The 56250-nt window shown below is 72.3% G+C and carries 51 protein-coding genes and 5 pseudogenes (2 of these 56 cut by a window edge); 25 read left to right on the top strand and 31 right to left on the bottom strand.

The window, feature by feature from the left end; translation table 11 throughout:
• The 3 genes in view from RF644_RS09140 to RF644_RS09130 are tightly spaced (at most 52 nt apart) and all read left to right on the top strand, a layout consistent with a single transcriptional unit that may run on beyond the window.
• Window positions 1–380: the final stretch of a glycosyltransferase family 2 protein gene (locus RF644_RS09140; RefSeq protein ID WP_368796290.1), read on the top strand. It extends 733 nt beyond the left edge of the window; the window shows 380 of its 1113 coding nt (coding positions 734–1113); its start codon lies off the left edge, out of view; it ends in the stop codon at window positions 378–380.
• Window positions 377–1291: an FRG domain-containing protein gene (locus RF644_RS09135; protein WP_368796289.1), complete on the top strand. Its 915-nt coding sequence runs from the start codon at window positions 377–379 to the stop codon at window positions 1289–1291. Before RF644_RS09140 ends, RF644_RS09135 begins: the two co-directional genes overlap by 4 nt.
• Window positions 1292–1343: 52 nt before the next feature.
• Window positions 1344–1742 (top strand): cupin domain-containing protein, encoded by a 399-nt coding sequence (locus RF644_RS09130; RefSeq protein ID WP_368796288.1) that lies wholly within the window; start codon window positions 1344–1346, stop codon window positions 1740–1742.
• A 125-nt stretch (window positions 1743–1867) separates the two neighbouring features.
• Here RF644_RS09130 and RF644_RS09125 read toward each other — a convergent pair whose 3' ends face one another.
• From RF644_RS09125 to RF644_RS09115, 3 genes are read right to left on the bottom strand one after another with little or no spacing between them, the layout of a single operon-like run.
• Entirely contained in the window at window positions 1868–2761 is an 894-nt protein-coding gene (locus tag RF644_RS09125; RefSeq protein WP_368796287.1) for a DUF4383 domain-containing protein, read from the bottom strand.
• Window positions 2762–2817: 56 nt separating this feature from the next.
• Window positions 2818–3171 carry a hypothetical protein gene (locus RF644_RS09120; RefSeq protein ID WP_368796286.1) on the bottom strand — a complete coding sequence of 118 codons (354 nt, stop codon included), beginning with the start codon at window positions 3169–3171 and terminating at the stop codon, window positions 2818–2820.
• The gene (locus RF644_RS09115) at window positions 3168–3497 is read right to left on the bottom strand and encodes a DUF2254 family protein (RefSeq protein WP_368796285.1); all 330 of its coding nucleotides are present in this window, start codon (window positions 3495–3497) and stop codon (window positions 3168–3170) included. Before RF644_RS09115 ends, RF644_RS09120 begins: the two co-directional genes overlap by 4 nt.
• Before the next feature lie 216 nt (window positions 3498–3713).
• Here RF644_RS09115 and RF644_RS09110 point away from each other — a divergent pair, with 216 nt between their 5' ends.
• Window positions 3714–4430 (top strand): hemerythrin domain-containing protein, encoded by a 717-nt coding sequence (locus RF644_RS09110; protein ID WP_368796284.1) that lies wholly within the window; start codon window positions 3714–3716, stop codon window positions 4428–4430.
• Window positions 4431–4624: 194 nt separating this feature from the next.
• On the opposite strand, the pseudogene RF644_RS09105 reads toward RF644_RS09110, so the two are convergent.
• From RF644_RS09105 to RF644_RS09055, 11 genes and pseudogenes are all read right to left on the bottom strand, one after another.
• Window positions 4625–5074 (bottom strand): annotated as a pseudogene (locus RF644_RS09105) (acetamidase/formamidase family protein); the annotation flags it as partial.
• A 175-nt stretch (window positions 5075–5249) separates the two neighbouring features.
• On the bottom strand, window positions 5250–6218 hold the full coding sequence (locus RF644_RS09100; RefSeq protein WP_368796283.1) for an NAD(P)/FAD-dependent oxidoreductase: 969 nt from the start codon (window positions 6216–6218) through the stop codon (window positions 5250–5252).
• Window positions 6219–6476: 258 nt separating this feature from the next.
• Window positions 6477–7256, bottom strand: coding sequence for an ANTAR domain-containing protein (locus tag RF644_RS09095; protein WP_368796282.1), 780 nt, complete (start codon window positions 7254–7256; stop codon window positions 6477–6479).
• Complete coding sequence (locus RF644_RS09090) at window positions 7243–7794, bottom strand: hypothetical protein (protein WP_368796281.1); 552 nt, start codon at window positions 7792–7794, stop codon at window positions 7243–7245. The genes RF644_RS09095 and RF644_RS09090 overlap by 14 nt, the downstream gene beginning before the upstream one ends.
• Window positions 7795–7974: 180 nt before the next feature.
• Window positions 7975–8709 carry an ANTAR domain-containing protein gene (locus RF644_RS09085; protein ID WP_368796280.1) on the bottom strand — a complete coding sequence of 245 codons (735 nt, stop codon included), beginning with the start codon at window positions 8707–8709 and terminating at the stop codon, window positions 7975–7977.
• A 59-nt stretch (window positions 8710–8768) separates the two neighbouring features.
• Window positions 8769–9158 (bottom strand): hypothetical protein, encoded by a 390-nt coding sequence (locus RF644_RS09080; protein WP_368796279.1) that lies wholly within the window; start codon window positions 9156–9158, stop codon window positions 8769–8771.
• On the bottom strand, window positions 9155–9895 hold the full coding sequence (locus RF644_RS09075; RefSeq protein ID WP_368796278.1) for a GAF and ANTAR domain-containing protein: 741 nt from the start codon (window positions 9893–9895) through the stop codon (window positions 9155–9157). The genes RF644_RS09080 and RF644_RS09075 overlap by 4 nt, the downstream gene beginning before the upstream one ends.
• A 363-nt stretch (window positions 9896–10258) precedes the next feature.
• Entirely contained in the window at window positions 10259–10543 is a 285-nt protein-coding gene (locus RF644_RS09070) for a hypothetical protein (protein WP_368796277.1), read from the bottom strand.
• A gap of 42 nt (window positions 10544–10585) precedes the next feature.
• The gene (locus tag RF644_RS09065; protein WP_368796276.1) at window positions 10586–11284 is read right to left on the bottom strand and encodes a M20/M25/M40 family metallo-hydrolase; all 699 of its coding nucleotides are present in this window, start codon (window positions 11282–11284) and stop codon (window positions 10586–10588) included.
• Window positions 11285–11463: 179 nt separating this feature from the next.
• Window positions 11464–11991, bottom strand: a pseudogene (locus RF644_RS09060) (M20/M25/M40 family metallo-hydrolase); the annotation flags it as partial.
• Entirely contained in the window at window positions 11981–12169 is a 189-nt protein-coding gene (locus RF644_RS09055; RefSeq protein ID WP_368796275.1) for a hypothetical protein, read from the bottom strand. The pseudogene RF644_RS09060 and the gene RF644_RS09055, both read right to left, overlap by 11 nt.
• Before the next feature lie 622 nt (window positions 12170–12791).
• Between RF644_RS09055 and RF644_RS09050 the strand changes: the two genes are divergently transcribed.
• Window positions 12792–13940: a zinc-dependent alcohol dehydrogenase gene (locus RF644_RS09050; RefSeq protein ID WP_368796274.1), complete on the top strand. Its 1149-nt coding sequence runs from the start codon at window positions 12792–12794 to the stop codon at window positions 13938–13940.
• A gap of 26 nt (window positions 13941–13966) precedes the next feature.
• On the top strand, window positions 13967–14566 hold the full coding sequence (locus RF644_RS09045; RefSeq protein WP_368796273.1) for a hypothetical protein: 600 nt from the start codon (window positions 13967–13969) through the stop codon (window positions 14564–14566).
• 44 nt (window positions 14567–14610) lie between these two features.
• Here the strand turns inward: RF644_RS09045 and RF644_RS09040 are convergent.
• The 4 genes and pseudogenes from RF644_RS09040 to RF644_RS09025 all read right to left on the bottom strand — a co-directional run.
• A pseudogene (locus RF644_RS09040) lies at window positions 14611–14763 on the bottom strand (CBS domain-containing protein); the annotation flags it as partial.
• A 139-nt stretch (window positions 14764–14902) separates the two neighbouring features.
• A complete protein-coding gene (locus RF644_RS09035; protein ID WP_368796272.1) occupies window positions 14903–15376 on the bottom strand; it encodes a DUF4383 domain-containing protein in 474 nt (157 codons plus the stop codon).
• Between the two features lie 49 nt (window positions 15377–15425).
• The gene (locus RF644_RS09030; RefSeq protein WP_368796271.1) at window positions 15426–16307 is read right to left on the bottom strand and encodes a manganese catalase family protein; all 882 of its coding nucleotides are present in this window, start codon (window positions 16305–16307) and stop codon (window positions 15426–15428) included.
• Window positions 16308–16437: 130 nt separating this feature from the next.
• Entirely contained in the window at window positions 16438–16803 is a 366-nt protein-coding gene (locus RF644_RS09025) for a hypothetical protein (protein WP_272026886.1), read from the bottom strand.
• A gap of 276 nt (window positions 16804–17079) precedes the next feature.
• On the opposite strand from RF644_RS09025, the gene RF644_RS09020 reads away from it, so the two are divergent.
• Window positions 17080–17919 (top strand): SDR family oxidoreductase, encoded by an 840-nt coding sequence (locus RF644_RS09020; RefSeq protein ID WP_368796270.1) that lies wholly within the window; start codon window positions 17080–17082, stop codon window positions 17917–17919.
• A gap of 86 nt (window positions 17920–18005) precedes the next feature.
• Here the strand turns inward: RF644_RS09020 and RF644_RS09015 are convergent, their stop codons facing one another.
• The 4 genes from RF644_RS09015 to RF644_RS09000 form a co-directional block, all read right to left on the bottom strand.
• Complete coding sequence (locus RF644_RS09015) at window positions 18006–18194, bottom strand: CsbD family protein (protein ID WP_368796269.1); 189 nt, start codon at window positions 18192–18194, stop codon at window positions 18006–18008.
• A 122-nt stretch (window positions 18195–18316) separates the two neighbouring features.
• Window positions 18317–18739 (bottom strand): CBS domain-containing protein, encoded by a 423-nt coding sequence (locus RF644_RS09010; protein WP_368796268.1) that lies wholly within the window; start codon window positions 18737–18739, stop codon window positions 18317–18319.
• A gap of 135 nt (window positions 18740–18874) precedes the next feature.
• A complete protein-coding gene (locus tag RF644_RS09005; RefSeq protein ID WP_035923991.1) occupies window positions 18875–19081 on the bottom strand; it encodes a hypothetical protein in 207 nt (68 codons plus the stop codon).
• Between the two features lie 49 nt (window positions 19082–19130).
• Complete coding sequence (locus tag RF644_RS09000; protein WP_368796267.1) at window positions 19131–19412, bottom strand: hypothetical protein; 282 nt, start codon at window positions 19410–19412, stop codon at window positions 19131–19133.
• A 212-nt stretch (window positions 19413–19624) separates the two neighbouring features.
• Here RF644_RS09000 and RF644_RS08995 point away from each other — a divergent pair, with 212 nt between their 5' ends.
• Both RF644_RS08995 and RF644_RS08990 read left to right on the top strand, forming a co-directional pair.
• A complete protein-coding gene (locus RF644_RS08995) occupies window positions 19625–20119 on the top strand; it encodes a hypothetical protein (RefSeq protein ID WP_368796266.1) in 495 nt (164 codons plus the stop codon).
• Window positions 20120–20122: 3 nt separating this feature from the next.
• Window positions 20123–20386: pseudogene (locus tag RF644_RS08990) on the top strand (YciI family protein); the annotation flags it as partial.
• Between the two features lie 144 nt (window positions 20387–20530).
• Here the strand turns inward: RF644_RS08990 and RF644_RS08985 are convergent.
• Window positions 20531–21247, bottom strand: a complete 717-nt coding sequence (locus tag RF644_RS08985; protein ID WP_368796265.1) for a GAF and ANTAR domain-containing protein — start codon at window positions 21245–21247, stop codon at window positions 20531–20533.
• A gap of 229 nt (window positions 21248–21476) precedes the next feature.
• Window positions 21477–22697: an ROK family protein gene (locus RF644_RS08980; RefSeq protein ID WP_368796264.1), complete on the bottom strand. Its 1221-nt coding sequence runs from the start codon at window positions 22695–22697 to the stop codon at window positions 21477–21479.
• A gap of 115 nt (window positions 22698–22812) precedes the next feature.
• Here RF644_RS08980 and RF644_RS08975 point away from each other — a divergent pair, with 115 nt between their 5' ends.
• From RF644_RS08975 to RF644_RS08935, 9 genes are all read left to right on the top strand, one after another.
• Complete coding sequence (locus tag RF644_RS08975) at window positions 22813–24321, top strand: sugar ABC transporter ATP-binding protein (protein WP_109268919.1); 1509 nt, start codon at window positions 22813–22815, stop codon at window positions 24319–24321.
• Window positions 24318–25325 carry an ABC transporter permease gene (locus RF644_RS08970; protein WP_368796263.1) on the top strand — a complete coding sequence of 336 codons (1008 nt, stop codon included), beginning with the start codon at window positions 24318–24320 and terminating at the stop codon, window positions 25323–25325. Before RF644_RS08975 ends, RF644_RS08970 begins: the two co-directional genes overlap by 4 nt.
• Entirely contained in the window at window positions 25322–26419 is a 1098-nt protein-coding gene (locus RF644_RS08965) for an ABC transporter permease (protein WP_368796262.1), read from the top strand. Before RF644_RS08970 ends, RF644_RS08965 begins: the two co-directional genes overlap by 4 nt.
• Window positions 26419–27651 (top strand): substrate-binding domain-containing protein, encoded by a 1233-nt coding sequence (locus RF644_RS08960; protein WP_095651023.1) that lies wholly within the window; start codon window positions 26419–26421, stop codon window positions 27649–27651. The genes RF644_RS08965 and RF644_RS08960 overlap by 1 nt, the downstream gene beginning before the upstream one ends.
• A 100-nt stretch (window positions 27652–27751) precedes the next feature.
• Entirely contained in the window at window positions 27752–28621 is an 870-nt protein-coding gene (locus RF644_RS08955; protein WP_368796261.1) for a sugar phosphate isomerase/epimerase family protein, read from the top strand.
• Window positions 28618–29787, top strand: coding sequence for a Gfo/Idh/MocA family protein (locus RF644_RS08950; RefSeq protein WP_368796260.1), 1170 nt, complete (start codon window positions 28618–28620; stop codon window positions 29785–29787). Before RF644_RS08955 ends, RF644_RS08950 begins: the two co-directional genes overlap by 4 nt.
• 46 nt (window positions 29788–29833) lie before the next feature.
• Window positions 29834–30835 (top strand): sugar phosphate isomerase/epimerase, encoded by a 1002-nt coding sequence (locus RF644_RS08945; protein ID WP_017832829.1) that lies wholly within the window; start codon window positions 29834–29836, stop codon window positions 30833–30835.
• Window positions 30836–30930: 95 nt separating this feature from the next.
• Window positions 30931–31785 carry a DUF1206 domain-containing protein gene (locus RF644_RS08940; protein ID WP_368796259.1) on the top strand — a complete coding sequence of 285 codons (855 nt, stop codon included), beginning with the start codon at window positions 30931–30933 and terminating at the stop codon, window positions 31783–31785.
• A 130-nt stretch (window positions 31786–31915) separates the two neighbouring features.
• Window positions 31916–32188 carry a hypothetical protein gene (locus RF644_RS08935; RefSeq protein ID WP_017832827.1) on the top strand — a complete coding sequence of 91 codons (273 nt, stop codon included), beginning with the start codon at window positions 31916–31918 and terminating at the stop codon, window positions 32186–32188.
• A gap of 12 nt (window positions 32189–32200) precedes the next feature.
• Here RF644_RS08935 and RF644_RS08930 read toward each other — a convergent pair whose 3' ends face one another.
• Window positions 32201–33055 (bottom strand): SDR family oxidoreductase, encoded by an 855-nt coding sequence (locus tag RF644_RS08930; RefSeq protein ID WP_031282667.1) that lies wholly within the window; start codon window positions 33053–33055, stop codon window positions 32201–32203.
• A 200-nt stretch (window positions 33056–33255) separates the two neighbouring features.
• Between RF644_RS08930 and uvrB the strand changes: the two genes are divergently transcribed.
• From uvrB to RF644_RS08915, 3 genes and pseudogenes are all read left to right on the top strand, one after another.
• The gene (uvrB, locus tag RF644_RS08925) at window positions 33256–35376 is read left to right on the top strand and encodes an excinuclease ABC subunit UvrB (RefSeq protein ID WP_035923984.1); all 2121 of its coding nucleotides are present in this window, start codon (window positions 33256–33258) and stop codon (window positions 35374–35376) included.
• Window positions 35377–35661: 285 nt separating this feature from the next.
• Window positions 35662–36621: pseudogene (locus tag RF644_RS08920) on the top strand (TerC family protein); the annotation flags it as partial.
• A 540-nt stretch (window positions 36622–37161) separates the two neighbouring features.
• Complete coding sequence (locus RF644_RS08915; RefSeq protein WP_368796258.1) at window positions 37162–38490, top strand: TerC family protein; 1329 nt, start codon at window positions 37162–37164, stop codon at window positions 38488–38490.
• Between the two features lie 111 nt (window positions 38491–38601).
• Here RF644_RS08915 and RF644_RS08910 read toward each other — a convergent pair whose 3' ends face one another.
• Entirely contained in the window at window positions 38602–41214 is a 2613-nt protein-coding gene (locus RF644_RS08910) for a DEAD/DEAH box helicase (protein ID WP_368796257.1), read from the bottom strand.
• Window positions 41215–41331: 117 nt separating this feature from the next.
• Here RF644_RS08910 and RF644_RS08905 point away from each other — a divergent pair, with 117 nt between their 5' ends.
• The gene (locus RF644_RS08905) at window positions 41332–43068 is read left to right on the top strand and encodes a formate--tetrahydrofolate ligase (protein ID WP_017832821.1); all 1737 of its coding nucleotides are present in this window, start codon (window positions 41332–41334) and stop codon (window positions 43066–43068) included.
• A gap of 96 nt (window positions 43069–43164) precedes the next feature.
• Here the strand turns inward: RF644_RS08905 and RF644_RS08900 are convergent, their stop codons facing one another.
• From RF644_RS08900 to RF644_RS08880, 5 genes are read right to left on the bottom strand one after another with little or no spacing between them, the layout of a single operon-like run.
• Window positions 43165–46695: a DUF3376 domain-containing protein gene (locus RF644_RS08900; protein WP_368796256.1), complete on the bottom strand. Its 3531-nt coding sequence runs from the start codon at window positions 46693–46695 to the stop codon at window positions 43165–43167.
• Window positions 46685–47983 (bottom strand): glycosyltransferase, encoded by a 1299-nt coding sequence (locus tag RF644_RS08895; RefSeq protein WP_368796255.1) that lies wholly within the window; start codon window positions 47981–47983, stop codon window positions 46685–46687. The genes RF644_RS08900 and RF644_RS08895 overlap by 11 nt, the downstream gene beginning before the upstream one ends.
• Window positions 47980–50172 (bottom strand): glycosyltransferase, encoded by a 2193-nt coding sequence (locus RF644_RS08890; protein ID WP_368796254.1) that lies wholly within the window; start codon window positions 50170–50172, stop codon window positions 47980–47982. The genes RF644_RS08895 and RF644_RS08890 overlap by 4 nt, the downstream gene beginning before the upstream one ends.
• A 53-nt stretch (window positions 50173–50225) precedes the next feature.
• Window positions 50226–51209 (bottom strand): bile acid:sodium symporter family protein, encoded by a 984-nt coding sequence (locus tag RF644_RS08885; RefSeq protein ID WP_368796253.1) that lies wholly within the window; start codon window positions 51207–51209, stop codon window positions 50226–50228.
• A complete protein-coding gene (locus tag RF644_RS08880) occupies window positions 51203–51862 on the bottom strand; it encodes an MBL fold metallo-hydrolase (RefSeq protein WP_368796252.1) in 660 nt (219 codons plus the stop codon). Before RF644_RS08880 ends, RF644_RS08885 begins: the two co-directional genes overlap by 7 nt.
• A gap of 269 nt (window positions 51863–52131) precedes the next feature.
• On the opposite strand from RF644_RS08880, the gene RF644_RS08875 reads away from it, so the two are divergent.
• The 3 genes in view from RF644_RS08875 to uvrA are tightly spaced (at most 44 nt apart) and all read left to right on the top strand, a layout consistent with a single transcriptional unit that may run on beyond the window.
• Entirely contained in the window at window positions 52132–52668 is a 537-nt protein-coding gene (locus tag RF644_RS08875; RefSeq protein ID WP_017832814.1) for a MarR family winged helix-turn-helix transcriptional regulator, read from the top strand.
• Window positions 52665–54401 carry an MDR family MFS transporter gene (locus tag RF644_RS08870; RefSeq protein ID WP_368796251.1) on the top strand — a complete coding sequence of 579 codons (1737 nt, stop codon included), beginning with the start codon at window positions 52665–52667 and terminating at the stop codon, window positions 54399–54401. The genes RF644_RS08875 and RF644_RS08870 overlap by 4 nt, the downstream gene beginning before the upstream one ends.
• Before the next feature lie 44 nt (window positions 54402–54445).
• Window positions 54446–56250 carry the 5' portion of an excinuclease ABC subunit UvrA gene (uvrA, locus tag RF644_RS08865; protein ID WP_368796401.1) on the top strand. Its footprint extends 1201 nt past the window's final position, so 1805 of the gene's 3006 nt are visible here — the first part of the coding sequence; the start codon lies at window positions 54446–54448; its stop codon lies off the right edge, out of view.

Here is a 56250-nt window from a genome sequence, read left to right as displayed (position 1 = left end):
ACGACTTCGCCCAGCCCGCCCGTCTGCTGGTCGAGCTGTCGCTGCTGCCCCTGCTGAGCTGGGCGGTGCGGCGACCGGGGCGGTGGGCGGGCGGAGCCCTGGCCGTGTGTGCGGTGGCCGAGTTCGGCCGGCGCCGGGGCGGGGGTGCTGCGGTCTACCCGCGGAGCACGGTGCTGTGGGTTCCGCTGTGGGTGCTGGAGCGGTCGGTGTGCGTGTGGGCGGCCGTGGTCGTCCGGGCGCGCGGCGGGGTGTCCTACGCGGGCTCCCGGCTGCGCACCGCCGGGCACTCCCGGGCCGCCCTGCACCGGCGCCTGAGCCGCCCGGGCGAGGACTCGCTGCGGGTCGACGCCGGCACCGGACGGATGAGGGGGCGGCGGTGAGCGTGGGGACGGGGGCAGCGGGTGCGGGTCCGGTCATCGAGATCGCCGAGGACGACCTGTACGGGCTGATCGCGACCCTCACCCACAACGACTGGCAGCCCTCGGGCGGGAGCCTGCGGATCAACGTGGTCTACCGCGGCCACGCGGTGTCCGACCGGGACCTGGACACCAGTCTCTTCCGGCTCCGGGGCGCCTCGAGTGGGCAGATCGAGCCCCACATCCTGCGGAACTTCCGCAAGTACGCCGCCCGGGACACCTCCCCGGGGGACTCGGACTGGAACTGGCTGTCCGTCGCCCAGCACCACGGGCTGCCCACAAGACTGCTGGACTGGTCGAACTCCCCCTATGTGGCGCTGCACTTCGCCACCGCGGACCCGCGCTGCTACGAGGCGCCCGGAGCGGTGTGGTGCGTGGACTACGCGGCAGTCCACGAACTCCTCCCCGACGAGTTGGGCCGCGAGATCACCGCCCACGCCGCGGGTCTGTTCACCACCGGCATGCTGGAGCGGGTCGCGTACGCCATGGCCGACTTCGACCGGTTCCGGGACGCCCACGGGCGGGCGGTGCCGCTGTTCTTCGAGCCTCCGTCGCTGGACGAGCGGATCGTGAACCAGGCCGCGGTGTTCTCCGCCATGTCCGCGGCCACGGGCTCCCTGCACGACTGGCTGGGCGAGCACCCCGAGCTCTACCGGAAGGTCATCATCCCGGCGAGTCTCAAGTGGCGGATCCGCGACCACCTCGACCAGGCGAACATGACCGAGCGCGTCCTCTTCCCCGGCCTCGACGGACTGTCCCGCTGGCTGACCCGCTACTACGGGCCGCGCCCGGAACAGGGCCGTTGGGCGGATCCGACATCACCGGCGATGGGCGAAGACCCGGGTTCTCTCCCGGGCTCTGCCCCGGCCGGCTGAGGACGGACCTCTCGAGTGGTGGTGAGGGCGGGCCAGGGTGTGTACTGGCTCCATGGCTATCGACCCCACCACCGCGAACCACCCGCTGGTGCTCCAGGACGACGAGCGCCCGGTCGACGGCTGGCACGACGAGCGGGGGCACCTCACGTGGCGCACCCTGTTCTCCGCCGGCACGACGCCCACCGACACCCTGGTGACCGGGGTGGCCGAGCTTCCCGAGGGCGGGTTCCTCGCCCTGCACCGTCACGACCAGGCCGAGACCTACTACGTGCTCTCCGGGGAGGGCGTGGTCACCCTCGACGGCGTCGAGCACCCGATCCGTCCCGGGTCCAACGTCTTCATCCCGGGCGGCCGCGAGCACGGCGCCAGGAACACCGGTCCCGGGGTGCTGCGCGTGTTCTACGTCCTAGCCGCCGACGACTTCACCGAGGTCGAGTACGTCTTCTCCTGACCACACCCCTGTGACGCCGGGGGACTGAGCCCGGCCACCGGACCTTGTGGGGGAGCGGCTCCCCGCCGTCGGCGGAGGGCCGCTCCCCACGGAACGCGGACACGTCCGCTGCTCAGCGGCTGACCTCAGGTGCGGGTCCTGCGGTCCAGGAAGGACAGTCCGACCATGGTCAGGCCCAGGAGCAGGTGCAGCCAGTCGTCGGCGGTGTTCAGCGGCACGAAGTTGGCCCCTGAGTCCTTGTCGATGAGCAGGCCGTAGAGCCACAGCAGCAGGTACACGGCACCGCCCCAGCGCAGGTAGTTCCGCGCCCCCGTCACGGTCCGGGCCAGGGCGATGCCGGCGATGCCGTAGAGCAGGTGGACGAGGTTGTGCAGGATGGAGACCTGGAAGACGCCCATGAGCATGGCCTCGGACTGGTGGCCGGCGACCATGAGCTGGTCGTAGTTCGTGGTGAGGCCGGGGATGAATCCGGCTGCGCCCACGAGCAGGAAGACGGTCCCGTAGAGCAGGGCCGCCGTGCGGACGGGTGAGCGGCGGGTCGTGCGGTCGCCGGGTCGGGCGGCGGGGGTGGTCATGGTCTTGCCTCTCGCCAGCTTGGAGCGGGCAACGAGCGGGAGTCGCCCGGGTCCGTTATGGCGGTGGATCATGGTGGCGGGAGTCGTTGCGACGGCCGGTCGTGTCCAGGCGGTGGATCCGGTGCGGTGCACCCGGCAGGCCGGGGACAGGAAGGGCCTGTCGGGCGGTGGCGGTTCGGCCAGGGCGAAACGTACCGGGTGCGGGGAGCAGGTCGTGTCCTCGTGCTCGACCTCCCAGCACAGCAGGTCCAGGGCAGCGTCCTCGAGGTGGTCGACCGTGGTGAGATCGACGAGGACCTCGGTGTCCGGGGTGAGAGCCCGCAGGCGGTGGATCAACGGGTACAGGACCTGTTGATTCGTTTCCGTCAGCCACCCGGCGGTGATCAGGTGCACGCGTCGTCGGTCCGGGTCGACCCGGACGAGAACGGACAGTTGGCGATCCACGGCAGGACTCCCGGGCTACGAGAGGGGAGGCGCGGCCGGCTGCTGGACCCGTGCTCTCAGGCTAGGCGCGCTTCCTCGGGCGCACCAGAGTTTTCTTGGCCTGATTCCTCTTGATTCCTCGACGCGCAGCGGGACAACTGGTGTCGGTGACTGCGCCGCCGTGCGGCGGCGTGCGGCGGCGACCGGCGCACAGGGCAGGCTGAGGACGGGCTGCTGGGTGAGGCCGGTCTGGAGACAGCGGGCCCGCCGGAGTCGGTGCTGTTCTCCCCGGGCCGGTCGCGGAAAGCGTCGTCGAGGTGCTGGCGGGGACCGAGGTTGCGGTGCGGCAGCCGGGCGACGAGGCCGGTGCAGCAACCGATCGCGTGCGCGGCGGTGATCGAATCGTTGATCTCCGGGGAGATCGCTCTCACCGCGATGTCGGTGAGCCGGCGCAGCCCCAGAGCCGCACTCCACGCAACCCGGTCAACGAGATCACGAAGGTGGAGATCAGCGTGGCCGGCACTACCTGGGTCTTGGTGTCCCGGGCGAACTCCCTCAGCAGCCTCGGGGGGAACTGCTGGGAAGCCGTCTGAAGGGCCACCACGGTCAGGGAGAAGGTCAAGGTCGTGGCAGTCATGATCGAGGTCGCCACCACCTGCAGCATCGTGACCACCAGCGACGCAGCCGCGGCCACGGCCGGCCAGAACCACAAGCTCGCTCTCAGCGCCTCACCCCTGCCACCTCTGCTGGCGCTCATTGCACGCTTCTCCACTCACTCGTTGCACGCTTCTCCACTCACTCGTTGCACGGACAGCCGCCGGCGACCCGGCGGTGATTTCTGACTCAGCAGGCTTACTATGGCACGGAAGAAACTGGCAGGGGAGGGCGTGCTGCCCCGGCGTCGTCCGCCGGGCGCCCGCACCGCACTGTGCGTTCACCGGACTCCGGGCCGGTGGGTTTTCGAGAGGACATCATGATGCGATCCATTGCCGAACAGAAGGTCGACGAGCTCGGCGGGCGGTTGAGCGTACTGACCCGGCAGAGACGGGACCACGTGAAGCTGGAGAACCTGCTGGAGGACCTCGAGGGCACCACCGGTGCGGCCCAAGGGCAGGTGCTGCTGCGGATCTACCGGCTGGTCTTCCCGCACGCCTTCGCCGAAGAGGCCGTGCTGTGGCCGGTGATGCGCCGGGTCCTGCCGGACGGGCACGAACTGACCCTGGAGGTGGAGCGCGAGCACCAGGAGGTCAACGAGCTCGTCACCGCCCTGGAGACCTTGGAGGAGGCCGATCCGGCGCGGAAGCCGGTGCTGGCCCGGTTGATCGACGTGCTGCGGGAAGACGTGCGCGACGAGGAAGACGTGCTGCTCCCGCGGCTGCAGGAGAAGCTGGGCCGGACCCGGCTGCGCGGACTGGGCCTGGCGTGGGAGGTGGTCCGGCGCACCGCGCCCACCAGGGCGCATCCGGTGGTGGCGCGCAGGCCACCGGGCAACGCCGTGGCGGCCGTGCCGCTGTCGGTGCTCGACCGGGTCCGGGACCTGGTGGACGCCGCGGTCCTGCGCGGCCCCGGGCGCGGGGCGCCGGTCTTGCGCTCGGTCAGCACCCACCTCGGTGGCCTCGCCCACCGGATCGAGCACCTGCCGGTGATGCGCCGGGGAGAGGACCCCTCCACGAAGTCCCCCAGCGACTGATTTCCCGTCGACCCGCGGACGAGGAACGAGGCCACCGAACCGACGTGGAGGAGGAGATCCGAGTTCCCTTCGGTGCGCCTGGTCGTTTCTCCGCGGGGACGGTTGTGGCTCTCGTGCGGCTCGTGGCGGGGATCCTTGCCGGGCGGCAGAGCTTCGGTTTCGTCGACTCCGGCGGGTGGTCCGGCGCGGCAGCTTATGGTCGCGCTCGCGGTGGGGATGGCGACGACGCTGGAGAGATGTCCCTCGAGGGGTGCGGCCCTCAGCCGCAGGTAGGCCTGTTCGGGGGAGTGGCCGAAGGCGCTGAGGCAGTCGATGGCGTGCAGGCACACCCGCTGGTAGGCCTGGTAGGGGTCCAGGTGTGTCTGGTGATCGTCGACGGTGACCGAGATGCCGGAGAAGGAGGTCCGTCCCTCGGAACGGGGGATGCGGTCGAGGGGCTGCTCCAGGCAACCGCCCATCTCGACCGCTCCGCAGAAGGTGATGGCCCCGTCGCCCTGACAGAAGTGCAGGTCCCCGACCGAGAGGTTCGCTCCGTCGACGAACACCGGGCAGAACACCCGGCTGCCCCGGGCGAGGTCCTTGATGTCCTGGTTGCCGCCGTTCTCCCGCGGTGGGGCGGTCTGGGCGGCCTCCAGCGCCACGCGGGGGGAGGTCCGCCTGAGGGACGCTTCCCAGGATGGGGGACTCATGCAGCCACCCGGACACGACAAGTCGGAACCGAGGCGGTGAAGTGACCCCCATCGTCCCGGACTCCTTGCCTCGGGACTGACTGCGGCCGGCCTCAGCGCTGTGGGTCGCTCCACTGGTGACTGCCGGTGATCATCCTGTGGTGAACCGGTGGGTGGGTGGGGCCGGATCGGGCGCCCGGTCGGTGGTGCCGTGACCACGCAGGGAGGTGGCGCAGGCGACTCCGGCGGCTACGCCCTGGGCCATGGCAATGGGCACGAGCTGCAGGCCCGGGGTGATGTCCCCGGCCGCATAGACCCCTTCGACACTGCTGTGCTGGCACACGTTGACGACGACGTGGCCCTCGTCGTCGAGTTCGCACCCCAGGCGGGCGGCGAGGCTGTTGGTGGGGTGGTGGGCGTAGGAGAAGAACACCGTGGTGCCCTCCACCAGGCTCCCGTCGGCCAGCCGGAGGCCCTCCAACGCCCCCGGCGCCCCGAGCAGGGCCTCGGCCACGCCGTCCACGACCTCGATCCCGTGCTCGTACAGAGACGCGCGCTGGTCCTCGGCGAAGGCCCGGTCGGTGGTGTCGGTGACGACCCGCACGGTGTCGGTCCAATCCAACATCTCCGAGGCATAGGCGGGCATGTGGCTACCCGTGCCCAGCGCGATCACCGCCTCGCCCCGGACGTCGAATCCGTCGCAGGCCGGGCAGTGGTAGACATCCGTGCCGTAGTGGTCCTCGAAGCCGGCAATGCGCGGGAACTGGTCCCGCACCCCGGTGGCCAGTACGACCCGCTGGGCAGTGATCTCCTTGCTGTCGACGGTGGCCAGGAACTGGCCGTCCTCGGTGCGCTCCAGGGCGACCACCGTTCCGTCGTGGAGGATCACGTGGGGGTACTGGTCGAGTCCGGCGTGGGCCTCGGCCAGCAGCGTGTGCGGGCTGATAGGGTCCCGGCCCAGCAGGCCGTGGGTGTGGTCGGTGAAGCGGCTGCGGTGCTGCCCGGCATCGATCACCAGGGTGGAGCGCTGGTACCGGCCCAGCCAGGTAGCCGCAGACAGGCCCGCGACACCACCACCCACGACCAGGGCATCCACAGCGGACGGCAGATCATGGCTCATCGCTTCTCCTCAGTACGCAGCCGGGCGCCGGTCGGGCGCTGGTCTTCTTCTGGCCGGTTGCCGCCGTGCCGCGCGGCCAGGAAGTCCTGACGCTGCTGGACCTCGCCCTCAGGCTGGAGAGGCAGAACCGCCTCTGACCAGGGCTCTGCACGGTTTGCACCCGCTGGGGCCGGGAGCGGGACGGCAACCTTGCCCCTGGGGGGCTGTCGGCGTCTCGACAGGCACCTATCTCACCGACGCCGCTTGCCCTACTGGGGGTCATGGGGTCGCCCCCGTGACCGCCCGGGGACGGCCCGGGGTGGCGGTGGGCATGGGTGGGAGTCGATGGATCTCGGTGTCGGCGACCTCGGCGGCGATCTCGGCCACGGGCCGGTGGGAGTCCTGTGCGGCGGCGCGCAACATCTCCAGGGCCTCCGGGCGGGGGATCCCGTAGCGGGCCATCAGCACGCCCACCGCGGTGCCGATCTCTCGGGCGGGGGCGAGGGCGCGATCCAGGTGCTTGGCTCGCTGGCGGTGCAGCTGGGCCGACACGGCCAAGGCCCCGTGGGCGGCCAGCAGGCCCCCGGTGGTCAGGGCGTCGTCGCCGAAGGCCTTCGGGGCGTCGGAGTAGAGGTGCAGGGCCGCGACCGTCTCCGGCTCCCCGACCAGGTGCAGCCGGAAGCTCATCAGGCTCGCCAGTCCCAGCCGCTGGTGCAACCGGGCGCCCAGCACGGGCCAGCGGCACCGCTCCGCCAGGTCCCCGCAGCGGTAGACGTCCTCCCCGGGCGCGGGGTCCACCCCCGGTCCTGCACCGAGTTCGTGCTGGAGAGCGTCGGCGTGCTGGGCTACCGGGGCGGTGGCGGCCAGGGTGCGGAAGTGCCCGTGGTGGGTCACGGTCACGCTGGCCCACCGGGCGCCGCGGACGTGGTGGGCGCCGGCCCGGGCCACCGCCACCAGCACCGACCCGTCGGTGCCGGTGCGCATCCCCCGGCCCAGTCCGATCAGCACCTCGGCGATCTCGGCCAGCCCTGCAGAGCTGGTGACCTCAGGATGCGGCATGAGCGGACACCACCTGGTGGTACCTCGGCGACCTCAGGTCACCGAAGGAATCCGGCAGAGGATCCGGGAACAGGAACTCGACCGGGCGCAGCATCTCCGCGGCCTCGTCGTGGTCGGTGGCCGCGCGCAACAGCTCCACCCCGGCGGGCTCGACGTGATGGGCCCCGGTGCAGTCCACGGTGACGTGGATGCCGGGAGTCAGCGTCCGGGCCCGGCGGATCAGCGGGTGCAGGGCCCGCTGGCTGGCTGCCGTCAGGCACCCGGCGGCGAGAACCCGGAGGGATTGACCGTCCAGATCGATCTGGACGGTCACGGAGAGCTTGTGGGTCACAACAGCAGCTTTCGGCGCGAAGGGGGTCGCGGCCTGTTGCTGGACCGGAGCTCCAGAATAGTCGATCCGCGCACAGGTGACCAGCAGGCTTACTATGCGACGAGTCGTCCTTCCGCTGCTCCACCGAGGCGCAAGCCGTGACGGCCCGTGACGACCCCGCTGGCCGGCTTTCGCCCCGGCCGCGGCCGAGGCAAAGGCGATGTCCATGCTCTGCTCCCAGCTGCGGATCGGGGCCGACAACCTCGGGGCGCTGAACCTCTACGGATCCCGGGCCCATGCTTTCGACGCTCAATCGGAGGAGATCGGGCTGCTGGTGGCCGCGCGGACCTGTCCTTGCCGGGCGGAGCAACGGGAACACTGGGCCCCTGGGATGCTCCGCCGTTCTCCTCAGGCGTCGAAGTGGGTGCTGGCCGGGCCTTTGCCCACGGTGGCGACCAGATCGGCGGCCACATCCCGCAGTTTGATGTTGCGGTGGCTGGAGGCGGCCCGCAGGATCTCGAAGGCCTTCTCCTGGGTGCATCGGTTCTGGCCCATGACGATGCCCACGGCCAGATCGATGGTGGTCCGCGAGGCCATCGCCGCCTGCAGATCCGCCTCGGTGTCGCGGTGGCGGGCCAGGCGCACCGCCAGCCGCAGGATGGTGGAGACCTCGACCACCTGACGCCGGATGACCTCGAGGATCGCCTGGTCGTAAGCGTTGGGGGTGTCGGCGTAGACGTCCAGACCCGCAGCAGCCTCTCCGCCCAGCTCCATGGGCACCCCCAGGGCCGAGAGAATCCCGGCTTCGGCGGCGGCCTGCCCGTAGGCCGGCCACCTCGGGTCGGTGCGGGTGTCCCGGACGTAGACCAGCCGGTGCTCCCGGGCCGCGGTCAGGCAGGGGCCGTCGCCGTAGTGGTACTGGATCTCGTCCAGCGCCTCGGCGTGCGGGCTGGAGGCGGCCACGGTGGTCGAGCGCTTCGGGCGCAACAGGGTCACCGCGCACCACACCTCGTCCCCGTCCGTGGACAGGGCCTGGGCCATGGTGGCGGTGAAATCGTTGAGGAAATCGGTGATGTCCTCGGTGGCCAGCAGCTGATCCTGCAACTGGGCCACGGGCGAACCGCCCGTCGGGGGATCTGTCATGGTCGTTCCTTCGTGTCGGTTCGGCGCAACCCCCCGTGCCCGGTGGGCAGCGCGCAGGTCTAGCGCTCGGGGGGTCCGGGGTCGTCGTGGTCGGGCACATCGCAGCCCTGAACCGGGGAGCTGTGCTCCGTCGCAGCACGGTCCCTGCCCAATGAGGTGTGGTCGTCTGCCAGGTCCGCAGCGTACGGGGCCTGCGGTGGGGCCAGATCGGCCAGGATCTCGTTGGCGGCCTGGGCCAGCAAATCCCGCTGCAGCCGCGGCAACAGCATGGAGTGGTGCAGGTAGGCGTCGAGTTCGAACTCGCTGACGTTCCCGCCGACGCCGAAGTAGTACAACCATAATCGGGGCCGGTCGATGCCGGCGGCGACCATCGTGGCTCGCAGACGCCGGGCCTGCTCATAGCCCACCGCCGCCTCGTCGTCCTGGTTGTCCTCGCCCACCGGCCTCATCGGCCTCGGTCCTGGGCGTCCTCCGGCCCACGGTCCAGAATCTCGGCGGCGACCTCGGCCACCCGCCGCCCCTGGGCGTGGGCTTGCCCCAAGAGGAGCGATCGGGCGGCCTCAGGGTCCAGGTGCTCCCGGGCCATCAGGACACCGGCGGCCAGCCCGACCGTCTCCCGGGTGGCCAGCGCTGCCTTGAGGGACGCACTCAGGCGCACCGGGGCGTCGGTGGTCTGGGCGGCACCGAGCAGGGTGGCCGCCGCATCGGCGAACAGCCCCAGCAGCCGCTCCTCGGCCTCCCCGAAAGCGGCAGGGGCGGTGGCGTAGACCTTCAACGCCCCCAGAGCATGGCTTCGGTACACCAGCGGGGTGCTCAGCACCGAACGGATCCCGGCCTCCGCGGCCGCGGATTCCCAGGCCGCCCACCGGGTCTCGGTGGTGGTGTCAGCGATGCGCTGGGGCATCTGCGTGGCCCACGCGCTCAGGCACGGACCCATCCCCAGCTCGTACTGCAGGGCATCAGCGGTCTCCACGACCTTGTCGGTGGAGGCGGAAGAAACCCGGGTGCCGTGCTCGTCCAGCAACGACACCCCGGCCCCGGCCGCACCCGGGATCATCTGGTGGGCGGCCCGGGCGAGTTGATGCACCGCGGTGGTGGCATCTTCCTCGGACAGGAGCATTCCGTGCAGGTGGGCGAAGACGGCGATCAGTTCACCGGGAGAGGATTCGAAGGAGGCAGAAGACATGGGGTGCTCGCGGTTCGGCGGGGTGGTCGGACTGGCGCGGTAGCCGCTGCCGACTCCGTCAGCGAAGAGAGCGTCAAGGCCGGCCAACCCTCTCTTATCCATCAGTCTACTGCCTATGGCGCGGCCCGGGCGATCCGGCTGGCCCGCCGAGCAACTGCGGCAGTGGCAAGACCAGGGGTCAGCTGCCTCCGGCTCGCGTCCGGAGCGTTTCGGCAGTGGTTCCCTGCAGATGTCCCGCACGAAGTGTCCCCCTCTACTTTCATCGGGATGACGGGGCAGCTGGAGGACATGCGCTTTACACAGGGCACGGCTGGCGGCAATCCACTCGGCTGGGGGTCGGCGCCGAGTCCCTGGGTCGGGGTGCTACTCGTCGGGTGTGGTGTCCGCGCCGTGGAGCAGGTCCCGGGTGTAGGGCAGTGGGCGCTGGTGGTGGGCCTCGAGCAGGTGGTTGGCGGCGTGGATGAGGATGTCGCGCTGGAAGGCCGGTAGGTGCAGGCACTGATGCAGGTAGGCCTCGATCTCGAACTGCTCCACGTTCCCGCCCTGCCCGAGGTAGCCCGACCACAGGGCGTCCAGGGTGAACCGCTCACGATCCATGGCCTCGATCAGCAGCCAGGCCTGGGTGAACCCGGCAGTGGTGTCGTCCATCTGCTCCTCCCACGATGTCGGTCCGAGATCCTGTGCTGGTTCTTATCCGGTGGTGTGTCCGGTGCCGTGGCGTCCCAGGTCTTCCCACAGGTGGGCCAGGGTGGCGGCCCCGGCGGTCAGCAGGTCGGTGCGTACGCTTTCGTCACTGTCGTGCCAGTTGTCCTCGACCAGCCCGGCGCCGAAGAACACCACCGGCGCTTGAAGGGTGGTGGCCAGCAGTTCGGCGGGCCCGCCACCGGCGTTGCCCATCCGCCCGACCTCGCCCACGCCGAAGCCGGCGGCCATGGCTCGGTCCAGGGCTCCGATGGCCGGGGTGTCGGGGGTGCGGTAGGCCTCCTGGGCGGTCTCGACCGAGATCGACAGGTCGTACCCGTAGCCCTCCCCGACCCGTTCGCCCACCCAGTGGCGCAACTGCTCGGCCACCTCGTGCACCTTCTGCCCGACCACGGTGCGGATGCTCAGGTCCATGGCCGCCATCGAGGGAATCGTGGCCCGTGAGACTCCGACCGGGTCCCCTGCGACCAGGGCGATGACTTCCAGGGCGGGGCGCTCCCACAGCCTCTCCAGCACGGTGTAGCCGGCTTCCCCGCCGATGCTGCGGGTGTGGGAACGCGCCAGCCAGTCGGCCTCGTCGAAGGGCAGAGCGGCCAGCTCCGCCCGCCGGGCGGCGGTGATCTCGGCGACGTTGTCGTAGAAGCCGGGCAGCGTGATCCTCCCGTGCTCGTCGTAGAGCTGGGCCAAGAGCCTGCTGATCTCCAGGGCCGGGTTGGGGCGACCCCGGAGACGGCCCCGCTGTGGATGTCGGTGTAGGGGCCGTAGACCTCCAGGTGCGCCCCGAGCATTCCGCGCACCCCGGTGCACAATCCCGGGTGGTCGGTGCGCCACAGCAGGGTGTCGGAGAAGATCACCACGTCCGCGGCCAGCTCCTGGGTGTGGTCCTCCAGCAGGGCGGCCAGGCCGGGGGAGCCGGCCTCCTCCTCGCCCTCGACGAGGACCTTGAGGTTCACCGCCGGGACCTCGCGCCCGGTGGTGGCGAGGTGCGCCCGCACTCCCCACAGGTGGGCGGTGACCTGGCCCTTGGCGTCGGAGGTCCCGCGGCCGTAGAGCCGCCCGTCACGGGCCACCGGGTCGAAGGGGGAGGTCTGGTCCCAGTTCTGCTCCTTGACCGCGCGCACGTCGTGGTGGCTGTAGACCAGCACGGTCGGCGCCCCGGGGGACTCGCACCAGGACCCGTAGACGGCCGGGCCCTGGTCCCCGTCCCAGATCTCCGTGGTCGGGAACCCGATGTCGCGCAGCTCCCCGGCCAACCAGTGGGCCGAGCGCACCAGGTGGTGAGCCCGTTCCGGGACCCCGGCCACCGAGGGGATCCGCACCCACTCCACCAACCCGGCCAGCAGCTGATCGGTGTGGGCCCCCAAGTAGGCTTTGATGGCCTCTTCAGCGGACATGGCCGGGTCCTCTCCGGCTCGCCCCGACCCACAGGGATCGGGTGCTCAACCCCCGGACCCGTTTCGCCAACAGGAACAGGGCCTGGTGGTCGGATGCGGCGAGGTCGCCGGTGACGATGGGGCGCACCTGGGCGCCCTCCGGGGCGGCCTCCACGGTCACGCACAGCTGCAGTTCCATGAGCATGGCTCCCTCGCCACGAGATGGTCCCGGCTCGCTGCTGAACCTGCCCTCAGGCTACGGGCCCGCCCCTGGCCTGACCAGGGCCGGCCGGGTCAGGTGATGCCGGACCGGCGCATCATGGCCGGATGGGATCCGGCCGCGGTCGGAGCACCCGTGGTCGGACTCACCAGCTGACCCTCGACCCCCGAGCGGGCGGCCCGCCAGGACCAGGCCCGCAAGCGGCAGCCAACGGTCTCAGAGTCACCGCATCGACGAGCAACAGCTCCTCTTCCACACCGAAAGACCGCACCAGACCACTCCTTGTCGACCGTGTTTCCACCATCGTGGGCCCCACAGGGGAAACGCCGAAAGCCGCAGACCGCGACCAGGAAAACAGCAGGACGCAGACACCTGAGACTTCTGCCGCAGGTATCGCAGCAGGGACTTTCTGCGCGGACAGGGCTGGCGGGTGCTGGGCCACCGCCGCCGAACCGTCACATCTGCCTCAGCGCCCTTGCTATATCGGTGAGGGACGCCGTCCTGCCGGAATTCAGGGGTTGACCCCGACGGGGCGCGGTGGGACGCTGTCGTGCATCGGAAGTCCACTGATGAACCAGGTCAACGAGCCGAGGTGGCGCGGATGCGAGCGATGGTCTATCGGGGGCCGTACAAGATCCGGGTGGAGGAGAAGGACATCCCGCGGATCGAGCACCCCAACGACGCGATCGTGCGGGTCACGCTCGCGGCGATCTGCGGATCGGACCTGCACCTCTACCACGGGATGATGCCGGACACCCGGGTCGGGACGACCTTCGGCCACGAGTTCGTCGGGGTGGTCCACGAGGTCGGCCCCTCCGTGGAGCACCTGAAGCCCGGGGACCGGGTCATGGTGCCGTTCAACGTGTACTGCGGGTCCTGCTGGTTCTGCGCCCGGGGCCTGTACTCCAACTGCCACAACGTCAACCCCAACGCCACCGCCGTAGGCGGGATCTACGGCTACTCGCACACCTGCGGGGGCTACGACGGAGGTCAGGCCGAGTACGTGCGGGTGCCCTTCGCCGACGTCGGACCCTCGATCATCCCCGACTGGATGGACGAGGAGGACGCGGTGCTGCTCACCGACGCCGTGGCCACCGGCTACTTCGGTGCCCAGCTCGGGGACATCGTCGAAGGCGACACCGTCGTCGTGCTGGGGGCGGGTCCGGTCGGGCTGTACGCCGCGAAGTCAGCGTGGCTGATGGGTGCGGGACGGGTGATCGTGGTCGACCACCTGGAGTACCGGCTCGAGAAGGCCCGCCGGTTCGCCCACGCCGAGACGTTCAACTTCGCCGAGCACGACGACATCGTGGTGGAGCTGAAAAGAACCACCGACTACCTGGGCGCGGACGTCGTCATCGAGGCGGTCGGCGCCGAGGCGGACGGCAACTTCACCCAGCACGTGAGCGCGGCCAAGCTCAAGCTGCAGGGCGGGTCGCCGGTCGCGCTGAACTGGGCCATCGACTCCGTGCGCAAGGGCGGGACGATCTCGGTGATGGGGGCCTACGGGCCGATGTTCAGCGCCGTGAAGTTCGGCGACGCCCTCAACAAGGGGCTGACGCTGCGGATGAACCAGTGCCCGGTGAAGCGGCAGTGGCCGCGGCTGTTCGAGCACATCCGCAACGGCTACCTCACCCCCAGTGACATCGTCACCCACCGGATCCCCCTGGAGCACATCGCCGAGGGGTACCACATGTTCTCGTCCAAGCTCGACGGCTGCATCAAGACACTCGTCGTCCCCGGCACCGGGTGAGACGGCCAAGGAGGGGAACCGAGACCATGGCGAGCACACCTGAGCACACCCCGTACATCGCTGGTGAGGCCCGGCGCACCGTCTCGCGCGAGGCGCTGCGGGCGCGCATCCCCGGTTGGGGCGCGGACCTGGACCCGGCCGACCGTCCTTCGGTGCCGAAGTTGCGCTACGACCCGGCGGGCACAGGAGCGCATTGGGAGTACCCGGAGGCGCAGCCCGAGCACCGGCCGCGCGAACGGTCGATCGAGCACGCGCACCTGACCCCCGTCTTCGGCACCGCGTGCCCGTCGAAGGGCCTGCCGGGAGCACTGCGCCGGCACGCCTACCAGCGCTACAGCGAGGCACGGGCGGCGCACTGGCTCATCCTCCTCGCCGCCGACCGCGTCGACGCCTGGCAGAGCCACTTCACCTCATGGGTCACCTTGCGCCCGGACAACCCGGTCACCGAGACCGGAGTGCTGGCCGAGCCCGTCCGGCACGGCTTGTCCTCACGGATCGGGACCCGCCGCGCTGATCTCTCCCACCAATGGCTGGACCCGATCATCGTGGGAGGCCCCTGGGTGCTGGGCGCTGGAGCGGCCGTCGCAGTGATCAGGACGCTGATCCACCGCGGGCGAGGGAGCTGATGGAACCGGGACGGTCGTCCGCCGATCGGCACCAGCAGCATGGGTATGGTCACCGGCTTGCCCTCGGCCAGCGCCCCGGCGGTCACGGTGCGGCGGTCTCCGCCGGTGGCCAGGCACTTGAGGACGATGTCGCGGTCGGTCACCACGCCACTGAGCCGGTTGTCCTCCCCGCAGATCGGCAGGGCACCGACGTCGAGTGCATCTTCTCCTGACAACGTGCCTGGACCCAATGGGTGTGCGGCTCGGTCGCCGGACCGGTGAGAAGCGGCTCCCCGCCCGTGGTGGGGAGCCGCTTCTCGTCGGTTCATGGGCGCGAATGGTGTCCGTCGGTGGGACTCAGGTGCGGGTCCTGCCGGCGGTCCGGTCGTGGGTGTTCCGGTCCAGGAAGGACAGCCCGACCATGGTCAGGCCCAGGAGCAGGTGCAGCCAGTCGTCGGCGGTGTTCAGCGGCACGAAGTTGGCCCCTGAGTCCTTGTCGATGAGCAGGCCGTAGAGCCACAGCAGCAGGTACACGGCACCGCCCCAGCGCAGGTAGTTCCGCGCCCCCGTCACGGTCCGGGCCAGGGCGATGCCGGCGATGCCGTAGAGCAGGTGGACGAGGTTGTGCAGGATGGAGACCTGGAAGACGCCCATGAGCATGGCCTCGGACTGGTGGCCGGCGACCATGAGCTGGTCGTAGTTCGTGGTGAGGCCGGGGATGAATCCGGCTGCGCCCACGAGCAGGAAGACGGTCCCGTAGAGCAGGGCCGCCGTGCGGACGGGTGAGCGGCGGGTCGTGCGGTCGCCGGGTCGGGCGGCGGGGGTGGTCATGATCGCTCCTCTCCTCGAGCTGGTTCAGGGCCGTGCGGTGGGCCGCCGGCTATTCCTTCTTGAGCTTGTCCTGGATGGTGCCGGCGGCCTTCTCCATGATGTTGGGCTGTTCGGTGGTGCCGTAGAACCGGGCGTCGGGGTGGGTGGGCGGCGGCATCGGCACCCCCGCCATCGGCGTGTCCTGGTACCCGAACTGCCCGTGCCCGTCCGGGGTCGGCCCCGAGGCCCAGGAGCCCTCCGCGGCGGCTGCGCCGTCGGAGAAGTTGTAGTAGTCGTAGGAGAACTCGGTGGCCTCCTTGGCCTGCGGGAAGTTGGAGGGCACCGGCATCTGCTCCAGCCCGTCGGCCTGGAGCTCCTTCACCGCGGCCATCCACTGGTTCTGGTGCATGGTGTCGCGGGCCAGCAGGAAGGACAGCATGTCCCGGATCCCCTTGTCGTCGGTCATGTGGTAGAGCCGGGCGACCTGGGTGCGGCCCTGCATCTCCGCGTTGACGTTGGCGGTCATGTCCGCCAGGAGGTTCCCGGAGGCGGTGACGTAGGACCCGGACCAGGGGTTGCCCATCGAGTCCACCGGACGGGCTCCGGCCCCGGCCACGATGGCGTGCTGCAGGTCGGTGCCGCCGATCACCGCAGCCACCGCCGGGTCGGCCTGGATCGCGTCCTCGGTGATGCCCAGCGGGGCCTTCTCCAGCAGCTGGGCGACCATCGTGGCGAGCATCTCGATGTGACCGAACTCCTCGGCGGCGGTGCCGAAGAGCAGGTCCCGGTACTTGCCCGGGATGTGGGCGTTCCAGGCCTGGAAGCTGTACTGCATGGCCACGGTGATCTCCCCGTACTGACCGCCGATCACCTCCTGGAGCTTGCGCGCGTAGACCGCGTCCGGGGCCTCCGGGGTGGACTTGTACTGGAGCTTCTGCTGGTGCAAGAACATGCTGACCTCCGTCATCGACTGCTGTGGCCGGCGGTGGCGCGGCACTCCGCGCCCGTGATTCCCGGCTCTGATCTCCACGCTAGTGATCCGGCCCCGAAAAGGGAAGCGTGCTTACTGAATGAACGGGGCATCAGATGAGCTGAGGCCGGGCGCTCGGGGACGTCCCGCCCCGGGGTCTGCGGGCGGTGCGGGGTGGGAGCGGGGTAGGCCCGTGGGTCGGCAGGCCGTTGGGGATCAGCAGTTCGACCGGGCTGACCCCCTGCAGGGTGTCGTCGTGGTCGATCGCCCAGCGCAACAGGTCCAGAGCGTTCGGCTCCACGTGGCCGGCGGCGGCGAGATCAACGCTGACGGTCACCGGGGGGATCAGCGTCCGGGCACGGCGCACCAGCGGATACAGGACGTGCTGGTTGGCCTCGGTCAAACACCCGGTGACGATCAGTCGCACATAGGCGCCGTCCAGGTCGATCTGGACGAGGACGGAGAGCTTGTGGTCCATGAGAGCATCCTTCGTCGCATGCAATCTGTCTCATGGCCACCTTCTGGACCACTCCCCACGGTACTCGCCTCGTCGCACGTGGGCCAGGGATCTGCTGAATTCGTACCGTCAGCTCGTGCGCCCCTCGTGCTGGAGCAGTTCCCCGGCCGCTCCCGCGGGCCGGGGCACGACAACCCGGCCGCGAGCATCTAAAGTGGACAGTGTGCTGATCATTGGGGTAGCTCGGTGAGCAGCGCGTGCACCGTCCGGACCACTCGACCACGGAAGGACCACGCCATGAGCCAGCCAGAGCAGCAGCAGGAGGTCCCCGGCGTCCAGGCCGCGATGACCCCCGTCCCGGACTGCGGCGAGCACAGCTACCGCGGCTCCGGCAAGCTCGCGGGCAAGGCGGCCATCATCACCGGCGGAGACAGCGGCATCGGCCGTGCCGCCGCGATCGCCTACGCCCGCGAGGGCGCCGACGTCCTGATCGCCTACCTCGAGGAGGACGACGACGCCCAGGACACCGCCCGCTGGGTCGAGGAGGCCGGGCGCCGCGCCGTCCTGGTCCGCGGAGACCTCTCGGACCCGGCCCACTGCCGGGCTGTCGTCGACAGGGCCGTGCAGGAGTTCGGCCGGATCGACGTGCTGGTCTCCAATGCCGCCTACCAGATGAGCCGCGACAGCCTCGACGAGATCAGCGACGAGGAGTGGGACTACACGTTCCGGCTCAATGTCGGCGCCATGTTCCACCTCACCAAGGCCGCCGTGCCCCACATGCCTCCGGGGTCGGCGATCATCGGCAGCTCCTCGGTGCAGTCCGACCAGCCGTCCCCGCAGCTTGCGCCCTACGCGGCCACCAAGGCGGCGATCGCGAACTTTTCCGCCGGGCTCGCACAGATGCTGGGCGAGAAGGGCATCCGGGTGAACAGCGTGGCCCCGGGCCCGATCTGGACGCCGCTGATCCCGGCGACCATGCCCGCGGAGAAGGTGGGGGCCTTCGGCGACGACGTCCCTCTGGGCCGCGCCGGCCAGCCCGCCGAGCTCGCGCCCGTCTACGTGCTGCTGGCCTCGGACGACGGCAGCTACATCTCCGGCTCGCGGGTCGCCGTCACCGGTGGCAAGCCCATCCTCTGAGCCCGGATCCTCCGCTCGCGAGACCGGCGAGGCGCTTCACCCCGGCGGAAGGACAGGGTTTCCGCCCGGGGCGGGGGTGGGGCTGATCACTCGTCGTCCACGATCTCGCGGGCGGTGTCCTCGATGTCGTGCCCGCTCTGTCGGGCATGACCCACGGCGTTCTGTGCCTGGCCTTCGGCCTGCAGTCCGGGTTTGTCGGTGGCGGCGCCGATCTTGTCCTTGGCGGCACCGGCAGCCTTGTCCGCGGCGGCACCGGCCTTGTCCCTGAGTCCCACAGGTGCTCCCTTCTCCCGGTCAGGGGGCCTCCTCGGCCCGGATGCCTGGTCGGCGGACGTCGTTGACGCTCCGGGGCCGTCCAAGTGTCCGGGCCCAGTCGGGCATCTTCCGGAACGGGTCCTCAGTACTGGTCGAAGGAGATGAGTTCCACGAGTTCTCCGACGCGGTCCTCGGGCATGGACCGGGCGATGTCCGCCTGGCTGAGCATCCCGACGACGTCGTGGCCGTCGATCACCGGCAGCCGCCGCACCTGGTGCTCGCTCATCGTCTTGATCGCCTCCTCCACGCTGTCGTCGGCGCCGATCGTGACCGGTTTGCCCTCGGCCAGCTGACCGGCCTTCACGGCCCGGGGGTCGGTGCCGATCGCCAGGCACTTGATGACGATGTCGCGGTCCGTGACCATGCCCATGAGCCGGTTGTGCTCCCCGCAGATCGGCAGCGCGCCGACGCCGAGGTCTTTCATCTTCCGGGCGGCTTCCTCCAGGGTCTCGTTCTCCCCGATGCACTCGGCGCCGCCGGTCATGATCTCGCGTGCCGTGGTCATAGCTGGTCCTCCTCCGAGGTGGAAAGTGACTCGAGCACCGGTGTGCTCAGGTTGCGTGTGCCTGTGACGACCCGTGCGCCCGGGCGGTGACGGGTCGGTGTTCGTTGCGGGTCTCCCGCCCCGTTCCCCGGGGCGCTACTGCTGGGTGTCCGGGCGGGGGGCGCGTTCGCGCTCCTCCACCGCGGAGCGCACCTCCGGGTCGTCGGTGTCGTCGACCCAGGGCTCGGTCTGGCGGTGCTCCTCCACGTGGTCGGGTTGGATGCCGGCCACCTCGCCGGCGACCTCGTGCTTCATCTGGTCGTCCAGTTCCGCGCTGTGCTTGGTGTTGCCTCGCTCGGCCATGTCGATCTCCTTGCAGGGATGGGACGGCGTACTTCGGTGGGACGGCCCGTCAGGCGTTCCCGTCCTCCTCGAGCAGACCCCGCTGGGCGCGGTCGGCTGCTTCGGAGGCGTCTTCCGGCAGCGGGTCGGTGGCCGGTGGGACCTGCCCGGGCGCGTAGTCGGTCAGCCCGGCGGCCACCCGCTCCTGTTCGGTGGCTGCGGCCAGTGCCTCGTCGTCGAGATGCTCGGGCATCCCGGCGTGGCCCTGGTAGATGGGGTCGGGCAGGGCGTCGCCCTCGGGCTCGATGACGTCGTCGAGGTCCGGGGCGTCGTCGTTGTTCGGGGTGGTCATGGAGAACCTCCTGTGCTGAGCCGTGCCTCCCACCTTAGTGACCTGACTCACGGAGCGGAACCACCCTGGGACCTGGGAGAGGGGCCTGTGGAGGTCCCGCACGTGCTCCTCCCGGGCCGCGTTGAGCAGTCGATCGTAGGCTGTTCGTGCGCATCGCCTGCGGGTTCCGAGTCCGCAGGCGCCGATGCGTTCCCCGACATGAGGACTGCCTGATGACTGACGTCGCTCCGGACCGACCGGCGATGCTGCACCCCGTACCAGCCCAGCGTTCGATCGTCGTGATTCCGAGGGTGCACGACGGCTCCGGCGCCCGGACCCGCTACGGGCTGGTGCAGGCCGAACTGGACCCGGGCGGGCAGATGCTGATCTTTCCGCAGGGCCCGGTGGTCGACCCCGACGAACTGCGCGCCGGGGCGGCGGTGCTGCTGGAGGAGGAGTTCGGGCAGGGCATGTCCGCGGCGGTGATCGCTCCGCTGGGGATCCTCTACGCCGATCAGCGCAAGGAGGAGCGGATCGACGTGCTGCTCGCAGTGGCGCGCCGGACCGATGCCGAGTACGGAGAGGCGCTGGAGCCGGCCGGCATCCCCGGGGTGGAGTGGGCCGATGAACAGCAGCTGCTCCAGCACCTGTGCTCCGGGCGGATCACGGACACCACCACCGCCTCGGCCCTGGCACTGCTGCAGGCCTGTGGTGAGTTCACCCGCTGACCTGCGCACCTGCAGCACATGTCGGACTTCGCCGCCCGGCTCGAGGGCACCGGCGAGTTCGTCGACGCGCAGGCGCTGTCCCCGGAGGGCACGTTCGTCCGCTACGGCGGCGAGGGGCGGCTGCCCGTCACCGACGGCCCGTTCCCCGAGACCAGGGACCTGATCGCCGGCTGGATGGTGATCGACGTCGAATCCAACGACCGAGCGCTCGAGCTGGCCGCCGAGCTGTCCGCGGCCCCGGGGGCGGGCGGGAGGCCGATCCACGAGCGCGACGGCGACCCCGTGACCGCGGCGCGGTTCTACGCCGCGGCCGCCCGGTCGGCGTCCGGCCTCCCCGAGCGCGACCACCTCGTGCTGCAGGCCGCACGGCTCAACGCGGGGCTGCCCGGTGGGGCGACCGGGCCGCACCGGTCAGGGCCCCCCCGGAGCGGTTGACTCCTCGGGGCGCTCGCCGGTGAGGACGCCGGTGGTGGCCAGCCGCTCGGCGACGTCCCGGAGCTTGGTGTTCGTCTGGGAACTGGCGGTCGCGAGGAGGACGAAGGCCTGCTGGGGCGTGATCTTGAACCGCTCCATGAGCACGCCCTTCGCCTGACCGATGAGGTCCCGGGTGGCCAGAGCCTCGTGGAGGTGGCCGACCTGCTGGGCGTCGGCGAAGGCCACCGCGGCGTGGGCCGCCACCAGCAGGCCGATCTCCTCGGACTCGTCGGTGAACGCGGCGAAGTCGGCGCCGTAGACGTTGAGCGCCCCGAGGACGTCGCCGTCGGTGTAGAGCTGGAACGCGAGCATCGACGTCGCTCCCGCCTCCAGGGCGGCCGGGGCGAACCGGGGCCACCGGTCCTCGTGGCGGAAGTCGGGGACGTGGACGATCCGCTCCTCGTAGGCCGCGTCCATGCAGGGTCCCTCCCCGGTGTCCTGCTGCAGCCGGTCCACCCGGCGGGGGAGCGCGCCCGAGGCGGCCCGGGACTCGATGCCGCGGTGCCGCCGGGCGACCGAGATCGAGGCCTCCACCACCCCGGGGATGAGCTCCACCGCCGCGCGGACCATGGCCTCGAGGGTGCCCTGGACGTCGGTCTCGCCCTGCAGGGTGCGGGCCAGGTCGCTCAGCCGCCGGGCCAGGTCCGCGTCCACGGCCCTCGTCCGGTCCCGGCGGGGGTCCGACCTGGTCGTTCGTCCCGTGTCCGTGCCCATTCCCCCAGTCTCCACCTCGATCGGCCGTCAGGACCCGGGACCGGAGGAACTCGTTGCGGACGGGAACGAGCGGGCCTGTCGAGGGCGGCGGACGGCCGTCTCCGCACCGGTCCGTGCTGCGGCCCGCACAGGATCCCGGCGGGGGCGCCCGCTGCTGCGACGGGTGGGCTCAGCCCGTGCTCAGGGCCGCGCACGCGGCCTCGATGGACTCCGGGGACAGGACGTGGTCGATGGCCAGCACCGCCGCCCCCATGACGCCGGCGCGCTCGCCGGCGACCGAGGGCGCCACCCTCAGGTGCTGCGTGGCCAGGGGCAGGGACCGCCGGTAGACGACCTCCCGGATGCCGGCCAACAGGTGCTCCCCGGCCTGGGCGAGGCTGCCGCCGATCACGATCACGGAGGGATTGATGAGGTTCACGCAGGTGGCCAGGACGTCCCCGATGTCCCGCCCCGCCTGGCGGATCACCCGCACGGCCAGCGGGTCCCCGGAGCGGACGAGGTCGATCACGTCCTGGCTGGTGGACAGCGTGCCGGCGGTCTGCTCGTTGAGCGTCCGCACGAGGGCGGGAGCGCCGGCGAGCGCCTCGAGGCAGCCGGTGTTGCCGCAGCGGCAGAGCAGCTCGTCGCCGCGCGGAACCCGGACGTGGCCGAGGTCCCCCGCGGTGCCCTGGGCGCCGCGCTGCAGCGCGCCGCCGGAGATGATCCCCGCACCGATGCCCGTGGCCACCTTGACGAACATCAGCTCGGTGGTCCCGGGCCAGAAGAAGCTGCGCTCGCCCAGGGCCATGATGTTGACGTCGTTGTCCACCAGCACGGGCACGTCGTAGTGGGCCCGCACGAGGGCCGGGACGTCGACACGGTCCCACCCCGGCATGATGGGCGGGTTGATCGGCCGGCCCGTCTCGTGCTCCACGGGGCCGGGCAGCCCGATGCCGATGGCGGCGAGGTCCGCGGCCGGGCGGTCCGCGCGCTCGAGCAGCGCTGCCACCGTGCGCACGAGCCAGCCCAGGACCGCGTCGGGGCCCTCGCCGATCGCGAGCGCCTGGCGCTCCTCGGCGAGCTCCCGGCCGGAGAGGTCCGCGAGGATCGCCCGGGCGTGCGTCGCCCCGACGTCCGCGCCGACCACCACCCGGGCGCCCGGGTTGAGGGCGAAGAGCGAGGGCGGGCGCCCCCCGGTGGAGGCGGCCCCGCCGTAGGGCGCGACGAGCCCCAGGGTCATGAGGGTGTCCACGCGGGACGCCACGGTGGAGCGGGCCAGCCCGGTCAGCTGGGCGAGCTCCGCCCGGGTCCTCGGGCGGCCGTCGCGCAGCAGCTGGAAGACTTCGCTCGCCCCCGGGGCGGGCGAGTCCGAGGAGCGCGGCGACGGCGCCGACGGAGGACTCTGTAGCACTTTTTTAGTAGAGCACGCCCCCTTAGGGGGGTCAAGCACGTCACAAACGCACAGTGAGGGAACAACTTTTGCAGGACTGTCGACAGAACTCTGTGGTGCGTGTCACAGTGACCGCATGAACGAGCGCACGAGCTCCCCGGTGCTGGACGTCACCGGCCTGTCGAAGTCCTTCTTCGGGGTGCCGGTGCTCGAGGACGTGGACCTCAGGCTGCACGCCGGCGAGGTGCACGGGCTCGTCGGCGAGAACGGCGCCGGCAAGTCCACCCTGATGAAGGTGCTCGCCGGGGTGCACGAGCGGGACGCGGGCACCGTGCAGATCGGCGGCACCCCCGTCGAGTTCCACCACCCCACCCAGGCGCACGTGGCCGGGCTGTCAACGGTGTTCCAGGAGTTCAACCTGCTGCCCGACCGCACCGTGGCCGAGAACGTGTTCCTCGGCCGCGAGCCGCGCCGGGGCCTGCTCGTGGACCGGCGGGCCATGAACGCGAGGACGAGCGAGCTGCTCGAGGACCTGGGCATCACCAGCATCCAGCCGACCACGACCGTGAGCTCGCTGTCCGTGGCCCAGCAGCAGATCGTGGAGATCGCCAAGGCCATCAGCTACGACGCCCGCATCATCTCCATGGACGAGCCGACCGCGGCCCTCGCGGGCCCCGAGGTGGACCTGCTCTACGCGATCGTCCGCCGGCTCCGGGCGCGCGGCACCGCCATCCTGTACGTGTCCCACCGGCTGAAGGAGATCTTCGACCTGTGCGACACCATCACCGTCCTCAAGGACGGCCGCGTGGTGGGCACCGAGCCCGCCTCCGCCATGGACGACGCCGCCCTGGTGCGGATGATGGTGGGCCGCCCGATCTCCGCCTACTTCCCGGAGGCGGTGCCCGGCACCGGGGTGGGGCGGGAGCTCCTGAGGATCGACGGCGGCGGCAACGACCAGCTCGACGACATCGACCTGACGCTGCGCGCCGGGGAGATCGTGGGGGTCGCCGGGCTCCAGGGCTCGGGGCGGACGGAGCTGGTGGAGGCCGTCTTCGGCGTCCACCCCTTCACCCGCGGGTCCATGACGCTGGACGGCAGGCCGTACACGGCCACCTCGCCCCGGCAGGCCGTCCGACAGGGCGTGGCCCTGATCACGGAGGACCGCAAGTCCCAGGGGCTGAGCCTCGACCAATCCATCCTGGACAACGCCCTGGGCGTGATCCGCTCCGTCTTCCCGCGGCGGACCGCCGCGGCCCGCAAGGACGTCCCCGGGGTCCTCTCCTCGCTGGAGGTCGTGGCCCGGGACCTGGACCAGGAGGTCCAGTACCTCTCGGGCGGGAACCAGCAGAAGGTCGTCCTCGCCAAGTGGCTGGCCGTGGACCCGCGGGTCGTGCTGCTCGACGAGCCCACCCGGGGGATCGACGTGGGCGCCAAGATCGCCGTCTACAACCTCATGCGCATGCTCGCCGCGGAGGGCAGGGCCATCCTCATGGTCTCCAGCGAACTGCCGGAGGTCCTCGGCATGTCCAGCCGGATCGTGGTCCTGCGCGACGGCCGGATCGCCGGTGAGCTCCCGTCGGACAGCACCGAGGAGCAGGTGCTGCGGCTGGCCACCGGCGCCCGCACGGACGGGGCGAGACCGTGAACGCGTTCTCGAGGCTCACGTCCACCCACATCGTCTACCTCGTGGTGCTGCTCACCATCATGGTCGGCACGGTGCTCGTGGGCGCCACCGGGCGCAGCTTCGTCAGCGCCGGCAACATCTCCGCGATCCTCACCGGGACCAGCGTCCTCGGCTTCATCGCGATCGGCCAGACGCTCGTGATCCTGGTGGGGAGCCTCGACCTGTCCGTGCCGTACGTCATCAGTCTCGCGAGCCTGCTCTCGGCCGGCCTCATGGCGAACCAGCCCGGGAACATCCTGCCCGGCGTGGCGCTGGCCCTGGTCGTCTCCGCGGGCATCGGCCTGGTCAACGGCCTGGTGGTGTCCGGGCTGAAGGTCCACGGGTTCATCGCCACGCTGGGCACCGGCCTCGTCGTCAGCGGCTACCTCGCCACCAACTACAAGGGCAGCTCGGGGCAGACCCCCGTCACCTTCCGCCTCATCGGGGCCACGGGCATCGGCCCGGTCCCCATCTCCACGCTGATCATGCTGGTCTGCGCGGGCGCGGTGCTGCTCATGCTGACCCGCAGCCGCCTGGGCCACCACATGTACGCGGTCGGCGGGGACATCCGGGTGGCCCGGATGTCCGGGATCCGGACCGCCACCCCGATCGTGGCCGCCCACGTCATCTGCTCCGTCATGGCCGGTCTCGCGGGGCTGCTGCTCGCGGCGCGGCTCGGGGTGGGCAGCCCCACGATCGGGTCCCAGGGCGGGTACGACCTGCTCTCCATCGCCGCCGTGGTCCTGGGCGGGACGCTCCTGGCGGGCGGCAAGGGATCGCTGGTGGGGACGCTGGGCGGGGTCCTCATCTTCGCGATGATCGACAACATCATGAGCGTGATGCAGATCAACCCGTTCCTCAAGGACGTGGTCCGCGGCATCGTCATCGTCGTCGCCGTGGCCGTCTACGCCCGGCGCCGGGTGGTCAGCCGGCCCGCGCGCTTCGACGACCGGAGCGGACGGACCGCGCAGGAGGTCACGGCATGAGCGCCACCGTCACGGACCGCACCGCGGTCCTGCAGCAGAACCGGTCACCGCGGCACGAGCGCGTGCTGCGCGGGCTGCGGACACCCGGCGGGGCCGTATTCGTGCTCCTCCTGGTGCTGCTGGTCGCGGCCGTCGCCGTCAACCCGTCCTTCGGCGAACCGGGCTCGCTGATCCGGTTCGTCGGCCGCACGGCGCCGATCGCCATCGCGGCCATCGGGCAGTACTTCGTGATCGTCTCCGGGGAGTTCGACCTGTCCATGGGCTCGGTGGTCACCGCCCAGGTGTTCGTGGCCGGCAACCTCATCGGCCAGGACGACAGCCGGACGGTGCCCGTGCTGGTCCTGATGCTCGTCCTCGGCGCCCTCGTGGGCCTGGTCAACGGGCTGGTCACCACGCTCCTGAAGGTGCCGAGCTTCATCGTCACCCTCGGCACCATGCTCGCCCTGCTCGGGCTGGTGCTCTACTGGACGGGCGGCGCCGCGACGGGGAACCCCGCCGACAGCTTCCGGCAGATCGGCCGCGGCGGCATCCAGGACGTCCCGGTCCTGGGGATCCTGCCCTACCCGGTGGTCCTGGTGACGGTCGTCGCGCTCGCCGCCCTCTGGCTCATGCGCCGGCCCTACGGCCGCACGCTCGTCGCCGTGGGCGACAACCCCCGGGCCGCCGCGCTGACCGGGGCCCGGGTCTGGTGGGTGCGCACCCGGGCGTTCATGCTCTCCTCCCTGGCCGCCACCGTGGCGGGGATCATCCTCGTGGGCTACGCCGGCGTGCACCCGTCCGTGGGGCGCGGCTACGAGTTCACGGCCATCACCGCCGTGGTCCTCGGCGGGGTCGTGCTGGGCGGCGGGCGCGGCTGGGTGCTCTCCGCGGCCGCCGGCGCCTTCGCCCTCGAGACCCTCTTCGCGCTCCTGAACTTCCTGGGGGTCCAGTCGACCTGGCGGGACACCGTCCAGGGCGCGATCATCATCCTCGCCGTCGCCGCCGGCACCCAGACCTGGAAGCGCCGCCGGCGCGGCCGGACCGCGGCGGCGCAGGAGCCGAGACGTGCCATCGCAGCACCGCCCACCCCGGGCACCGACGAGGAAGGAACATGATGCGCCGAAGCATCCAGTCAAGGATCACCGTGGTGGCAGCGGCAGCGCTGCTGGGACTGACCGCCTGCACCACCGACCAGTCGATGGAGGAGCCGCCGCCCGCCGAGACGGGGGGCGCGGAGGCCGCCGCCACGCCGGCCCCGGAGGGCGGTGACGAGTGGTTCGACCAGGCGGAGTACGACCGGCAGCTCGACCAGCGCTCCGCCTCCTTCGAAGGGGACCCGGAGCAGCCCTGGACGCAGTACATCGACGGGGAGACGACCGCCACCGGGGAGTTCGCCGCCGACGGCCCGCAGAAGGTGTGCTTCTCCAACGCCTCCATCTCCAACCCCTGGCGCCAGACCGGGTGGATCACCATGAACGAGCAGCTCAAGGTGCTCCAGGACTCCGGGGTGATCTCCGAGATGGAGACCCGCGACGCCCAGGACGACGACAACACGCAGATCGCCGACATCGACTACTTCATCGCCGAGGGCGAGTGCGACGGGTTCATCATCTCGCCGAACTCGACCGCCGCCCTGACGCCCGCCGTGGAGCGCGCGTGCGAGACCGGCAAACCGGTGGTGGTCTTCGACCGCGGGGTGGAGACCGACTGCGCGACGACGTTCATCCACCCCATCGGCGGCTTCGCCTGGGGCATCGACTCGGCGAACTTCCTGGTGGACAACCTGCAGGAGGGGGACAAGGTGGTGGCCCTGCGCATCCTCCCGGGCGTCGACGTCCTGGAGCAGCGCTGGGCCGCGGCCGAGCGGATCTTCGAGGAGAACGGGATCGAGGCGACGGACTACTTCACCGGCGCCGACCCCACCGAGATCAAGAAGATCATCTCCGACGAGCTCGCCACCGGGGACGTGCAGGGCGTGTGGATGGACGCCGGCGACGGCGCCGTCGCGGCCATCGAGGCGTTCGAGGACGCCGGCGCGGACTACCCGGTGATGACCGGAGAGGACGAGATGAGCTACCTGCGCAAGTGGGAGGACACCGGCCTGACGGGCCTCGCCCCGGTGTACTCGAACTTCCAGTGGCGCACCCCGCTGCTGGCGCTCGAGCAGATCTTCGCCGGCGAGGAGGTCCCCGCCGAGTGGGTCCTGCCGCAGGAGCCGATCACCGAGGAGCAGCGGGCGGACTTCCTCGCCGACAACGAGGGGATGCCCGACGGCCACTACGCCAAGTTCGGCGGCGAGGACCTGCCGGGCTACCCCGACGTCTGGCGGGACCGCGTCATCCCCTGACCCGCCCGACCGCGCCCTGCCCGCCACCGGCCCGGCCCCGGGAGACCCCGGCGGCGGGCGGGGCGCCATCCAGCCCACCGCACCGAGAGGAGGCAGACCCGTGCAGCGCCCGATCGCCGTCAACACCTGGGTGTGGGAGTCCCCCCTCACCGACGCGAACCTGCCTGCGCTCCTGGCGAGGATCGCGGACATGGGCTTCGACGCCGTCGAGCTCCCGCTGGAGAACGTCGGCGACCTCTCGGCCGGGGTGGTGCGGGACGCCCTCGGCGGGCTCAGCCCGCTGCTCGTCGGCGCCATGGCGCCCGGGCGCGAGCTCGTCCTGGCGGACGACGCCGTGATCGCCCGCACCCAGCACTATCTCAGCGCCTGCATCCGGCTCGCCCACGACATCGGCGCGCCGGCCGTGTGCGGGCCCTTCTACGCGCACACGGGCCGGGTGTGGCGGATGGACGCGGCGGAGCGCGCGGACGCCTACGCGCAGCTGCGGCGCCGTCTCGCCCCGCTGGCCGCCGAGGCCGAGGCCGCCGGGGTGGTCCTCGGCATCGAACCGCTCAACCGCTACGAGACGTCCCTGCTCAACACCACCGCCCAGGCGCTCGAGGCCCTCGGGCCGCTGCTCGGCCACGGCGTGGGGCTGGCCCTGGACACCTACCACCTGAACATCGAGGAGCGCTCCTCCGCCGACGCCGTCCGGGCGGCCGGCCCGCACCTCGTCCACGTCCAGGTCTGCGGCAACGACCGGGGAGCCCCCGGCGGGGACCAGACGGACTGGACGGGCATCTTCGACGCCCTGGACGCCGTCGGCTACACCGGCGCCCTCAGCATCGAGAGCTTCACCGCCCGCAACGCCAGCATCGCCACCGCCGCCTCGATCTGGCGGCCCCTGGCCGAGAGCCAGGACCAGCTCGCCGAGGACGGACTGGCGTTCCTGCGCTCGTGCGCCGCCCGGTCCCCAGGAGGACACCCATGACCACCACCGTGCCCGACCCCGCCGCTCCCCCCGCCCACGGGAGCGCCCTCCTGGGCGTCGCCGTGCTCGGCCACTCCTTCATGGGCAAGGCCCACTCCAACGCCTGGCGCAACGTCAACGCCTTCTACCCCACGCCCCGCGTGGCGCAGAAGGTGCTGGTGGGCCGGGACGCCGGGCACGTGGCCGAGGCCGCCCGGCGGTACGGCTGGGAGGAGAGCGGCACCGACTGGCGGTCGGTGCTGGAACGGGACGACGTCCACGTCGTCGACATCTGCACCCCCGGCCACCTGCACGCCGACATGGCCGTGGCCGCCCTCGAGGCCGGCAAGCACGTGCTCGTGGAGAAGCCGCTGGCCAACACGGTGGCCGAGGCCGAGCGGATGGCGGCCGCCGCGGCCGCCGCCCGGACCCGCGGCGTCCACTCCATGGTGGGCTTCAACTACCGCCGGGTGCCGGCCCTGGCACTGGCCCGGCAGCTGATCGCGGACGGCCGCGTGGGCCTGGTCCGGCAGGTCCGGGTCAGCTACCTGCAGGACTGGCTCGCCGACGAGCACGCGCCCATGACCTGGCGCCTGCGCCGGGAGACCGCCGGGTCCGGGGCGCTCGGCGACCTCGCCTCCCACGCCGTCGACCAGGTGCGCTTCCTCCTGGACTCGCCGGTCACGTCCGTCTCCGGGACGCTCACCACGTTCGTCCCCACCCGGACGGGGGAGGACGGCCCCGAGCCGGTGACGGTCGACGACGCCGCCTGGGCCACCCTGCGCACCGCCTCCGGGGCGGTGGTCGGCCTGGAGGTCTCCCGCTGCGCCACCGGCCGCAAGAACGCCCTCGGGATCGAGGTCTACGGATCGCTGGGCGGGCTGCGCTTCGACCTCGAGCGGCTCAACGAGCTGCACCTGTTCGACGCCACCGCGCCGCCGGACACCCAGGGCAGCAGCCGGATCCTTGTCACCGAGGCCACCCACCCCTACGTGGGGGCGTGGTGGCCGGCCGGGCACGTCCTGGGCTGGGACCACACGTTCACCAGCCAGGCCGCCGAGCTCCTGCGGTCCATCGACACGGGGACCCCGGCCGCCCCCGGGTTCGAGGACGGCCTGGAGGTCCAGCGGGTGCTCGCCGCCGTGACGGACAGCGCGGCGCGCTCCGGCGCCACCGTCCACCTCTGACCCCGGACGAGCGGAGCACCGCTCTCCCCGACCCGAAGGACCGACGATGGGACACCACCCCTACACGCTGTTCACCGGCCAGTGGGCCGACCTCCCGCTCGAGGAGGTCGCCGAGCTGGCGGCCGGCTGGGGCTACGACGGCCTGGAGATCGCCGTCTCCGGCGAGCACCTCGACGCCTGGCGGTGGGACGACGACGCCTACGTCCAGGACCGGCTCGACATCCTCGAGCGCCACGGCCTCGGGGTCTGGGCCATCTCCAACCACCTCAAGGGCCAGGCGGTCTGCGACGACCCGATCGACTTCCGGCATGAGTCCATCGTGGGACCCCGGGTCTGGGGCGACGGCACGCCCGAGGGAGTGCGCACCCGCGCCGCCGAGGAGCTGCAGCACACCGCACGGCTCGCGCGGAAACTGGGCGTGGACACCGTGGTCGGCTTCACCGGGTCCTCCGTCTGGCAGTACGTGGCGATGTTCCCGCCCGTCTCCCAGGACGTGATCGACGCCGGGTACCAGGACTTCGCGGACCGGTGGAACCCCATCCTGGACGTCTTCGACGAGTGCGGGGTGCGCTTCGCCCACGAGGTCCACCCCTCCGAGATCGCCTACGACTACTGGTCCACGCACCGGGCGCTGGAGGCCATCGGCCACCGCCCGGCCTTCGGACTGAACTGGGACCCCAGCCACTTCCTGTGGCAGCAGATCGACCCGGTGGCGTTCATCTCCGACTTCGCGGACCGGATCTACCACGTGGACTGCAAGGACACGAAGATGCGGACCGGCGGTGGGCGCAACGGCGTCCTGTCCTCGCACCTGCCCTGGGGCGACCCCCGCCGCGGCTGGGACTTCGTCTCGACCGGACGGGGGGACGTGCCGTGGGAGGACAGCTTCCGGGCCCTCACCGCCATCGGCTACGACGGACCGATCTCCGTGGAGTGGGAGGACGCCGGCATGGACCGCCTCCGGGGCGCCCCCGAGGCCCTGGCCTTCCTGAAGCGCTTCGACTTCGCCCCCTCCGGCGCCTCGTTCGACGCCGCCTTCCGGCAGTAGCCGGCCCGGGGCGGCACCCCGGCGGGCCCCGGTCCGGGGCGTACCCCGGTGTCAGCCGAACGGCGTCGTGGACACCGGCGGTCCGCAGGCGCACGATGGAGACCCACACCGCAGGAGGAACCATGGGCGAGGTCGGCCGGCAGGCCACGAGGGCGGCCGACGCCGCGGACGACGCGACGGACTCCCGCGGGTTCGTCCTCGCGGCCCGCGCCGGGTACGTGGCGGCGGGTCTGCTGCACGTCATGATCGGGGTCATCGCGCTGCGCGTGGCCACCGGCGGCTCGGGCTCGGCGGACCAGTCGGGGGCGGTCGCCGCGCTCGCCGGCAGCCCGGGCGGCACCGTCCTGCTGTGGGCGTGCTTCCTCGGCTGCGCGGCGCTCGCCGTCTTCCTGTTCAGCGAGATCTTCTTCGGCGCGACGCAGCGCTCGGACCGGGACCGGCTCAAGCACCGCGTCAAGATGGGCGGCCAGGCGGTCGTCTACGGCGCCATCGGCGCCGTGTTCGGGACCTACGCCCTCGGCGGCACGAGCGACAGCAGCGGGTCCACCCAGTCGCTCAGCGCCCGGCTCATGGCGCACCCGGCCGGCACGGTCCTGCTGATCGTCGTGGGGCTGGGCCTCGTCGTCGCCGGCGCCTTCTTCGTCCACCGGGGCGTGACGAGGTCCTTCCGGGAGAACCTGAAGCGCCTGCCGCCGGGCACGGCCGGCAGGGCGGTCATGTGGCTGGGCACGGCCGGCTACGCGGCCAAGGGCGTGGCCCTGGCCGTGCTCGGGGTGCTCGTCGTCGTCGCCACGGTGCGCAGCGACCCGGAGCAGTCCTCGGGGCTGGACGGTGCGCTCAAGGCCCTCCAGGAGCAGCCCTTCGGGGCGTGGATCCTCGGGGCCGTGGCCCTGGGCCTCATCTGCTACGGCGTCTTCATGGTGGTCCGGGCCAGGTACCAGCGGATGTGACCGCGCGCTCCCGGCGGGCCCTCCTGGCGCGCCGCCCGGGCGTCCGGAGCTGCCGGCCGACCGGCCTTCGCGGGGCGCGGCACGAGGAATAGAATGGTCCCATCCGCACCGCGGTCACCTGGGGGACGCCATGTCTGAAGAGCAGCACACCGTCAACGAGGACGCGCCGTCGTCGGGCTACCGCCTCCTGGACCGGTTGAACCAGATCGCGCTCAAGATCTACGGCGCGGCCGATCGCGTGGCGCCGGAGACCCACGGCGCCGGGGAGAGCGAACGGGCCCACGCCTGGTACGAGGAGTGCCAGAAGCACTTCGTGATCGAGCGGGACGAGCACGGCAACGAGTACCTCTACCACCGCGACGACTCCCGCGGCGGCCCCCGGGCCGGGACGTCCCGCAACTGACGGCCCCGCGCGTCAGCGCATCGCGCGCAGCGCGTCCACCAGCGCCGTGGTGCGCCGGCCGAGCAGCCGCGACAGGTCCCCGGTGACCAGGTCCAGCGCGCCGTCCTCGATGTTGGCGTCCAGGGCCACCAGGAACCGCGCGGTGCTCTCGTCCACGCCGGTCCGCTCCAGCTCCGCCAGGTGCTGCTCGGGCGTGAGCCGACGGTAGGTCACCTCCCGGTCCAGGACCTCGGTCAGCGCGGCGGCCAGCTCGTCGAAGCTCCACGCCACGTCCCCCGAGAGCTCGTAGGTCTGCCCCGCGTGGCCGTCCTGGGCGAGGACCGCGGCGATCGCCTCCGCGTAGTCCTCGCGGGTGGCGCTGGCCACCCGGCCGTCCCCGGCACTGGCCAGGACCACGCCGGTGGTCTCCGCGTGCCGCAGGGCCGGCTCAAAGTTCTCGGTGTACCAGCCGTTGCGCAGGATCGTGAACGGGAGCCCGGACGCGGCGATCGCCTCCTCCGTGGCCAGGTGCTCGTCGGCGAGCAGCAGCTTCCCGCGGTCGGCGCCGAGGGCGCTGGTGTAGACGAGGCGGGACACCCCGGCCCGGACGGCGGCGTCGACCGCGTTCCGGTGCTGGGGAACCCGGATCCCCACCTCGCTGCTGGAGATGAGCAGGACCGTGTCCGCCCCCGCGAACGCCTCGTCGAGGGTCGCGGGCTCGGTGTAGTCGGCCCGGACGGTGGCCAGGCCCAGCTCCCGGAGGGCGCCGAGCTTCTCCTCGTCGCGGCCGGCGGCCACGAGGTCCGGCAGCTGCACGTCCAGGCGCAGCAGGGAGCTGATGACGTGGCGGCCCAGCCGGCCGGTCGCGCCGGTGATGACGATGGACACGGTGTTCCTCCCGGTGGTGGCCCGGCCGCTGCCGACGGTGGCCGGCGGGGCCCGCCGGCACCCGCCCGGCGCGGCGGTGTGTCCTGTGCAACGGGCGGCGCCCGCGGCGTATTTCCGGCGTGCGGTCCCGGCGGCCGCGGGGCCGATCGCCTCCGGAGGAACCCGGCCTCCGTGTCCGGGGCGGCGCGTAGCCTGGTGCCATGAGCCTCGCCCAGAAGATCAACCGTGTCGTCGCCCCCTTCGAGGTCATCTCCGACTACGTGCCCGCCGGCGACCAGCCGAGGGCCATCGAGGAGCTCGCCGCGAGGATCGAGGCGGGGGAGAAGGACGTCGTGCTGCTCGGCGCCACCGGCACCGGCAAGTCCGCGACCGCCGCGTGGCTCATCGAGCGCGTCCAGCGGCCCACCCTCGTCATGGTGCAGAACAAGACGCTCGCCGCGCAGCTCGCCAACGAGCTGCGGGAGCTGCTGCCCAACAACGCCGTCGAATACTTCGTGTCCTACTACGACTACTACCAGCCCGAGGCCTACGTGCCGCAGACGGACACCTTCATCGAGAAGGACTCCTCCATCAACGAGGAGGTCGAGCGGCTGCGGCACTCCGCGACCAACGCGCTGCTGACCCGCCGGGACGTCGTCGTGGTCGCCACCGTGTCCTGCATCTACGGCCTGGGCACCCCGGAGGAGTACGTGGCGCAGATGGTCACGCTGCGCCGGGGGGAGGAGATGGACCGCGACGAGCTGCTGCGCCGGTTCGTGAACATGCAGTACGCGCGCAACGACGTCGACTTCCACCGCGGCACGTTCCGCGTGCGCGGGGACACCGTGGAGATCATCCCCATGTACGAGGAGCACGCGGTCCGGGTTGAGTTCTTCGGCGACGAGATCGAGTCGATCTACACCCTGCACCCGCTCACCGGGGAGATCATCCGGGAGGAGACGGAGATGTACGTCTTCCCCGCCTCCCACTACGTGGCCGGCGCGGACCGGATGGCCACGGCCGTGAAGTCCATCGAGGACGAGCTCGCCGCGCGGCTCAAGGAGCTGGAGTCCCAGAACAAGCTCGTCGAGGCCCAGCGGCTGCGGATGCGCACCACGTACGACCTCGAGATGATGGAGCAGATGGGCTACTGCAACGGCATCGAGAACTACTCGCTGCACATCGACGGCCGCCCCCGCGGGTCCGCCCCGCACTGCCTCATCGACTACTTCCCGGACGACTTCCTGCTGGTGGTCGACGAGTCCCACGTGACGATCCCGCAGATCGGCGGCATGTACGAGGGCGACATGTCCCGCAAGCGCACCCTCGTGGAGCACGGCTTCCGGCTGCCCTCGGCGATGGACAACCGCCCGCTGAAGTGGGACGAGTTCCTGGGGCGCATCGGCCAGACCGTCTACCTCTCGGCCACTCCGGGCAAGTACGAGCTGTCCCAGGCGGACGGCTACGTGGAGCAGATCATCCGGCCCACCGGGCTGATCGACCCCGAGGTGGTCGTCAAGCCGACCAAGGGGCAGATCGACGACCTCCTCGACGAGATCAACGCGCGGGTCGAGCGGGACGAGCGCGTGCTCGTCACGACCCTCACCAAGCGCATGGCCGAGGACCTCACCGAGTACCTCATGGAGCACGGGGTCAAGGTCCAGTACCTGCACTCGGACGTGGACACCCTCCGCCGCGTGGAGCTGCTGCGCGAGCTGCGGATGGGCACGTTCGACGTCCTCGTGGGCATCAACCTGCTGCGCGAGGGCCTGGACCTGCCCGAGGTCTCCCTGGTGGCGATCCTCGACGCCGACAAGGAGGGCTTCCTGCGCTCCACGACGTCCCTCATCCAGACGATCGGCCGTGCCGCCCGCAACGTCTCCGGCCAGGTGCACATGTACGCGGACCGGATCACCGACTCGATGGCCACGGCCATCGAGGAGACGAACCGGCGCCGGGAGATCCAGGTCGCCTACAACACGGAGCACGGGATCGACCCGCAGCCGCTGCGGAAGAAGATCGCGGACATCACCGACCAGCTCCAGCGCGAGGAGGAGGACACCCGGGAGCTGCTCGCCCGCCGTGCCGCCGCCGGCAAGAAGACCGCGCCGACCGGGGCGAAGGGCGGGCGGGACGCCGTGGCGGCCGCGGAGGACAAGCTGCGCCGGGACGGGTTCGCGGCCGCGCCGGCGGAGGACCTCACGGACCTCATCGCGCAGATGACGGAGCAGATGCAGGCCGCGGCCGCCGAGCTGCAGTTCGAGCTCGCCGGGCGGATCCGCGACGAGCTCGCGGACCTCAAGAAGGAGCTGCGGCAGATGCAGCAGGCAGGGCACGCCTGAGCCCGCTCCGGCCGGGACCGGGACCCGGGGCCGCGTCCGTTCCCGGCGTTCTCCCAGGTTCGGGTAGAGTGCTCTCCGCGTAGGGGAGTATCCCTCAGCGCTGCGGTCGTCAGCACGCCGGGCAACGGAGCCGGGCCGGTCGCAGCGACCGCACCTCGGCACCCGGGCCTCCAGCCCGCCGGGGACGGTGGAGAGACTTGCGGCTCATCGTGATGCCCCGGTCCGCCCCGTTCCCCGGACGACGCCGGCCCGCGGGCTCACCCATCTCCAAGCGAAAGAACTCGCGTGCACACACAGCTACCTGCGTGGTTCGAGATCGGCTCCTTCGTCGTTCTCGGCTGCATCCTTCTCTTCGACCTGATCATGGTCGCCAAGCGCCCCCACGAGCCCTCCATGAAGGAGGCCGGCATCTGGGTGGGCGTCTACGTGGCCCTCGCCCTCGTCTTCGGCGCCCTGATGTTCGCCTTCGCGGGCGCCGAGCAGGGCACACAGTTCGTGGCGGGCTGGATCACGGAGTACAGCCTCAGCATCGACAACCTGTTCGTGTTCATCGTGATCATGACCCGGTTCGCGGTGCCGCGGAAGTACCAGCAGGAGGTGCTGATGGTGGGCATCATCATCGCGCTGGTCCTGCGCGGGATCTTCATCCTGCTGGGCGCCACGATCATCGCGAACTTCTCCTGGGTCTTCTACCTCTTCGGCGTCTTCCTGCTCTGGACGGCGTACCACCAGGCCAAGGACGACGGCGAGGACGAGTCGGAGGAGAACGGCCTCATCCGCAGGCTGCGCACCGTGGTCCCCATGACGGACCGGTACGACGGCAACAAGCTGCGCACCACCGTGGACGGCAAGAAGCTCTTCACCCCGATGCTCGTCGTCTTCGTGACCATCGGCGTGACCGACCTGATGTTCGCCTTCGACTCCATCCCGGCGATCTTCGGGCTGACCCAGAGCCCGTTCATCGTCTTCACGGCCAACATCTTCGCCCTCATGGGCCTGCGCCAGCTCTACTTCCTGCTCGGCGGGCTCATGGAGCGGCTCATCTACCTCAAGCACGGACTGTCGCTGATCCTGGCGTTCATCGGCGTCAAGCTCATCCTGCACGCCATGCACGAGAACGAGGTGCCCTTCATCAACGGCGGCGAGCACATCGGGTGGGCCCCCGAGATCCCCACCTTCGTGTCCCTGGGCGTGATCGTGGCCATCATCGTGGTCGCCACGGTCGCGTCGATGGTCAGCCCGAAGGGCCGGTCCGCCCACGCCGTCGCCGAGCTGCACCGGGCCATCGAGGTCTACCGGGGCATCCCGGAGGGCACCCCCACCCAGGAGATCCGCATCGTGCAGGCCGAGCTCGTGCAGAAGCACCGTGCGGCCCGCGGCGCCGCGGAACGCTCCGCCGTGGAGCTGCCCGACCTCCACGAGCACACGGGCAAGTCGGCGGAGGAGCACCACAGCGAGAGCCGGCACCTGGAGCACGCGGAGCACCGGGAGGCCCGGCACTGAGCGCCCCCGCGGGCTGAGCGCTAGGGACCGTCCTCGACGGCCCGCGCGGGCAGGGGCCCGGTCCGCCGCGCGGCGGACCGGGCCCCTGGCCGTGCCGGCCGGGACGTCCGTATAGACTGGGCCGAGCCTAGGGGAGTATCCCTCAGCGCTGTGGACGTCAGCACGTCGGGTGCCACAACCCGGCCGGACGCAGCGGTCGAGCCCAGCACTGGACCGGAACGGTCCGGCGGGAACGGCGGAGAGACTTACGGCTGTCCCGTACTCGACCCCGAAAGCAGAACCATGGAAGTCTCACTCACCGTCTGGATCGTCACCATCGCGGCCATCATCGGCCTGCTGCTCTTCGACTACGTGTTCCACGTGCGCAAGGCCCACGAACCGCAGCTCAAGGAAGCCGCGATCTGGTCCGCGATCTACGTGGGCATCGCCCTCCTCTTCGGCCTGTTCGTCCTCGTCCAGTGGGGCGGCCGGTACGCCGGCGAGTACTACGCCGGGTACATCACGGAGAAGGCGCTGTCGGTCGACAACCTCTTCGTCTTCCTCATCATCATCGCGTCCTTCAAGGTCCCGCGCGAGGACCAGCAGAAGGTCCTGCTCTTCGGCATCACGTTCGCCCTGATCGCCCGCACCGCCCTGATCTTCGTGGGCGCCGGGCTGATCAACCAGTTCGCCTGGATCTTCTACCTGTTCGGTCTCATCCTGCTGCTGACGGCCGGCTCCCTGATCAAGGGCGAGCTGTCCGAGTCCGCCCACGACGAGGCGGACAACTTCATCATCCGCACCGCCAAGCGCTTCATGCACACCTCCGACGAGTACGACGGCGACAAGCTGTTCACCATGGAGAACGGCAAGAAGGTCATGACGCCGATGCTGCTCGTGATGGTGGCCATCGGCGGCACCGACGTGCTCTTCGCGCTGGACTCCATCCCCGCGATCTTCGGCCTGACCCAGCAGACCTACCTGGTGTTCACCGCCGTGGCGTTCTCCCTCATGGGCCTGCGCCAGCTCTACTTCCTCATCGACGGGCTCCTGGACCGCCTCATCTACCTCTCCTGGGGCCTGGCGATCATCCTCGGCTTCATCGGCGTCAAGCTCATCCTGCACGCCCTGCACGAGAACAACCTGGGCTTCATCAACAACGGTGAGCACGTGGAGGTCGTCGAGGTCGGCATCAGCCTCTCGCTGACCGTGATCGTGGGGGTGCTGGTCATCACCGTCCTGGCCTCCCTCTACAGCCCCAAGGGCCGGGCCCTGCGCGTGCTCAACGGCCTGCAGACCGTCGCCGAGCGGTACGTGACCCTGCCGCAGGACGCCCCCGCCGGGGAGCGCCAGAAGCTGGCGGAGAAGGCCGCGAAGTACCAGCGGCAGATGCCGAAGATCTCCGACAAGCACCGCCAGGAGCTGCTCGAGTCCGAGAAGCAGTTCCACGAGCTCCTGGACCGCGCCCGCGGCAAGCACCGCGAGTTCGAGCGCACCGGGGTGGGCCCGGAGCCGGACGCCGTGCCGGCCCCGGAGGCCGAGGCCCTCTCCGGTGCCCGGGCCGAGACCCAGGAGGCGGCCGGCACCACGACCCCGGACGCCCCCCGCGGCGGCGGCAGCTCCGCCGTCTGAGCCACCCCTCCCGGTGCCCCGCGCACCGGGAGCAGGAGCCCCCGGCGCGCACCGAGCAGGTGCGCATTGGGGGCTCCGTCGTCGTGGGAGGGGCCGCCGGGCGGCCCCGGCTCAGCGGCCCGTCTCGGTGATGGGCCCGACGTTGTCCACGACCACCGCGGGGAAGCCGTCCGCGTCCGAGACCCGCAGGTCGATGCGGGCGTTGATGCCCCAGTCGTGGTGGCCGTCCGGGTCGTCGAAGACCTGCACCACGGTCCAGAACCCCGGCAGGCCCTCGGGCTGCTCATCGATCCGGATCAGCCCCGGCCCCCTCGACTGGGGGTCCGTGTAGATGTCCTCGTGCTCGCCGAAGTACGCGTCCATGGCGTCCGCCCACCGGTTCCGGTCCCAGCCGTGCTCGCCGTCGAGGGCGCCCAGGACCTTGTCCTTCTCGTCCGCGAACAGCTCGACGCGCTGGAACAGGGCGTTGCGCACCATGACCCGGAACGCCCGCGGGTTGGACGTGATCACGGGGGGCTGCTCGTCGATGAGCTCCTCCAGGGAGTCCGCGGAGGTGCCCATGGGGGACTCCTCCCCGGCGGCCAGCTTCTCCCACTCGTCGAGCAGCGAGTTGTCGGTCTGCCTGATGAGCTCGCCCAGCCACTCCACGAGGTCCTCGAGGTCCTCCCGGAGCAGGTCCAGGGGCACGGTCTGGCGCAGCGCCTTGTAGGCGTCGGAGAGATAGCGCAACAGGATGCCCTCGGACCGGGCCAGACCGTAGAACTGCACGTAGTCGCCGAACGTCATGGCTCGCTCGTACATGTCCCGCACCACGGACTTGGGCGTCAGCTCGAACTGCGCCACCCACGGGGCGCCGGTGCGGTACGTCTCGAACGCCTGGGTCAGCAGCTCCTCGAGCGGCTTGGCGTAGCTGACGTCCTCGAGCTCCTTCATCCGCTCGTCGTAGTCGAGGCCCTCGGCCTTCATCGACGCCACGGCCTCCCCGCGGGCCTTCTTCTCCTGCATGTTCAGCACCTGGCGGGGCTTCTCCAGGGTCGCCTCGATCACGGAGACGACGCCCAGGGCGTAGCCCGGGTCCTCCCGGTCCAGCAGGGTGAGGGCGGCGAGGGCGAAGGGGGACAGCGGCTGGTTGAGGGCGAAGTTCTCCTGCAGCTCCACGGTCAGCCGCCAGGTGCGGCCCTCCTCGTCGGGCTCCGGGAGCTTCTCGACGACGCCGGCGGCGCGCAGCTCCTTGAGGATGCCGATGGCCTGCTTCAGCAGGGCGCGCTGCCGCGGCCGCGTCTCGTGGTTGTGGGTCAGCAGGTGCCACGCCGCGAGCACCGGGTCCCCGGGGCGCTGCAGGAGGTTGAGCAGCATCGAGTGGGTCACCGTGAAGGACGAGGTCAGCGGTTCCGGATCGGAGGCGACCAGGGTCTCGAACGTCGGCTTCCCCCAGGACACGAAGCCCTGCGGCGGCTTCTTCCGCACCACCTGCCGCAGCTTCTTCTGGTCGTCGCCGAACTTCGCGTGGGCCTTCTTCATTGCCTTGTTGTTCTCGATGACGTGCTCGGGCGCCTGGACCACCACGGTGCCCGCGGTGTCGTAGCCGGCCCGCCCGGCCCGGCCGGCGATCTGGTGGAACTCGCGGGCGTTGAGCCGGCGAGTGCGCTCGCCGTCGAACTTGGACAGCGCCGTGATGACCACGGTGCGGATGGGCACGTTGATGCCGACCCCCAGGGTGTCGGTGCCGCAGATGACCTTGAGCAGCCCCGTCTGGGCGAGCTGCTCCACGAGCCGGCGGTACTTGGGCAGCATCCCGGCGTGGTGGACCCCGATGCCGTGGCGGACCAGGCGGTTGAGGGTCTTGCCGAAGCCGGCCGAGAAGCGGAACCCGGCGATGAGCTCGCCGATGCGCTCCTTCTCCTCCTTGGTCAGCACGTTGACGGACATCAGGTTCTGGGCCTGGTCCATGGCCTGCAGCTGGGAGAAGTGCACCACGTAGACCGGGGCCTGGCTGGTGCTCAGCAGCTCCTCGAGGGCCTCGTGGATGGGGTCCTCGGACCAGTAGTGGTGCAGCGGGATGGGCCGCTCCGCGGAGGACACCGTCGTGGTCGGGCGGCCCGTGAGCTCGGTGATCCCCTCCTCGAAGCGGGAGACGTCCCCGAGCGTGGCGCTCATGACCAGGAACTGCGCCTGGGGCAGCTCCAGCAGGGGCACCTGCCACGCCCAGCCGCGCTGCGGGTCGGAGTAGAAGTGGAACTCGTCCATCACCACGGGCCCCACGTCCGCGTCCCGGCCCTCGCGCAGGGCGACGTTGGCGAGGATCTCCGCGGTGCAGCAGATGATGGGGGCCGCGGCGTTGACCGCGGAGTCCCCGGTGACCATGCCGACGTTCTCGGCGCCGAAGATCTCCACGAGCGAGAAGAACTTCTCGGACACGAGCGCCTTGATCGGGGCGGTGTAGTACGAGCGCTGCCCGGCGGCCAGACCCGCGAAGTGCGCCGCGACGGCCACCGTGGACTTCCCGGACCCGGTCGGGGTCGCGAGGATCACGTTGGACCCGCTCGCGAACTCGAGCACGGCCTCGTCCTGGGCGGGGTAGAGCTCCATGTCCCGGGAGGCGATCCAGCCGAGGAACCCCTCGTAGACCTCGTCCCCGGACAGGGCGTTGGTGGCGAAGTCGCCGCGGTAGTACGGGTGGCCCGGGGTGCCGAGCTCGGGGGAGAGGGCTTCGAGGAGTTTCATCGTCCTCCACTGTATCGGGACGGCGCGTCCCGGCCCGTGCCGGTTCCGCGCCGCCGGGGCCCGCGCGAGGACGGCGGGGCACTGGCCGGGACGCCCCGGGTCCAGCAGACTGGGCCCATGACGCACGTCACCGACCCGATGCCCTCGGACCTGGAGATCGCCCAGGCCGCCCGGCCCCGCCCCGTGAGCGAGATCGCGGCGGCCGCCGGGATCGCCGCCGACCGCCTGGAGCCCTACGGGCGCTTCGTGGCGAAGGTCGACCCGCGCCCGGACGAGGTGTCCACCCCCGAGGAGGCCGCCGCGCGCAAGCACGCCCGCGGCGTGCGGTACGTGGTGGTCACGTCGCTGACCCCCACGCCGCTCGGCGAGGGGAAGACGGCCACGGCGGTGGGCCTGGCTCAGGGCATGGCGGCCACCGGCCGCTCCGCCGCCCTGACCCTGCGCCAGCCGTCCATGGGCCCCACGTTCGGGATCAAGGGCGGGGCGGCGGGGGCGGGGTACGCCCAGCTGCTGCCGATGGACAAGCTGAACCTGCACCTGACCGGGGACTTCCACGCCGTGACGGCCGCCCACAACCTGCTGGCGGCGATGATCGACAACCACCTGCACCACGGCAACGCCCTGGGCCTGGACGCCCGCTCGATCACGTGGCGGCGGGTCCTCGACGTCAACGACCGGGCGCTGCGCACCGTGGTGGTGGGCCTCGGCGACCACCAGGACGGTGTCCCCCGCCAGACGGGCTTCGACATCACGGCCGCGTCCGAGGTGATGGTGATCCTCTCGCTCGCCACGTCCTTCGCCGACCTGCGCCGGCGCCTGGGCCGGATCGTGGTGGGCGCCACGTACGACGGCGAGCCGGTCTCCGCCGAGGACCTCAAGGCCGCCGGGTCCATGGCGGTGCTGCTGCAGGACGCCTTCCAGCCCAACCTGCTGCAGACCCTCGAGGCGACCCCGGCGCTGGTCCACGCCGGACCGTTCGGCAACATCGCGACCGGCAACTCCTCCGTGGTCGCCGACTACGTGGCCATGGCCCACGCCGACTACGTCATCACCGAGGCCGGGTTCGGCGCGGACATGGGCCTCGAGCGGCTGGTCAACGTCAAGGCCAGGGCCTCCGGGCTGACCCCGGACGCGGCGGTGCTCGTGACCACGGTGCGGGCGCTGAAGACCCACTCCGGCCGCTACAGCGTGCGCCCGGGCAGGGCGCTGCCGGCGGAGATGCTGCAGGAGAACCCCGGGGACGTGGAGGCGGGGGCGGCGAACCTGCTCCACCACCTGGCGATCGCCCGGTCCTTCGGGATCTCCCCGGTCGTGGCGATCAACGCGTTCCCCGGGGACCACCCCTCGGAGCACGAGGCGATCCGCCGGATCGCCCGGGCGACCGGGGCGGAGGTGGCCGTGTGCACGGCGGTGTCCGAGGGCGGCGCCGGGGCGGCCGAGCTCGCCGACGCTGTGGCCGCGGCGTGCGAGCATCCGGCCGGGTACACCCCGACCTACGGGCTCACCGAGTCCCTCGAGGACAAGCTCACCGCGGTCGCCACCCGCGTCTACGGCGCGGACGGCCTCGAGATCACCCCGGCCGCGGAGCACCAGCTGGCCCGCTACGAGGAGCTCGGCTACGGGGGGCTGCCGGTCGTCATCGCCAAGACCCACCTGTCCACCACTGCGGACCCGGCCCGCAAGGGAGCGCCCACGGGGTGGTCCCTGCCCGTCCGGGAGCTGCGCGCCGCCGTGGGCGCCGGGTACCTCTACGCGATCTGCGGGACGATGCGCACCATGCCGGGACTGGGCACCTCCCCGGCGGCCGAGCGGATCGGGATCGACGACGACGGGCGCGTGACCGGCCTCTTCTGAGGTCCGTCCCTCCGGGACCCGCCTCGTCCCGGACCTGTCCGGTCCGGGACCCGCCCCGTCCGAGCCCTGTCTCGTCCCGGACCTGGACTCGCCGGCTCACGGGCGGGGCAGCAGCTCCTCGCCGGGGCCGTGCCGCCGCAGCATGCCCTCGGCGGGCGCCCACCACAGGACGGCCGCCCAGGCGTAGGCGGCCCCGGCCACGGCCGCCAGGTCGGTCCACAGCGACCCGGGGCCGCCGGCCCAGGTCCACAGCACCCAGGACGCGGCGCCGCCGACGGCCGCCGCGGCCGGCACGACGGCGAGCGTCCAGGCGGGCCGCACCCACCCGGCCAGCAGCAGGACGCCGACCGCCAGCAGCGCCAGGGCCAGCGCGGCGGCCCGCGCTCCGGCGCCGTCCGGCACGAGCCCCGGGAGCCCGGCCAGGGCCGCCACGGCCCAGACCGCCACCGCGGCCGGCACCACGAGGACCGCCCGGCCGACCTCGTCCAGGCCCTCGCGGCTCGGCACGCGCCCCGCGAGCACCGCACTCAGGCGCTCCAGGACGAGCACGCCGAGCACCAGCAGCAGGACGGCGGCCGCGCGCCCGGACGGCACAGCCGCCCCGAGCGGGAGCAGCAGGGACAGGGCGGCCGCACCCGCGAGGGCGGACCGCCGCAGCGCACCGCCGCGGGCGGCGGCGACGTCCTCGGCAGTGACCACCGGGACGGCCGATCCCGCAGGCACCCCGGGGGTGGCCCGGGCCCGGGGAGGCGGCCGCTCCCCGGCGGCTTCCCGGACGGCCGCCCACCGTCGCAGCGCGCGCCGCCCCGTCCGCAGGAGGGACAGCACGAGCACCGTGGCGACCGCCGCGAGCAGGGCGGCACCGGGCCAGGACCACGCCCGTGCCTCCGCGCCGACCGGGCCCGCGGCCGGCCACAGCCCGGCCATCAGCGCGACGGCGACCAGGGCGGCGCGCACCGGGGTCACCACCGCGGGCACGAGCACGAGCAGGGGCTGGAGGACGAGCAGCAGGACCTCCCAGACGGGGCGGGGCAGGTCCGGGGTGCCGGCCAGGGCCCGCCCCAGCACGCGCACCCCGCGCGAGGCCAGCGAGAGGCGGTGCCCCGGCGCCAGCCGGTCCAGCCCGTCGGCGCTCGCGCCGACGGCCGCCCGGCCGCGGGCGGGGCAGCCGTGCCCGGCGTCGCGCAGCAGGGCGTCCTGCAGGCCGGCGACGACGGGGTCGACCGTCGGGCTGCTCCCGGCCGGGGAACCGCCGGGCGCGCCCGGCAGGGTCGTCGAGGTCGGCGGTATCGTTGGGGTCGTCGGAGACGTCGGGGGCGACGCCGGAGCGGCCGCCGGCAGCCCGCGCAGGAACCCGGCGACCCCGGCCGCCGCGTCGAGGCGTCCCCACCACCAGTCGTGGGCCCGCCAGTCCGCGGCCAGGAACCCCCGGAAGTTCAGCAGCCCCGCACCGGCCAGCTTGGCGCCCGCCGGCATCCGCTCCTCGGCGTCCGTGAGCAGGCGGGCGAGCTCCCGGCGATCGGCCCCCGGTGCGTCGAGGGCCTGCTGGAGGCGGTTCCGGGCGAGCGCCGCCCGGAGCGCGGGGAACGCGTCCGGCGCCGCGGGGGCCTGGTCGCCGCGGATCTCCCCGTAGGCCACGGGGGACACCGCGGCGGGGATCCCGGCAGCGGCCAGGAGCGGGGGCAGGTCGGCCGCGGCCGGCGCCCGGTCCCCGGCGGGGATCCTCGACCACGGGGACGCCTCCCAGACCGCGCGGCGGGCCGCCCGGCCGGGGACGTCCGCGTCCAGGTGCTCGTCCACCGCGGCGCGCAGGCCCCGGAGCCCGTCCACGACCGCGTCGAGCTCGGCCCAGGAGGCGTCCGCCGGCCGGTGCCCCGCGCCGGCCGCGCCGAGCCAGGGGTCCACGGCCTCCGTGAGGTCTGCCGCCGGGTCCGCGACGGCGGCCAGCACGGCGTGGAAGCGCCGGTCGCGCTCGTGGCGGGCCCGCGCCAGCACCCGGTAGGCGCGCTCGCGGGCGAGGGACCGGTCGAATCGCCCGGCCGGTCCGGCCGGCCCGTCGAGGCCCAGCTCCTCCAGCACGCGCACCCAGGACAGCACGCAGGACGCGGCGTCGAACAGGGCCTGTGCCCCGCGCAGCACCGCGGCGGCGGCGGGGTCCTCCAGCGGGCCCCGGGAGAGGGCGTCGTAGCGCCGGAGCAGCTCCGCCCGCAGCGGGTCGAGCGCACGGGGCGGCCGGGCCCGCAGGGCGTCGCGCCGGGCCAGGGTCGAGGTGAGCTGCCACTGCGCCGGGCGGGTCAGGAGGCGGGACAGCAGGTCGGCGTCGGTCCGGGCCCGGTAGCGCAGGTAGGCCCGGCGCCGCTCATCGACGGAGGCCTCGTCCCAGCCCCCGATCAGCGCCGCGAGCGGGTGCAGCCGGCCGCCGGCCACGAGCTGGGCGTCCAGGTAGTCGGACAGGGCCAGGACCTCGTCGTCGTCGGACTCCCGCCGCGGCAGCCGGGAGACCGTGGCGGCGAGCGTGCCCACGAGCCGCGGCAGGTCGCGCACGAAGGGCACGGCACGCTCGCGGTGCGGCGGGTCCGGGTCGAGGTACAGCAGGGCCCGGTCGGCGTGCCGCAGGGACGTCCTGGTGCGCGCGGCCTCCAGGGCCCGGTCGATGGGGATGTTGTCGAACACCCCGCCGTCGACCACATGGTAGGGCAGCTCCGCAGGGTCGCGGTGGGCGCCGAACGCATGGCTCAGATCCGGGCGCCCGGCCGCCGGGGCCGGGGCGCCCCGCGGGCCCGGGGTCGGGGCGGACCACACCGAGGCCGGCTCGAAGGCGCCGGGGAAGGAGGACGTCGCCCGGGCGGCGTAGGCCAGCCGGGACAGCGCGGCCGCGGCCTGCTCGGGGGCCGTGTCCCGCCCCGGGATGTCGTTGTCCAGGGACGGGCCGGGGGAGCCCGGCTCCGGGGAGGAGAAGTGGAAGTCGCTGCGCCCCTCCGCCGACGCGCTGTAGGGGGAGGGGTCGCTGTCCAGGACCGTCGCGGAGAGCTCGACCGTGACGTGCTCGGCCACCAGCTCCGGGTGGTGCTCCGGGCTGCCCCGGAGCGCCAGGAGCGCCTCCAGCAGCCGTGGCCACAGGTAGTCGTCGCCGCGCAGCAGGGAGTCCACGGGGTGCCGTCCGAGCGGGCGCAGCAGCCGGCCGAGGGCGCCGTGCTCCGTCCAGATCCGGCCGAGGGCGTCCAGGTCGGAGCCCGCGCGCTGGGCCACGGCGTGCACCACGCCGTTGAGCCCGCCGGCGCTGGCCCCGGCGAGCAGGTCGATGTCCACCCGGTCGTAGCCGGCGTCCGCCAGCAGCTGCGCGTACACCGCCGCCCGCTCCTCGAGCGCCGGGTCCGGGGTCTCGGCGGGGTGCAGGAGGTAGGCGTGCAGCGCTCCGCGGCCGTCCCGGTGGATCCGGATCCGGCGCAGGATGTCCAGTTCGGCCACCGCGCCGCCGATCCACACGGCGAGGCTCACGCCGCCGCGCATGGCGAGGGCGAGGCGGAGGGTGCGGCCGAACGCCGGCGCCTGCCCGGCGGTCGCCCCGGCCAGCCCCCGGGACGGCGGCAGGAGGGTCAGCGGCAGGCCCGGGGGCTCACCCGACAAGGGCCGCGAACGCCCGCCCCGGCCCGGGCCGGCGGGTCAGGTCGTGCCGGAGGTCCTCGAGCGCCCCCCGCCGCTCGTGGCCGTCGTCGAGCAGCTCGGCCACGGCGTCCCGCACCTCGGCGGCCGACAGGGCGTTGGGGTCGAGCACCGTCCCGAGCCCCGCCGCCTCGAGGGCCGCCGCCCCGGCGAACTGGTCCGTGGACATCGGCAGCAGCAGCAGGGGCACCCCGGCGGTGAGCGCCTCGGTCACGCTGTTGTTCCCGCCGTGGGAGACCGCGACGCTCGCGCGGCGCAGCAGGGTGACCTGCGGCAGGGTGCCGCGCACGAGCCAGGACTCCGGGACCGGGCCCAGCTCGGCGGGCCGGGTGGCCCCGGCCGCGAGGGCGACCCGCACGTCCAGGCCGCGGAGGGCCTCCGCGACCCGGGCGAGCACGTCCCCGCGCACGGACAGGAAGCTGCCGAGGCTGATGTAGACGATCGGGCGGTCCGAGCCGGCCAGCCACGCGGCCACCTCCGGGTCCTCGGCCTCCTCCCGGACGGCCGAGCCCAGGAACGTGTGCTCGGGCAGCGCCCGGGTCCGGTGCTCGTCGTGGAGCTCGCCCGGATAGTTGAGCAGGAGGTCGTCGCCGGTCTCCGCGAAGGCGTCGGCGCTCGCCGGGGTCCCGGGGGCGATCTGCTGCAGGGCCTCGTTCCACTGCTCCGTGAACTCGTCCCGCACCGAGGAGCACAGCCGGTGCAGCGCCTCCAGCTCGGCCGGGGACGGGCGCAGCCGGCCGGGCCAGACGGGCGGGTGCCCGTAGACCTCGCCGGCCACCGTCAGGGCCGAGGGGTGGCCCAGGACCACGTCGGCGTGCCGGATCCCGGACCCGGTCAGGGCCAGGCGCGCCGCGAAGGCCAGGTGGTCCACGACCACCTGGTCCGGCCGGACGCGGTCCACCACGTCCTGCACCCGCCGCGCGGTGCCCAGCGGGTCCCAGAGCAGGTCGTCGCGCCGGGCCCGGGCCTGGAAGGCCAGGGTCTCCGCGGGGCCGCGGCGGGTGGCGGCGAAGAACCCGCGCAGGGCGTCGTCCTCCCCGGGCGGCTGCTCCTCGGCCCGGATGACCCCGGGGTTGGAGCCGCGGCCCAGCGGCAGGATCTCGACCTCGAAGCCGAAGCCCCGGGCGATGGCGGCGGTCGCGGGACCGGTGGCCACGACCACCCGCTCCCCGGCGTCCCGCCACGCGGTGGCCAGGGTCGCGAGGGGGAACAGGTGGGAGGCGTAGTCCGGGCTGATCACGAGCAGGGTCACGGGGTGGGGCTCCTGTCGGCCGTGTGCGCCACGGCGTCGTCGTAGACGGAGGTGAGGGCGGTCGCCATCCCCTCGATGCTGAAGCGGTCGCGGACCATGGCGCGGGCCGCGTCGGCGGTGCGCTCCGCGTCGGGGCGCGCCGCCAGGTCGAGGGCCAGGTCCACGGCCCGGGCCAGCGCGGCGGGGTCGCCGGTGTCGACGAGGACGCCGGTGACGCCGTCGGCCACGAAGGTGGCCGGCCCGCCGGCGTCGGGTGCCACGACCGGCAGCCCGGTGGCGAGGGCCTCGACCAGCGCCACGCCGAACTCCTCCTTGAGGCTCGCGCAGACGTAGACGCCGGCGGGGGAGGACAGGCCCGGCCGCCCCCGCCGCACCGCGGCGAGCCAGGCGGCCACGGTGGCGTGGGGGCGGTGGCCGGCCAGGAGCAGGCCGGCGCTCGCGGCCTCGTCCCGGGGGAGAACGGCGTCGATCCGGGTGAGCTGCTCCCGCTCGTCGGCGGAGGGGGAGACGAGGTCCCCGCCGACGACGAGGAGGTTGCAGCGGTCCCGCAGCCCGGCGTCCCGGGCCCACGCCTCGACGAGCGTGCCCGTGCCCTTCACCCGGTGCAGGCGGCCCACCGTGACCACGAGCGGCAGTCCGCGCCGGGCGGCGGGCAGGGCCGCGAGCACGGTGTCGAGCTCCGCGAGGTGCGCTCCGGCCCCGGTGCGCACCTGCGCGGCGGCACGGTCCACGGCGCCCAGGTCGATGCCCTCCGGCACCACCGTGCACCGCCCGGGCTCGTCCAGGTCCACGTCGAGCAGCGCGCGGGCGTCCCGGGCCAGGTCCGGGCGGGGGAAGAGCACCAGGTGCTCCGCCCGCGCCGCGAGGTCGGCGAGCAGGCGCACGCGGAACCACAGGTGCTCCACGCGGTCGGCCGCGCCGAAGCCGGCCCGGGTCAGGGTGCCGGCGCGCTCGCGGGCGGCGACGAGCGCGTGCGGATCGGGGGCCATCGTGAGCACCCACGGGATGCCGAGCTCCGCGGCCACCGCCGCGGCCGCCATCGAGCCGACGTCGGCCATGCGCAGGTGCAGCACGTCCACGGGGCCGGCCCGGCGCAGCACGCGCCGCAGCCCCCGTTCCGCGGCCACCCGCCGCGGCCAGGCGTCCGCCATGTGCACCGGGGGGCCGGTGAAGGGGACGACGCCGAAGACGTGCCCCGCCCCCGCCGGACGGGCCGTCGCCGCCCGCGCCTCGTCGTGGGTGCCGCGGGACACCGTGAGCACCCGGGCGACGCCGCCGGGGCCGTCCGGGGCGCTGAGGGCGTCGCCCAGCTGGGCGAGCAGCGTGGCGATCCCGCCGTTGTCCCCCCGACCGGAGAAGGTGAGGTCCCGGTCGATCTCCGCGTGGAGGAACGGCTGCAGGACCGTGAGCCCGTCCCGGCCGGTCGCCGGGTCGGGCTCCGCGGCGGCGTGGAGGTCGGCGAGGGCTAGCCGGGCCACGGCGGCGAGCGGACCGTCGGCGTCGGCGCACGTCCCGGCCACGTCCGCCAGGTCGGCCACGGACTCGGCGCCGGTCTGCCGGCGGTCCACCAGGGCCTCGAGGGCGGCCCCGCGGACGTCCTGCTCCTCGCCGGGACTGCCGGCCAGGGCGCGGAGCCGTGCGGCGGGCCCGGCCCCGGGGACGAGCCCCAGGGTCTCGGCGAGCCGTGCGCGGGGTCCGGGGGCGACGGCTCCCGCGAGGGCGTGCTCGAGAGCGGTCCCGACCGTGTCCGGTGCCGCCGGGGCCCAGGCCTGCAGGGTGCGCTGGGCCAGCATGCCGGGGAAGCCGCCGTCGGCGACGAGGTCGGCGAGGTGCGCTGCGGCGCGGGGGAGGGGCGCGCGGTCGGTGAGCACCCATGCGGTGTGCTCCCGCAGCCACGGCTCGTCGTCGAGGAGCGCGGTGAGGAGCGTGTCCGCCCGGGACCCGGGCACGGAGGCGAGGGCATGGACGGCGGCGATCGCCGCGACGTGGTCGTCGCGCCGGCGGATCTCCTCCGCGAGCACGGGCAGCGCCCCGGCTGGATCCCCCCGGACCGCCTGCAGCAGGTCGTCGGCGCGGCGGATGCCGTCGAGGATCGAGGGGGCGCGGCGGACGGCCTCGAGGGCCTCGTGCGTCGCCGCGCCGGTGCGCTCTGCGCTCGTTGACGGGGCGCGGGGCGCGGCGAAGGTCATGGGCCTCACCGTAGCCGAGGCCCGGTCCCGCGCACAGCGGGTCGCAGGGATTCTCAGGCTCCTGGGAGCCGGCGCGCCGCCCGCGCGTCGGCACGGCGGCAGAGCAGGGCGAACAGGGCGCCCGAGAGGTTGTGCCAGACCGAGAACACCGCGGCAGGCAGGGCGGCGAGGGGGTTCATGTACTGGGCGGCGAGCCCGGCGGCCAGCCCCGAGTTCTGCATGCCCACCTCCACGGCGGTGGTGCGGCGCACGGCGATCGGCTGCCGCGTCACCGCCCCCACGAGGTGGCCGAGGACCAGGCCCAGGACGTTGTGCAGGGCCACGGCCGCGAGCACGAGCAGGCCCGCCTCCACGATCCGGTCGGCGCTGCCCGAGACGACGATGGCCACGATCACGGCGATGGCCGCCACCGACACCCACGGCAGGGCGGGCAGGGCGCGCTCGACCAGGCGGGGCGCGAGCAGTCGGACGGCGAGGCCCGCGACGACGGGCAGGAGGACGATCTTGGTGATCGACCACGCCATGGCCCTACCGTCCACGGGCAGGTACTGCCCGGCCAGCCACAGGGTGAGCAGCGGGGTCAGCAGCGGTGCGAGCAGCGTGGAGATCGAGGTCATGGCGACGGACAGGGCCACGTCGCCGCGGGCGAGGTAGGCGACCACGTTGGAGGCCGTCCCCCCGGGCGCGCAGCCCACCAGGATCACGCCCGCGGCGAGCTCCGGCGGCAGCCGCAGCAGGAACACCACGAGCAGCGCCACGAGGGGCATGATCACGTACTGGGCCGCGACGCCGAGCAGCACCGGCAGCGGCCGCTTCGCCACGAGCGCGAAGTCCACGGGCCGCAGGGTCAGGCCCATGCCGAACATGACCACGCCCAGCAGGGGGTTGATCCACCCGGACAGGCCGCTCACGGCGCCGGGGGCGAGGAAGCCCACGAGCCCGCCCGCGAGGACGAGCACGGGGAAGAGCAGGACGGCGGTGTAGGCGCCGCGGTCGGGCGCGGCGGTGACGGCCGCCGCGGGCCCGGGACCTACCACCCGCGGGCCCGCCACTCCTCGAGGTGCGGGCGCTCCGCCCCGAGCGTGGTCGGCTTCCCGTGGCCGGGGTGGACCACGGTGTCGTCCTCGAAGCGCGCGAAGACGCGCTCGGTGACGTCGTCCATCAGCTGCCGGAAGTCCTCGGGGCTGTTCGTCTTGCCCACGCCGCCGGGGAAGAGGGAGTCGCCGGAAAAGATGTGCGCCGGGCCCTGCGGGTCGCGGTAGACCAGGGCGATCGAACCGGGGGTGTGCCCGCGCAGGCCGATGACCTCGAGGTCGAAGCCGTCGAACTCCGCCGTGTCGCCGTCCTCGAAGGTCAGGTCCATGGGCACGGCGATGTCGGACTCGTCGTCGGCGCCGCACGCCGTCATGGCCTCGGAGCGGGAGCGGACCTCCTCGAGGGCGCGGACGTGGTCCCAGTGCGAGTGGGTGGTGATGATGAGCTGGAGATTGCCGTAGGCCTGCGAGCAGTCGCCGTTGCCGGCGCCCACGAGGCCGGCGATGGCCCGGGCGTCGTCGGCCGCGTCGATGAGGACCTGCGTGCCCTCGTCCTTGGACGTGAGGAGGTAGACGTTGTTGTCCATCTCGCTCACGGAGATCCGGCGAATCGTGACCTCGGAGAGGTCGGTGACCTCCGTCTTCGTTGCGATCATGAGGACGAAGGTACTCCCGACTCCTGACACTGGCCAATCGCGGGCGCTCCGGGGCGCCGGGCGATGTGTCCGACGGCACGGGCGCCGGGGTTGGCTTCCCCGCGCCGTCCGGATAAAGTTGCGTGAGGCAACAAATTATCAGGGCATCGGGTGGCACCACGCCCGCGTCGTCGTCGACGCGGGACCCCGCGAGGAGCGGGGCGTGCGGACCGGGTGCCCCTTCGTCGTTGTCGCCCCGAATATCCCCCCCGATCCCGGAGGAGCCTCCGTTGCCCGTCTCCCACGACACCGCCGTGGAGCTCGTGCGCGACCTGCTGGAGCTGCAGCGCGTTATGAAGCGCGTGACCAAGACCGACGCCGGCCCGCGCCGGCTCAACCCCACGGCGATCGCCCTGCTCTACTACCTCGACGGCAACGGACCCCGCCGGGCCACCGTGATGGCCGCCGAGACCGGTCTCGGGCCCTCGGGGCTGAGCCGCCAGCTGGCCGTCCTCGAGGAGGAGGGCCACGTGGAGCGCACCCCCGACCCCGACGACGGGCGCGCCGCGCTGGTCGCCATCACGGATCGGGGCCGCGAGCAGGTCCGGGCCGTGCTGGAGCAGGACGCCCAGCGCCTCGCCGCGCGGCTCGAGGGCTGGGACGAGGAGCAGGCCCGCACCAGCCGCGGGGCCATCAACGAGATCACCACCGTCTTCCTGGACTCCCTCGGCGTGGAGCGCACCACGTCCTGCCGGGACCAGCCGGACCGGGACCACACGGACCGAGAGCACGCAGACCGAGAGCACGAGGAGCAGACCGCACCATGACGTCACAGCAACCGACCACCGCACCGGGCGGGGGGACCGGCGCCTCCCACAAGGAGGTCATGCGGGCGCTCACGGGGATCCTCTCGGTGTTCTTCATGGCGATGGTCACCCTCACGATCATCGGCACGGCCCTGCCCGTGATCATGGCCGACCTCGGCGGGGACCAGACGTCCCTGTCCTGGACGGTCACCGGCACCCTGCTCGCCAACGCCGCGACCACGCCCGTCTGGGGCAAGCTCGCCGACCTCTTCGACAAGAAGAAGCTGCTGCAGCTGTCCATCGTGATCTTCGTGCTCGGCTCGGCCATGGCCGGGCTGGCCCCGACCATCGAGTTCCTCATCCTGGCCCGCGTGGTCCAAGGAGTGGCCATGGGCGGGATCATGGCCCTGGCCATGACCATCATGGGCACGATCATCCCGCCCCGGGAGCGCGGTCGCTACGCCGGCTACATGGGCGCCGTCATGGCCGTGGCCACCTCCGCCGGCCCGCTGCTGGGCGGGCTCATCGTGGACCTCTTCGGCTGGCGCTGGGTGTTCCTCATCCCCGCCCCGCTGGCGGTCCTGGCGGCCGTGCTCGTCCACCGCACCCTGCACATCCCGCCGCAGGCGCCCCGCAAGGTGAGCATCGACTGGCTCGGCATCGCGCTGCTGATCGTCTCGGCCTCCGCGCTGCTGCTGTGGGTGTCCCTGGCCGGGCAGCCGGGCATGTTCGAGTGGGTCTCGGCGGCCTCCGCGGCCCTCGTGGCCACCGCGCTCGTGGGCTCCGTGCTGTTCGTGCTCGTGGAGCAGCGCGCCGCCGAGCCGGTCCTGCCCATCCGCGTGGTCACCGAGCGCACCACCGCGCTGGCCATCCTCGCGGCCATCGCCACCGGCGGGGCCATGTTCGCCTCGACCACCTACCTCGGCCAGTACTTCCAGCTGGGCCAGGGATTCAGCCCCACCATGGCCGGGATGCTCATGCTCCCGCAGGTCTTCGGCTCCCTCGTGGGCGCCACGGTAGCCGGGCAGCTGATCACCCGCTACGGGCGGTGGAAGATCATCCTGGTGGTCGCCGCCGTGCTCATGTCCACCGGCCTGTTCCTCGCTGCCACGCTCACGCACGACACCGCGCTGTGGGCCGTGAGCGTCTTCATCTTCCTCGTGGGCCTGGGCATCGGCGCGCTGAACCAGAACCTGGTCCTGGCCGTGCAGAACACCGTGGGGCTCAAGGACATGGGCGCGGCCTCCTCCTCGGTGGCCTTCTTCCGCACCATGGGCGGCGCCGTGGCGGTCGCCGTGTTCGGCGCCCTCATGAGCTCCCACCTGGCCCGGCAGCTCGCCGAGAGCACCCGCGCCCGCGGCGGGGACCCCGCCGCGGTGGACAGCTCCACGATGGACCTGGAGTCGCTGCCCGCCTCCGTCGAGGGCGTGGTGCGCGAGGCCTACGGCACTGGCACCGGTCTCGTCTTCCTGGTCGCCGCCGTCGCGTCCCTCGTGACGCTGCTCGCGGTGCTCCTCATCAAGGAGGTGCCGCTGCGCCGCACCGTGGACATCGTGGAGGTGGACCCCGCCACGGGCCGGCTCAAGGTCGTCACCCGCACGCTCGACGCCCGCGAGGTCCGCCGCCGGCAGCAGGAGGCCGCGGCCGGCGCGCACGCCGAGGAGACCGGTCCGCGCTCGGACGGCGCCGCCGGCGGAGCGGCCCGGGACCGGGTCCGCGAGGACACCTCCACCGGCCCCGTGGACCGGGTGTGAACCCGCCCACGGACCCGGCCCCGATGTCCGGGCCCGGTACTAGAGTGGAGGGCGTGTCTGAGCCGATCCCCACGTCCACCCTGGTCCTGAACCCGTCGACCGAGCCCTCCGAAGCCCTCGACGGGCCGGTGACCGCCGCCGGCGCCCGGACCGCCCGCCGGTCCGACCTCACCGAGATCGTGGTGCAGGGCGCGCGCGAGCACAACCTCGACAACGTCTCGCTGACCGTGCCGCGGGACGCCATGGTCGTGTTCACGGGGCTCTCCGGCTCCGGGAAGTCGTCGCTGGCCTTCGACACGATCTTCGCCGAGGGCCAGCGCCGCTACGTCGAGTCCCTGTCCTCCTACGCCCGGATGTTCCTGGGCCGGGTGGACAAGCCGGACGTCGACTTCATCGAGGGCCTGTCCCCGGCGGTGTCCATCGACCAGAAGTCCACCTCCCGCAACCCGCGCTCCACCGTGGGCACGATCACCGAGATCTACGACTACATGCGCCTGCTGTGGGCGCGTGTCGGCCACCCGCACTGCCCCGAGTGCGGCGAGGCGATCAAGAAGCAGACCCCGCAGCAGATCGTGGACCAGCTCCTCGAGATGCCGGAGACGACCCGCTTCCAGGTGCTCGCGCCCGTGGTGCGCGAGCGCAAGGGCGAGTTCGTGGACCTCTTCCAGGAGCTGTCCGCGAAGGGCTTCTCCCGCGCCACCGTGGACGGCGAGACGGTCCAGCTCTCGGACCCGCCCAAGCTCAAGAAGCAGTACAAGCACACCATCGAGGTGGTGGTGGACCGGCTCGTGGTCAAGGAGGGCATCCGCCAGCGCCTGACCGACTCCGTCGAGACGGCACTGGGCCTCGCCGAGGGGCGCGTCGTCGTCGAGCTCGTGCCCCGCTCGGACGAGGAGATCGCCCACCCGCTGGAGCTGCGCCGCCCGTTCTCCGAGAACCTCGCCTGCCCCAACGAGCACCCCCTGCAGGCCGACGAGATCGAGCCCCGCTCCTTCTCCTTCAACGCCCCGTTCGGCGCGTGCCCGGAGTGCGACGGCATCGGCTCGCGGCTCGAGGTCGACGAGGAGCTCGTGGTCCCCAACCCGGACCTCTCCCTCGTGGAGGGCGCGATCGCCCCGTGGTCGCTCGGCAAGGCCACGAGCGAGTACTGGAACCGCCTGCTCGCCGGCCTGGGCCAGGAGCTCGGCTTCGACCTGGTCACCCCGTGGGGCAAGCTGCCCGCCAAGGCGCGCAAGGCGATCCTCGAGGGCAAGGACTACCAGGTCACCGTGGCCTACCGGAACCGGTTCGGCCGGGAGCGCCGCTACACCCAGGGCTTCGAGGGCGTGATCGGCTACATCAAGCGCAAGCACGCGGAGACGGAGTCGGACAACGCCAAGGACCGCTACGAGCAGTACATGCGCCAGGTGGCCTGCCCGGCCTGCGACGGCGCCCGGCTGAACCCGACCATGCTCGCCGTGACCGTGGGCGGGAAGAACATCGCCGAGACCACCCGCATGCCCATGCGGGACGCCCACGCGTTCTTCCGGGACCTGGAGCTCAGCACCCGCGAGACGAAGATCGGCGAGCAGGTGCTCAAGGAGATCCAGGCGCGCCTGACGTTCCTCGTGGACGTGGGCCTGGACTACCTCAACCTGGAGCGCGCCGCCGCGACGCTGTCCGGCGGCGAGGCCCAGCGCATCCGCCTGGCCACCCAGATCGGGGCCGGGCTCGTGGGCGTGCTCTACGTCCTGGACGAGCCCTCGATCGGCCTGCACCAGCGGGACAACCGCCGGCTCATCGGGACCCTCACCAAGCTGCGGGACATGGGCAACACCCTGATCGTCGTCGAGCACGACGAGGACACCAT

The sequence above is a fragment of the Kocuria sp. CPCC 205258 genome (genome assembly GCF_040981005.1).
Classification (GTDB): Bacteria; Actinomycetota; Actinomycetes; order Actinomycetales; family Micrococcaceae; genus Kocuria; species Kocuria rosea.
This window is presented reverse-complemented; position numbering and strand designations above follow the sequence as displayed.

Bases quoted from the DNA above. Each gene is read 5' to 3' on its own strand.
- RF644_RS09130 (WP_368796288.1), top strand. From the start codon at position 1,344: ATGGCTATCGACCCCACCACCGCGAACCACCCGCTGGTGCTCCAGGAC.
- RF644_RS09115 (WP_368796285.1), bottom strand. From the start codon at position 3,497: ATGAGCGCCAGCAGAGGTGGCAGGGGTGAGGCGCTGAGAGCGAGCTTG.
- RF644_RS09110 (WP_368796284.1), top strand. From the start codon at position 3,714: ATGATGCGATCCATTGCCGAACAGAAGGTCGACGAGCTCGGCGGGCGG.
- RF644_RS09100 (WP_368796283.1), bottom strand. From the start codon at position 6,218: ATGAGCCATGATCTGCCGTCCGCTGTGGATGCCCTGGTCGTGGGTGGT.
- RF644_RS09095 (WP_368796282.1), bottom strand. From the start codon at position 7,256: ATGCCGCATCCTGAGGTCACCAGCTCTGCAGGGCTGGCCGAGATCGCC.
- RF644_RS09090 (WP_368796281.1), bottom strand. From the start codon at position 7,794: ATGGACATCGCCTTTGCCTCGGCCGCGGCCGGGGCGAAAGCCGGCCAG.
- RF644_RS09085 (WP_368796280.1), bottom strand. From the start codon at position 8,709: ATGACAGATCCCCCGACGGGCGGTTCGCCCGTGGCCCAGTTGCAGGAT.
- RF644_RS09080 (WP_368796279.1), bottom strand. From the start codon at position 9,158: ATGAGGCCGGTGGGCGAGGACAACCAGGACGACGAGGCGGCGGTGGGC.
- RF644_RS09075 (WP_368796278.1), bottom strand. From the start codon at position 9,895: ATGTCTTCTGCCTCCTTCGAATCCTCTCCCGGTGAACTGATCGCCGTC.
- RF644_RS09070 (WP_368796277.1), bottom strand. From the start codon at position 10,543: ATGGACGACACCACTGCCGGGTTCACCCAGGCCTGGCTGCTGATCGAG.
- RF644_RS09055 (WP_368796275.1), bottom strand. From the start codon at position 12,169: ATGGAACTGCAGCTGTGCGTGACCGTGGAGGCCGCCCCGGAGGGCGCC.
- RF644_RS09050 (WP_368796274.1), top strand. From the start codon at position 12,792: ATGCGAGCGATGGTCTATCGGGGGCCGTACAAGATCCGGGTGGAGGAG.
- RF644_RS09045 (WP_368796273.1), top strand. From the start codon at position 13,967: ATGGCGAGCACACCTGAGCACACCCCGTACATCGCTGGTGAGGCCCGG.
- RF644_RS09035 (WP_368796272.1), bottom strand. From the start codon at position 15,376: ATGACCACCCCCGCCGCCCGACCCGGCGACCGCACGACCCGCCGCTCA.
- RF644_RS09030 (WP_368796271.1), bottom strand. From the start codon at position 16,307: ATGTTCTTGCACCAGCAGAAGCTCCAGTACAAGTCCACCCCGGAGGCC.
- RF644_RS09025 (WP_272026886.1), bottom strand. From the start codon at position 16,803: ATGGACCACAAGCTCTCCGTCCTCGTCCAGATCGACCTGGACGGCGCC.
- RF644_RS09020 (WP_368796270.1), top strand. From the start codon at position 17,080: ATGAGCCAGCCAGAGCAGCAGCAGGAGGTCCCCGGCGTCCAGGCCGCG.
- RF644_RS09010 (WP_368796268.1), bottom strand. From the start codon at position 18,739: ATGACCACGGCACGCGAGATCATGACCGGCGGCGCCGAGTGCATCGGG.
- RF644_RS09005 (WP_035923991.1), bottom strand. From the start codon at position 19,081: ATGGCCGAGCGAGGCAACACCAAGCACAGCGCGGAACTGGACGACCAG.
- RF644_RS09000 (WP_368796267.1), bottom strand. From the start codon at position 19,412: ATGACCACCCCGAACAACGACGACGCCCCGGACCTCGACGACGTCATC.
- RF644_RS08995 (WP_368796266.1), top strand. From the start codon at position 19,625: ATGACTGACGTCGCTCCGGACCGACCGGCGATGCTGCACCCCGTACCA.
- RF644_RS08975 (WP_109268919.1), top strand. From the start codon at position 22,813: ATGAACGAGCGCACGAGCTCCCCGGTGCTGGACGTCACCGGCCTGTCG.
- RF644_RS08965 (WP_368796262.1), top strand. From the start codon at position 25,322: ATGAGCGCCACCGTCACGGACCGCACCGCGGTCCTGCAGCAGAACCGG.
- RF644_RS08960 (WP_095651023.1), top strand. From the start codon at position 26,419: ATGCGCCGAAGCATCCAGTCAAGGATCACCGTGGTGGCAGCGGCAGCG.
- RF644_RS08950 (WP_368796260.1), top strand. From the start codon at position 28,618: ATGACCACCACCGTGCCCGACCCCGCCGCTCCCCCCGCCCACGGGAGC.
- RF644_RS08945 (WP_017832829.1), top strand. From the start codon at position 29,834: ATGGGACACCACCCCTACACGCTGTTCACCGGCCAGTGGGCCGACCTC.
- RF644_RS08940 (WP_368796259.1), top strand. From the start codon at position 30,931: ATGGAGACCCACACCGCAGGAGGAACCATGGGCGAGGTCGGCCGGCAG.
- RF644_RS08935 (WP_017832827.1), top strand. From the start codon at position 31,916: ATGTCTGAAGAGCAGCACACCGTCAACGAGGACGCGCCGTCGTCGGGC.
- uvrB (WP_035923984.1), top strand. From the start codon at position 33,256: ATGAGCCTCGCCCAGAAGATCAACCGTGTCGTCGCCCCCTTCGAGGTC.
- RF644_RS08915 (WP_368796258.1), top strand. From the start codon at position 37,162: ATGGAAGTCTCACTCACCGTCTGGATCGTCACCATCGCGGCCATCATC.
- RF644_RS08910 (WP_368796257.1), bottom strand. From the start codon at position 41,214: ATGAAACTCCTCGAAGCCCTCTCCCCCGAGCTCGGCACCCCGGGCCAC.
- RF644_RS08905 (WP_017832821.1), top strand. From the start codon at position 41,332: ATGACGCACGTCACCGACCCGATGCCCTCGGACCTGGAGATCGCCCAG.
- RF644_RS08890 (WP_368796254.1), bottom strand. From the start codon at position 50,172: ATGACCTTCGCCGCGCCCCGCGCCCCGTCAACGAGCGCAGAGCGCACC.
- RF644_RS08880 (WP_368796252.1), bottom strand. From the start codon at position 51,862: ATGATCGCAACGAAGACGGAGGTCACCGACCTCTCCGAGGTCACGATT.
- RF644_RS08870 (WP_368796251.1), top strand. From the start codon at position 52,665: ATGACGTCACAGCAACCGACCACCGCACCGGGCGGGGGGACCGGCGCC.